Annotated in this window: 39 protein-coding genes and 2 pseudogenes (1 of these 41 running past the window's edge); 25 read left to right on the top strand and 16 right to left on the bottom strand. The window is 64.6% G+C overall.

What is annotated here, in order from left to right; genetic code table 11:
• Both YU9_RS0116770 and YU9_RS0116775 read right to left on the bottom strand, forming a co-directional pair.
• On the bottom strand, window positions 1-203 hold a 203-nt coding region (locus YU9_RS0116770; RefSeq protein WP_027573896.1), incomplete at its 3' end, for a transposase.
• A gap of 109 nt (window positions 204-312) precedes the next feature.
• A complete protein-coding gene (locus tag YU9_RS0116775; RefSeq protein WP_027573897.1) occupies window positions 313-1,221 on the bottom strand; it encodes a LysR family transcriptional regulator in 909 nt (302 codons plus the stop codon).
• Window positions 1,222-1,323: 102 nt separating this feature from the next.
• On the opposite strand from YU9_RS0116775, the gene YU9_RS0116780 reads away from it, so the two are divergent.
• From YU9_RS0116780 to YU9_RS0116815, 8 genes and pseudogenes are all read left to right on the top strand, one after another.
• Window positions 1,324-2,820: a CoA-acylating methylmalonate-semialdehyde dehydrogenase gene (locus YU9_RS0116780; RefSeq protein ID WP_027573898.1), complete on the top strand. Its 1,497-nt coding sequence runs from the start codon at window positions 1,324-1,326 to the stop codon at window positions 2,818-2,820.
• 123 nt (window positions 2,821-2,943) lie between these two features.
• Entirely contained in the window at window positions 2,944-4,089 is a 1,146-nt protein-coding gene (locus tag YU9_RS0116785; RefSeq protein WP_027573899.1) for an isobutyryl-CoA dehydrogenase, read from the top strand.
• Window positions 4,086-5,153: an enoyl-CoA hydratase/isomerase family protein gene (locus YU9_RS0116790; protein ID WP_027573900.1), complete on the top strand. Its 1,068-nt coding sequence runs from the start codon at window positions 4,086-4,088 to the stop codon at window positions 5,151-5,153. The genes YU9_RS0116785 and YU9_RS0116790 overlap by 4 nt, the downstream gene beginning before the upstream one ends.
• A 20-nt stretch (window positions 5,154-5,173) precedes the next feature.
• Window positions 5,174-6,067 (top strand): annotated as a pseudogene (gene mmsB / locus YU9_RS0116795) (3-hydroxyisobutyrate dehydrogenase); the annotation flags it as partial.
• A gap of 133 nt (window positions 6,068-6,200) precedes the next feature.
• The gene (locus YU9_RS0116800; RefSeq protein WP_027573902.1) at window positions 6,201-7,919 is read left to right on the top strand and encodes an AMP-binding protein; all 1,719 of its coding nucleotides are present in this window, start codon (window positions 6,201-6,203) and stop codon (window positions 7,917-7,919) included.
• Window positions 7,920-8,396 (top strand): MaoC family dehydratase, encoded by a 477-nt coding sequence (locus YU9_RS0116805; protein WP_027573903.1) that lies wholly within the window; start codon window positions 7,920-7,922, stop codon window positions 8,394-8,396.
• A gap of 227 nt (window positions 8,397-8,623) precedes the next feature.
• Entirely contained in the window at window positions 8,624-9,541 is a 918-nt protein-coding gene (locus YU9_RS0116810) for an SDR family NAD(P)-dependent oxidoreductase (protein ID WP_027573904.1), read from the top strand.
• On the top strand, window positions 9,538-10,776 hold the full coding sequence (locus YU9_RS0116815) for a TIGR03862 family flavoprotein (RefSeq protein ID WP_084298975.1): 1,239 nt from the start codon (window positions 9,538-9,540) through the stop codon (window positions 10,774-10,776). The genes YU9_RS0116810 and YU9_RS0116815 overlap by 4 nt, the downstream gene beginning before the upstream one ends.
• Window positions 10,777-10,860: 84 nt before the next feature.
• Here the strand turns inward: YU9_RS0116815 and YU9_RS0116820 are convergent, their stop codons facing one another.
• The 3 genes from YU9_RS0116820 to YU9_RS0116830 are packed head-to-tail and all read right to left on the bottom strand — an operon-like array spanning window position 10,861 to window position 14,261.
• A complete protein-coding gene (locus YU9_RS0116820) occupies window positions 10,861-11,940 on the bottom strand; it encodes a D-TA family PLP-dependent enzyme (RefSeq protein WP_027573906.1) in 1,080 nt (359 codons plus the stop codon).
• A gap of 3 nt (window positions 11,941-11,943) precedes the next feature.
• The gene (locus tag YU9_RS0116825; protein WP_027573907.1) at window positions 11,944-13,755 is read right to left on the bottom strand and encodes an ABC-F family ATP-binding cassette domain-containing protein; all 1,812 of its coding nucleotides are present in this window, start codon (window positions 13,753-13,755) and stop codon (window positions 11,944-11,946) included.
• Window positions 13,756-13,757: 2 nt separating this feature from the next.
• On the bottom strand, window positions 13,758-14,261 hold the full coding sequence (locus YU9_RS0116830; RefSeq protein ID WP_027573908.1) for a YaiI/YqxD family protein: 504 nt from the start codon (window positions 14,259-14,261) through the stop codon (window positions 13,758-13,760).
• Between the two features lie 104 nt (window positions 14,262-14,365).
• Here YU9_RS0116830 and YU9_RS0116835 point away from each other — a divergent pair, with 104 nt between their 5' ends.
• Entirely contained in the window at window positions 14,366-15,169 is an 804-nt protein-coding gene (locus tag YU9_RS0116835) for a hypothetical protein (protein WP_027573909.1), read from the top strand.
• A 236-nt stretch (window positions 15,170-15,405) separates the two neighbouring features.
• Here the strand turns inward: YU9_RS0116835 and YU9_RS0116840 are convergent, their stop codons facing one another.
• Window positions 15,406-17,778 (bottom strand): xanthine dehydrogenase family protein molybdopterin-binding subunit, encoded by a 2,373-nt coding sequence (locus YU9_RS0116840; RefSeq protein WP_027573910.1) that lies wholly within the window; start codon window positions 17,776-17,778, stop codon window positions 15,406-15,408.
• A gap of 210 nt (window positions 17,779-17,988) precedes the next feature.
• Between YU9_RS0116840 and YU9_RS0116845 the strand changes: the two genes are divergently transcribed.
• Both YU9_RS0116845 and YU9_RS0116850 read left to right on the top strand, forming a co-directional pair.
• Window positions 17,989-19,062: a Ppx/GppA phosphatase family protein gene (locus tag YU9_RS0116845; RefSeq protein ID WP_027573911.1), complete on the top strand. Its 1,074-nt coding sequence runs from the start codon at window positions 17,989-17,991 to the stop codon at window positions 19,060-19,062.
• Window positions 19,063-19,064: 2 nt separating this feature from the next.
• Window positions 19,065-19,751, top strand: a complete 687-nt coding sequence (locus YU9_RS0116850; RefSeq protein ID WP_027573912.1) for an RlmE family RNA methyltransferase — start codon at window positions 19,065-19,067, stop codon at window positions 19,749-19,751.
• Between the two features lie 145 nt (window positions 19,752-19,896).
• Here YU9_RS0116850 and YU9_RS0116855 read toward each other — a convergent pair whose 3' ends face one another.
• From YU9_RS0116855 to YU9_RS0116865, 3 genes are all read right to left on the bottom strand, one after another.
• A complete protein-coding gene (locus YU9_RS0116855; RefSeq protein ID WP_245266406.1) occupies window positions 19,897-21,708 on the bottom strand; it encodes a peptidoglycan-binding protein in 1,812 nt (603 codons plus the stop codon).
• Between the two features lie 204 nt (window positions 21,709-21,912).
• Window positions 21,913-22,320 carry a hypothetical protein gene (locus YU9_RS50940; protein ID WP_027573914.1) on the bottom strand — a complete coding sequence of 136 codons (408 nt, stop codon included), beginning with the start codon at window positions 22,318-22,320 and terminating at the stop codon, window positions 21,913-21,915.
• A gap of 346 nt (window positions 22,321-22,666) precedes the next feature.
• Entirely contained in the window at window positions 22,667-24,157 is a 1,491-nt protein-coding gene (locus YU9_RS0116865) for an MFS transporter (protein ID WP_027573915.1), read from the bottom strand.
• 447 nt (window positions 24,158-24,604) lie between these two features.
• On the opposite strand from YU9_RS0116865, the gene guaB reads away from it, so the two are divergent.
• From guaB to YU9_RS0116880, 3 genes are all read left to right on the top strand, one after another.
• Window positions 24,605-26,098, top strand: coding sequence for an IMP dehydrogenase (gene guaB / locus YU9_RS0116870; RefSeq protein ID WP_027573916.1), 1,494 nt, complete (start codon window positions 24,605-24,607; stop codon window positions 26,096-26,098).
• A gap of 310 nt (window positions 26,099-26,408) precedes the next feature.
• Window positions 26,409-27,431, top strand: a complete 1,023-nt coding sequence (locus tag YU9_RS0116875; protein ID WP_027573917.1) for an NADP-dependent oxidoreductase — start codon at window positions 26,409-26,411, stop codon at window positions 27,429-27,431.
• 151 nt (window positions 27,432-27,582) lie between these two features.
• Window positions 27,583-27,876, top strand: coding sequence for a hypothetical protein (locus tag YU9_RS0116880; protein WP_027573918.1), 294 nt, complete (start codon window positions 27,583-27,585; stop codon window positions 27,874-27,876).
• Between the two features lie 86 nt (window positions 27,877-27,962).
• Here YU9_RS0116880 and YU9_RS0116885 read toward each other — a convergent pair whose 3' ends face one another.
• From YU9_RS0116885 to YU9_RS0116900, 4 genes are all read right to left on the bottom strand, one after another.
• Window positions 27,963-28,559, bottom strand: coding sequence for a phasin family protein (locus YU9_RS0116885; RefSeq protein WP_027573919.1), 597 nt, complete (start codon window positions 28,557-28,559; stop codon window positions 27,963-27,965).
• Window positions 28,560-29,262: 703 nt separating this feature from the next.
• Window positions 29,263-29,793 (bottom strand): DUF992 domain-containing protein, encoded by a 531-nt coding sequence (locus tag YU9_RS0116890; protein WP_084298970.1) that lies wholly within the window; start codon window positions 29,791-29,793, stop codon window positions 29,263-29,265.
• Between the two features lie 198 nt (window positions 29,794-29,991).
• The gene (locus YU9_RS0116895) at window positions 29,992-30,837 is read right to left on the bottom strand and encodes a metallophosphoesterase (RefSeq protein ID WP_027573921.1); all 846 of its coding nucleotides are present in this window, start codon (window positions 30,835-30,837) and stop codon (window positions 29,992-29,994) included.
• Between the two features lie 69 nt (window positions 30,838-30,906).
• On the bottom strand, window positions 30,907-31,521 hold the full coding sequence (locus YU9_RS0116900) for a hypothetical protein (protein WP_027573922.1): 615 nt from the start codon (window positions 31,519-31,521) through the stop codon (window positions 30,907-30,909).
• 155 nt (window positions 31,522-31,676) lie between these two features.
• Between YU9_RS0116900 and YU9_RS0116905 the strand changes: the two genes are divergently transcribed.
• The gene (locus YU9_RS0116905) at window positions 31,677-32,099 is read left to right on the top strand and encodes an MAPEG family protein (RefSeq protein ID WP_027573923.1); all 423 of its coding nucleotides are present in this window, start codon (window positions 31,677-31,679) and stop codon (window positions 32,097-32,099) included.
• A gap of 68 nt (window positions 32,100-32,167) precedes the next feature.
• The gene (locus tag YU9_RS0116910) at window positions 32,168-33,469 is read left to right on the top strand and encodes an RsmB/NOP family class I SAM-dependent RNA methyltransferase (RefSeq protein WP_027573924.1); all 1,302 of its coding nucleotides are present in this window, start codon (window positions 32,168-32,170) and stop codon (window positions 33,467-33,469) included.
• A gap of 209 nt (window positions 33,470-33,678) precedes the next feature.
• Here YU9_RS0116910 and YU9_RS0116915 read toward each other — a convergent pair whose 3' ends face one another.
• The 3 genes from YU9_RS0116915 to YU9_RS0116925 form a co-directional block, all read right to left on the bottom strand.
• Window positions 33,679-33,888, bottom strand: coding sequence for a cold-shock protein (locus tag YU9_RS0116915; protein WP_015686739.1), 210 nt, complete (start codon window positions 33,886-33,888; stop codon window positions 33,679-33,681).
• Between the two features lie 259 nt (window positions 33,889-34,147).
• A complete protein-coding gene (locus YU9_RS0116920; RefSeq protein WP_027573925.1) occupies window positions 34,148-34,480 on the bottom strand; it encodes a DHCW motif cupin fold protein in 333 nt (110 codons plus the stop codon).
• A 259-nt stretch (window positions 34,481-34,739) separates the two neighbouring features.
• The gene (locus YU9_RS0116925) at window positions 34,740-35,111 is read right to left on the bottom strand and encodes a nuclear transport factor 2 family protein (protein ID WP_027573926.1); all 372 of its coding nucleotides are present in this window, start codon (window positions 35,109-35,111) and stop codon (window positions 34,740-34,742) included.
• 141 nt (window positions 35,112-35,252) lie between these two features.
• On the opposite strand from YU9_RS0116925, the gene guaA reads away from it, so the two are divergent.
• From guaA to YU9_RS0116970, 9 genes and pseudogenes are all read left to right on the top strand, one after another.
• Window positions 35,253-36,851, top strand: coding sequence for a glutamine-hydrolyzing GMP synthase (guaA, locus tag YU9_RS0116930; RefSeq protein WP_027573927.1), 1,599 nt, complete (start codon window positions 35,253-35,255; stop codon window positions 36,849-36,851).
• A gap of 291 nt (window positions 36,852-37,142) precedes the next feature.
• Window positions 37,143-37,709 (top strand): annotated as a pseudogene (locus YU9_RS41595) (tyrosine-type recombinase/integrase); the annotation flags it as partial.
• 323 nt (window positions 37,710-38,032) lie between these two features.
• Window positions 38,033-39,559 carry a hypothetical protein gene (locus tag YU9_RS49940; protein WP_245266407.1) on the top strand — a complete coding sequence of 509 codons (1,527 nt, stop codon included), beginning with the start codon at window positions 38,033-38,035 and terminating at the stop codon, window positions 39,557-39,559.
• On the top strand, window positions 39,517-39,909 hold the full coding sequence (locus YU9_RS49945; protein WP_245266409.1) for a hypothetical protein: 393 nt from the start codon (window positions 39,517-39,519) through the stop codon (window positions 39,907-39,909). Before YU9_RS49940 ends, YU9_RS49945 begins: the two co-directional genes overlap by 43 nt.
• A 196-nt stretch (window positions 39,910-40,105) precedes the next feature.
• Window positions 40,106-40,351: a hypothetical protein gene (locus YU9_RS0116945; RefSeq protein WP_156951941.1), complete on the top strand. Its 246-nt coding sequence runs from the start codon at window positions 40,106-40,108 to the stop codon at window positions 40,349-40,351.
• Window positions 40,352-40,689: 338 nt separating this feature from the next.
• Window positions 40,690-41,328 (top strand): hypothetical protein, encoded by a 639-nt coding sequence (locus YU9_RS47770; RefSeq protein WP_156951942.1) that lies wholly within the window; start codon window positions 40,690-40,692, stop codon window positions 41,326-41,328.
• A gap of 652 nt (window positions 41,329-41,980) precedes the next feature.
• Window positions 41,981-42,337 (top strand): hypothetical protein, encoded by a 357-nt coding sequence (locus tag YU9_RS0116960; protein ID WP_027573931.1) that lies wholly within the window; start codon window positions 41,981-41,983, stop codon window positions 42,335-42,337.
• Window positions 42,338-42,490: 153 nt separating this feature from the next.
• Entirely contained in the window at window positions 42,491-53,452 is a 10,962-nt protein-coding gene (locus tag YU9_RS0116965; protein WP_027573932.1) for a hypothetical protein, read from the top strand.
• On the top strand, window positions 53,452-57,671 hold the 5' portion of the coding sequence (locus YU9_RS0116970; RefSeq protein ID WP_027573933.1) for a hypothetical protein. It continues 2,965 nt past the right edge of the window; only the first 4,220 of its 7,185 coding nucleotides appear in the window; it begins with the start codon at window positions 53,452-53,454; the stop codon falls past the right edge of the window. The genes YU9_RS0116965 and YU9_RS0116970 overlap by 1 nt, the downstream gene beginning before the upstream one ends.

Consider the following 57,671-nt stretch of genomic DNA (forward strand, 5'->3'; position numbering starts at 1 on the left):
AACGACTGGTGCTGTGCCGCCGTGCGCGCCGGAGCCGTCCGCGCCGCCATTGGCTCGACGCTCTTGCGATCACCCGGCAACATCAGGCCAGTGCAATAATCGCGCAGCGGTCTCGTCCGCTCCGCGTGACCGATCACGCTACCAAGCCCCGCCACATACTCCGCAAACCGGATTTTGCTGTCTCCGCCTTGATCGAGATTCATCTGGCCCTCCGCGCGCCAAACATTGAATCCCTACAAATACTTGATTCTCAGCCTCAACGGCTGCGGCCGGATGACTCAGTAGGGCTAATCCACCCTACTGGCAGCGGTGCTACCGCCCCGCAAACAGCGCCCGCTCGCGCTCCACGATCTCCGAGACGTAATCCGCCACCGCCCGGATCCGCGCGAGGTCCTTGCTGTCGGCATGCATCAGCATCCAGAACGTCCGCGTGATCGAAATCTCCTCCGGCAGCACCGCCACCAGTTGCGGATAGTCGCTCGCCATGAAATGCGGCAGCACGGCGATGCCGAAGCCCGAGAGGGTGGCGTTGAGCTGAGCGATGAGATTGGCGCTGCGGAAGCGCGCGGAGATCCGCGGCGATACCTGCGGCAGATAGTCGAGCTCCGGCGTGAACAAGAGCTCCTCGATGTAGCCGACGAAGCGGTGCTGCGTCAGGTCCTGCCGCGAAGTGATCTCAGGGAAGCGATCGAGATAGCCAGGTGCGGCATAGAGCCCAAGTCGATAGTCGAGCAGCTTGCGGCCGACGATGCGGCCTTCCTTCGGCATGGTCAGGCTGATCGCAATGTCGGCCTCGCGCTTGGAGAGGCTGAACAGCCGCGCGGTGGCCACAAGTTGCAGATCGAGATCGGGATACCGGTCCGCGAACGGGGCCAGCCGCGGCGCCAGGAAAGCGGTGCCGAACCCGTCGGGCGCGCCGATCCGCACTGTCCCGGTCAGCCGCGCCACCGAGCCGCCGACCTGCTCCTGGTTGGCCACGATGGTCGATTCCATCGCTTCCGCACTGTCGGCGACGCGCTGGCCGGCCTCGGTGAGGAGGTAGCCGGTCTTGCGCCGATCAAACAGCTTGGCCGAGAGGTGCTTCTCCAGCCGGTCGACGCGGCGGATCACCGTGGCATGGTCGACCCCGAGCTGTTTTGCCGCAGCCGACACCGAGCCGCCCCGCACGATGGCCAGCACGAAGCGGAAGTCGTCCCAGTCGATAGCGCCTTGATCCAGCATTTTCGCACATCTATGGTGCATTATCTCAGACTTGAATCCTATAAAGTGCAGGTCAATAGGATTTGTCAAAGCGACCACGCTCGGCCTGAAGGAGATCATTCCATGCGTTCAATCGGACATTTCATCGGCGGCAAGGAGGTCAAGGGCACCTCGGGCCGCACCGCCGACGTCTTCGAGCCGATGACCGGTGACGTCCAGGCCAAGGTGGCGCTGGCGTCCAAGGCAGAGGTCCGCGCCGCCGTCGAGAACGCGCGTGCAGCACAGCCCGAGTGGGCCGCGACCAATCCGCAGCGTCGCGCCCGCGTGATGATGAAGTTCCTGGAGCTGATCCAGCGCGACTACGACAAGCTCGCCGAGCTTCTGGCCCGCGAGCACGGCAAGACCGTGCCCGACGCAAAAGGCGATATCCAGCGCGGCCTCGAGGTGGTCGAGTTCGCCTGCGGCATCCCGCACCTGATGAAGGGCGAGTACACCGAAGGCGCCGGCCCCGGCATCGACATCTATTCGATGCGCCAGCCGCTGGGCGTCGTCGCCGGCATCACGCCGTTCAATTTCCCGGCGATGATCCCGATGTGGAAGTTCGCCCCCGCCATCGCCTGCGGCAACGCCTTCATCCTCAAGCCCTCTGAGCGCGATCCCGGCGTGCCGATGAAGCTTGCCGAGCTGATGATCGAGGCGGGTCTGCCGGCCGGCATCCTCAACGTCGTCAACGGCGACAAGGAAGCCGTCGACGCCATTCTCGACGATCCCGATATCAAGGCCATCGGCTTCGTCGGCTCGACCCCGATCGCGCAGTACATCTATGAGCGCGCCGCCCAGACCGGCAAGCGCTGCCAGTGTTTTGGCGGCGCCAAGAACCACGCCATCGTCATGCCCGACGCCGATATGGACCAGGCCGTCGACGCGCTGATCGGCGCCGGCTACGGCTCGGCCGGCGAGCGCTGCATGGCGGTCTCCGTCGCGGTGCCCGTCGGCAAGTCCACCGCTGACCGCCTGATGGAAAAGCTGATCCCGCGCGTCGAGTCCTTGAAGATCGGCACCTCGATCGATCCGTCGGCGGATTACGGCCCGCTGGTCACGCGCGAGGCGGTCGAGAAGGTCAAGAGCTACATCGACATCGGCATCAAGGAAGGCGCAACGCTCGCCGTCGACGGCCGCGGCTTCAAGATGCAGGGCTACGAGAACGGCTTCTATCTCGGCGGTTCGCTGTTCGACAACGTCACCAAGGACATGCGGATCTACAAGGAAGAGATCTTCGGCCCGGTGCTCTCGGTCGTGCGCGCGCACGATTACAAGGAAGCGCTGGCGCTGCCGTCCGACCATGACTACGGCAACGGCGTTGCCATCTTCACCCGCGACGGCGACGCCGCCCGCGACTTCGCGGCCAGGGTGAACGTCGGCATGGTCGGCATCAACGTGCCGATCCCGGTGCCGATTGCCTATTACACCTTCGGCGGCTGGAAGAAGTCCGGCTTCGGCGATCTCAACCAGCACGGCTCGGACTCGGTCCGCTTCTACACCAAGACCAAGACGGTGACCTCGCGCTGGCCGTCCGGCGTCAAGGAAGGTGCGGAGTTCTCGATCCCGCTGATGAAGTAGTCTCCTCAGCCGTCATTGCGAGGAGCGCTTGCGACGAAGCAATCCAGACTGTCTCTGCCGAGGGAAGCTGGATTGCTTCGCTGCGCTCGCAATGACGATGGAGTGAAAGAGGTAGGCGGCAGCATGCAGTTCGCTCTGAACGAGGATCAGGTCGCGGTTCGCGACATGGCGTTGGCGTTTGCGGCGGAGAAGATCGCGCCGCACGCGCTGCGCTGGGACGAGGAGAAGCATTTCCCCGTCGACGTGATGCGCGAAGCCGCAACGCTCGGCATGGGCGGCATCTATATCCGCGAGGATGTCGGCGGCTCCGCCATGACGCGGTTCGACGCGGCGCTGATTTTCGAGGCGCTGGCGACGGGCTGTCCGACCACCTCGGCCTTCATCTCCATCCACAACATGGCGAGCTGGATGATCGATGCCTTCGGCAGCGACACCCAGCGCCACACATGGCTGCCAAAGCTCTGCACCATGGAGCTGATCGCGAGTTATTGCCTGACCGAGCCGGGCGCCGGCTCGGACGCGGCGGCTTTGCGCACCCGCGCGGTGCGCGACGGCGACCATTACGTCCTCAACGGCCAGAAGCAGTTCATCTCCGGCGCCGGCGGCACCGATCTCCTGGTCGCGATGGTCAGGACCGGCGGCGATGGCCCCGGCGGCATCTCGACCCTCGTCATCGACGGCAACACGCCGGGCGTCTCGTTCGGCGCCAACGAGCGCAAGATGGGCTGGAACGCGCAGCCGACCCGCGCCGTCATGTTCGAGAACGCCCGCGTGCCGGTCGCCAACCGCTTGAGCGAGGAGGGCGTCGGCTTCAAGATCGCGATGGCCGGCCTCGACGGCGGCCGCCTCAACATCACGGCGTGTTCTCTTGGAGGTGCCCAAGCTGCGCTCGACAAGGCGCGCGCCTACATGAGGGAACGCAAGGCGTTCGGAAAGCGGCTCGACGAATTCCAGGCGCTGCAGTTCCGCCTCGCCGACATGGCGATCGAGCTGGAGGCCGCGCGCACCTTCCTTTGGCGTGCTGCGGCGGCTCTCGACCGTAAGGACCCCGACGCCACAATGCTGTGCGCGATGGCCAAGCGCTTCGGCACCGATGTCGGCTTTGAGGTAGCCAACCATGCGCTGCAGCTTCACGGCGGCTACGGCTATCTCAGCGAATACGGTATCGAGAAGATCGTGCGCGACCTGCGCGTGCACCAGATCCTCGAAGGCACCAATGAAATCATGCGGCTCATCGTAGCGCGCAAACTGATCGAGGGCGCGCGATGAGTTCAGTGGAAGAGGGCGATCTGGTCGCCCGCGTCGAGGGCGCGGCGGGCATCATCAGGCTCAACCGCCCCAAGGCGATCAACGCCGTGACCCTGGAGATGTTTCGCGACATCGAGAAGGCGCTCGACCGCTTCGAGGCCGACCCCGCCGTCAGCGTGATCCTGCTGGAAGGCGCCGGCGAGCGCGGCCTCTGCGCCGGCGGCGACATCCGCACGCTCTGGGAGAGCTCGAAGGCTGGCGGTGACCTCGGCCAGATCCTGTGGCGCGAGGAATATATCCTCAACGCCCGGATCAAGAAGTTTCCGAAGCCGTATGTCGCCTTCATGGACGGCATCGTGATGGGGGGCGGCGTCGGGCTTTCCGCCCATGCCAGCCACCGCGTCGTCACGGATCGCACGAAGCTTGCGATGCCCGAGGTCGGGCTCGGCTTCTTTCCCGATGTCGGCGGCACCTATTTGCTGTCGCATTCGCCAGGCGAGATCGGCACCTATTTCGGGCTGACCGGCCAGACCATGAACGGGCCGGACGCGATCCACGCGAAGTTCGCGGACTGGGTGGTGCCGGCGGTGAAGTTGCCGGAGCTGCGCGAGGCCCTGACGAAGTTGCGCTCCGGTGTGACCGCCGCCGATGTCAGCAACCTCATCAGCGGCTTTGCGACCGGCGAAATCGCAGGGCCCGTCGCGGCGAAGGAGCCGGCGATCGATGCGCTGTTCGGCTTCGATCGCATGGAGGATATTTTCGCGGCGCTGAAGCGCGACGGCTCCGACTTCGCTTTAGCCACGCTGAAGACGCTAAACGAAAAATCGCCGCGCGGCATGGTGGTCACGCTGAAGCTGCTACGCCTTGCGCGCACCGCGTCGAGTCTGGAAGAGTGTCTGGTGCGCGAATACCGCGCCGCACTGGAGGTCTTCCGCAGCGATGATTTCCGCGAGGGCGTGCGCGCCGCCGTGATCGACAAGGACCGTAATCCGACCTGGTCGCCGCCGCGGATCGAGGATGTGACGCCGGACATGCTTGCGCCGTATCTCGCCGAGATCGGCAAGGATGAGCTGAAGTTTAGCTAACAACGTTCAAAGCGGAGGAAACCACAATGGCCACGATCGCATTCATCGGTCTCGGCAACATGGGTGGCCCGATGGCCGCCAATCTGGTCAAGGCCGGCCACAAGGTGGTGGCTTTCGACCTCGTCGAAGCCTCGCGCAATCAGGCCAAGGCCGATGGCGCCAGCATTGCGGAGAGCGCATCAGGTGCCGTGAAGGGCGCCGATGTCGTCGTCACCATGCTGCCAGCGGGCAAGCACGTGCTCGGCGTTTGGAACGAGGTCGTCCCTGCGATGACCAAGGGCGCGCTGATCATCGACAGCTCCACCATCGACGTCGAAAGCGCGCGTCAGGCGCATGCGCTGGCCGCCAAGCACGGCGTGCTCTCGGTCGACGCGCCGGTCTCCGGCGGGACCGGCGGCGCCAAGGGGGCGACGCTCACCTTCATGTGCGGCGGCGACGAGAAGGCGTTCGCGGCGGCCAAGCCCGTGCTCGAGAAGATGGGCAAGAAGATCGTCCATTGCGGCGGCGCCGGCGCGGGGCAGGCCGCAAAAATCTGCAACAACATGATCCTCGGTATCTCCATGATCGCGGTGAGCGAGGCCTTCGCGCTGGGCGAGAAGCTCGGGCTCTCGCATCAGGCGCTGTTCGACGTCGCCTCGACCTCGTCGGGCCAGTGCTGGTCGCTGACGACCTATTGCCCGGTGCCGGGCCCGGTGCCGACCTCGCCGGCCAACAACGATTACAAGCCGGGCTTTGCCTCCGCGCTGATGGTGAAGGATTTGACCCTGGCGCAGGACGCCGCGAAGGCTGCGGGTGCGGCCACGCCGCTCGGCAAGCATGCGCAGGAGATCTATCAGTCTTTCGACGCAGCCGGGCAGGGCGGGGTGGATTTTTCCGGAATTATCAAGCACGTTCGCAGCCTCGCTGGAAAATAGCGGGGCTTGGCCCGTAGCCCGGATGGAGCGAAAGCGAAATCCGGGACAGCTGCTTCCAAAGGCGCAGTCGCCCCGGATTGCGCTTCGCTCCATCCGGGCTACAGTCGACGGTGAATTCGACGGGCCCGGGATCATGACGACATTTCAGGAAGCGCGCGCGTTTCTGCTGGATCACCGCACGGACTACGAAGCCGCGGTCAAAGCTTTCCGCTGGCCCGATCCGGCTCCCTTCAACTGGGCGCTCGACTGGTTCGACGCCGAGCTGGCGGCCAATGCCGACAGCAAGGACCGTCCCGCGCTCTGGATCGTCGATGCCGCGCAGGACAAGCAGACAAAGCTCTCCTTCGCGGCGCTCTCGAAACGCTCCAATCAGGTCGCAAACTTCCTCCGCGCGCAGGGCCTGAAGCGCGGCGATTATCTTCTGTTGCTGCTCGGCAACGTGGTTCCGCTGTGGGAGACGATGCTTGCCGCGATGAAGCTCGGCGTCGTCGTGATTCCCGCCACGACGCTGCTCACTGCCGACGAGCTGCGCGACCGGCTCGATCGCGGCAAGGCGAGGGCGGTGATCGCGGCGCAGGATCAGGTCGCAAAATTCGCAAGCCTGGGCGTCGAGAATGTCGTCCGCATCGTCGTCGGCGCGGCCTCCGACGGGTGGCTTGCCTATGATGAAGCGGCGAGGGCTTCCGAAAGCTTCACGCCCGACGGCCCGACCAACGCTGACGACCCGATGCTGCTCTATTTCACCTCGGGCACCACGGCAAAGCCGAAGCTGGTGCGGCACAGCCAGCGCAGCTATCCGGTCGGCCATCTCTCCACCATGTACTGGATCGGGCTGAAGCCCGGCGATATTCACCTCAACATCTCCTCGCCCGGCTGGGCCAAGCACGCCTGGAGCTGTTTTTTCGCGCCGTGGAACGCGGGTGCGACCGTGTTCGTGGTCAACCAGCCGCGCTTCGATGCCAAGGCGCTGCTCGCCACCATCAGCCGCTGCGGCGTCACCACGCTGTGCGCGCCGCCGACGGTGTGGCGGCTGTTCATCCAGGAGAACCTTGCCTCGTTCAAGGTGGCCTTGCGCGAGGTCTGCGGCGCCGGCGAACCGCTGAACCCTGAAGTGATCGACCAGGTGCAGGCCGCCTGGGGGCTCACCATTCGCGACGGCTACGGCCAGACGGAAACCACGGCGCTGGCCGGCAACTCGCCGGGGCAAAAGATCAAGGTCGGCTCGATGGGCCGGCCATTGCCGGGCTATCGCGTGCAGATCAGCGATGCCGACGGCCATCCGGCGAAGGAAGGCGAGGTGACGCTGGTGCTGGGCGATGACCGCCCCGCCGGCCTGATGCAGGGCTATCAGGGCGACGACGGCAAATTGACCGGCGCCGAGGGCGCGCTCTATCGCAGCGGTGACGTGGTGTTCGCGGATGAGGACGGCTATCTCACCTTCGTCGGCCGGTCCGACGACGTGTTCAAATCCTCCGACTATCGCATCAGCCCGTTCGAGCTGGAGAGCGTGCTGCTCGAGCATGAACTGGTCGCGGAAGCCGCGGTGGTGCCGAGCCCCGATCCGATCCGGCTCGCCATTCCCAAGGCCTTCGTGCTGCTGACCTCGGGCGCGGAGCGCTCGCCGGAGACCGCGCTGTCGATCTTCAAGCATCTGCACACACGCCTTGCGCCATTCAAGCGCATCCGCCGCCTCGAAATCGTCACCGAGCTGCCGAAGACGATCTCTGGCAAAATCCGCCGCGTGCAGCTACGACGGCTCGAACGCGACGATGATCGCAACGATCCGCTGCGCGGCCGGGAATTCCGCGAGGAGGAGTTTCCGGAGTTGGCGAAAACAGGGAGTGAGACCTAAGTGAACGAAGTCTGGAAGAAGCCGCCGATTACGCTCGAGGCCTATCAGGCCATGGTCGGCAAGGAGATCGGCGTATCGTCGTGGCACCTGATCGACCAGCCCCGCATCGACACCTATGCCGACGTGATCGAGGATCACCAGTTCATCCATGTTGATCCGGAACGCGCGAAGGAGACCGCGTTCGGCACGACCATTGCGCACGGCTTCCTCACGATGTCGTTGCTGTCGATCATGTCCTACGAGGTGATGCCGGTCATCGCCGGCACAACGATGGGCGTGAACTACGGCTTCGACAAGCTGCGCTTCATCTCGCCGGTCCGGTCCGGCAAGCGCGTGCGCGGCCGCTTCGTGCTGGCGGAAGCCAAGCTGCGCAAGCCCAACGAGCTGCAATCCCGCACCAACGTGACGGTGGAGATCGAGGGCGAGGACAAGCCCGCGCTGGTCGCCGACTGGCTCGGCCTGATCTATTTCGCGTAAGGCAGGCCCTCATGGCGGGCTTGACCCGGCCATCCATCGCTGATCAAAAGCTGACCAAAGCGCGGTGCTACCCTCTCTCCTTGTGGGAGAGGGCGGCTTCGCGAATGCGAAGCCGGGTGAGGGGTCTCTCTCCGCGAGCGCATCTGCCGAGAGAGACCCCTCATCCGGCGCTTCGCGCCACCTTCTCTCACAAGGGGAGAAGGGAAGAAGAATAGAGACCTTTACTCATGGCAATCAGGTTCGACGGACGCGTCGCCATCGTCACCGGCGCGGGCAATGGTCTCGGCAAGGCGCACGCGCTGGGCCTGGCCAGCCGCGGCGCCAAGGTCGTCGTCAATGATTTCGGCGGCGCGCGCGACGGCACCGGCGGATCGCTGTCGCCGGCCGAGGCCGTGGTCGAGGAGATCCGCAAAGCCGGCGGCACCGCGATGGCCGACGGTGCCGACGTCTCCAATTTCGAGCAGGTCACCGCCATGGTCGAGCGCGCCACCAGGGAGTGGGGCAGCGTCGATCTCTTGTGCGCCAATGCCGGCATCCTGCGCGACAAGTCGTTCGGCAAGATGGAGGCCGCCGATTTCCAGAAGGTGCTCGACGTGCATCTCGTCGGCACCTTCTATTGCTGCAAGGCGGCCTGGTCTGGCATGCGCGACCGCAATTACGGCCGCATCGTGCTGACGACGTCGTCCTCCGGCCTGTACGGCAATTTCGGCCAGGCCAATTACGGCGCGGCGAAATCCGGCATGGTTGGCCTGATGAACGTGCTCGCGGAAGAAGGCCGCAAGAACGACATCCGCGTCAACATCATCTCGCCGACGGCGGCGACCCGCATGACCGAAGAGCTGCTGCCGCCGCAGGCGCTGCAGCTGATGAAGCCGAACGCGATCACGCCTGCGGTCGAATACATGCTCAGCGAGGACGCGCCGACCCGCACCATCATGGGGGCCGGCGCCGGCTCCTTCGCCGTGATCAGGATTTTGGAGAGCGAAGGCATCAACCTGCCGGAGAGCGAGTGGACGCCCGATGCGGTCGCCGCGCATTTCGCCGAGATCAGCGACATGTCGAAGGCCAAGGCGCTGACGGGTGCGTTCGAGCAGACGCAGAAATACGTGGCGCAGGCCGCGGCGCGAGCGGGGATCAAGCTCTGACCGACGTCGCCGTCATCGGTGCCGGTCCCGCCGGGCTGATGGCGGCGGAGGTGCTGGCGCAGGGCGGCGCCCGCGTCACCGTGTTCGACACGATGCCGTCCGCAGGCCGCAAATTCCTGATGGCCGGTCGCGGCGGGCTCAACCTCACCCATAGCGAGCCGCTGCCGCAGTTCATGGCGCGTTATCGCGAGGCGGCGCCGAGGCTGCAAGCCACGATCGAAGAGTTTCCGCCGGACGCATTGCGGGCTTGGAGCGAGGCGTTGGGCGAGCCGACCTTTGTCGGCACCAGCGGGCGGGTGTTTCCAAAGGCGTTCAAGGCGTCTCCGCTGCTGCGGGCTTGGCTGCGGCGGCTCGATGCCGCCGGCGTCCAGTTCGCCTTTCGCCATCGCTGGAGCGGCTGGGACGGCGACGGGCGGCTGCTGTTTCAAACAGCTGATGGCGCATCGGCCGTCGCCGCTTGCGCCACCGTGCTCGCGCTCGGCGGCGCAAGCTGGCCACGCCTTGGCTCGGACGGCAGCTGGGTCGACATCCTCGCGGCAAAAGGCGTTGCCGTCGCAAGACTCCGCCCGGCCAATTCCGGCTTCAGGGTCGCATGGTCCGACGTGTTCCGCGACCGTTTCGAGGGCCAGCCGCTCAAAGGCGTGGCGCTGACGATCGGAGCGCATACGGTGCGCGGGGAAGCGATGATCACCCGCAGTGGCATCGAAGGCGGCGCCATCTATGCGTTGTCGGCGGAGCTGCGCGAGGCGGTGCTCGATCTCGGGCAGGCGCGGCTGATGGTCGCCTTGCGACCGGACCTCGACGCCGCCGCGCTGACCACGCGGCTGTCAGGGACGCGCGGCAAGCAATCGCTCGCGAACTTCCTGCGCAAGGCGGCGCAATTATCGCCTGTCGGCATCGGCCTGATGCAGGAGGCCGCCATCGCCTCGGGCCGCCCGCTGGCCTCGTTCTCGCCGGCGGAGCTTGCCCAGCTGATCAACGCCATTCCGGTTCAGCTCACGGGCGTCGCGCCGATCGATCGGGCGATCTCGACGGCGGGCGGGATAAGGTTCGACGAGCTCGACGAGCACTTCATGCTGCGCAAGCTGCCGGGCGTGTTCGCGGCCGGCGAGATGCTGGACTGGGAAGCGCCGACCGGCGGCTACCTGTTGCAGGCCTCGTTCGCGACCGGTGCGGCTGCGGGCAGGGATGTGTTGCAGTGGCTCGCTGGAGCAACACCGTCATTGCGAGCGTAGCGAAGCAATCCAGGCTGTCTCCGCCGAGGGTTTCCGGATTGCTTCGCTGCGCTCGCAATGACGGCTGCGGGAGCAGCCGCGCTCCTACCGCAGCTTCCCCCGTGCCGCGACCGGCAGCGTGCCGATGATCTCCTCGCCGCGCACCATCACGACCTCGTCCATCATGTTGACGACGACGCAGACATGGTTCGGCACGATGCGGACGACATCGCCGACATTCGGCCGCGTGTTGCTGCGGGAGAGGTCGAGAAAGCCGTGCTCCTCGGCAAACTTCGCGATTCTAGCCTCGGGATGCTCCAGGATCAGGCCGTGACCGTCGAGTCCGCCGGTGTCCGTGGTCAGCGTCTTCGAGCCGGCGTCGAGAATGCCGCGCTCCGGCGCGGCGCGGCTCACCACCGTCGAATAGATGTGCAGCGCGCAGTTGTCCCAGGTGGCCGAGCCGGCGGCGACCTGCATGCGGTCGTTATAGATGTAGGTGCCGAAGCGATGCTCGGTGCCGCCCTTGAGCTTGCCGATATTGACGAGGTTCGGCGTGCCGCCGGTCGAAACGATCTTCGCATCGAGCCCGTGCGCGCGCACGCCCGCCAGCGCCTCGTCGTAAAACTTCTGCGCCTCAGTCCAGCCGGTCTCGGTCGGATAAAGCATGAAGCCGGCGAACTGCAGCCCCTTAGACGCGGCGATCTCGCGCGCCAGCGCGATCGCTTCGGTCGGCGTCTCGACGCCGGCGCGCTTGCGGCCCGTGTCGCATTCGACGACGACCGAAAGCGGACGGCCCGAAGCCGCAGCCGCCTTCGGCAGGCCGGCGACGACGGTCGAATTGTCGGCCGCAACCGTCATGTTGGCCTTCGCCTGGAGCGCGCCGAGCCGCGCCATCTTTTCCTCACCGAGCAGATTGTAGCTGATCAGGATGTCGTCGATGCCGGCATTGGCCATGATCTCGGCCTCGCCGAGCTTCTGGCAGGTGATGCCTTTCGCTCCAGCCGCGACCTGCATCTTGGCAATCGTCGGGTTCTTGTGCGTCTTGATGTGTGGCCGATTGGCGACCCCCGCATCGTCGCAAGCCTTCTGGATTCGCGCGATGTTGCGTTCGACCCTGTCCATGTCGATGACGGCGCAGGGCGTGCCGTATTCGCGGGCGATTTTTGCGGCGAGAGTTGTTGTCATAAGTTATGCCTGTTCTATCTCTTCGCGGAGCATTTCCAGTTCGAGCCAGCGCTCTTCGGCGGCGGACAGTTCTTCATGTGCCTTGGCAATGGCGGCCGACGTGTCGTCGAATTTCTTGCGATCCTTGGCGTAGAGGTTGTGATCGTCGAGCACACGTTGCAGCTTTGCAATCTCGGCCTGCAACGTCTCCACCTTCTTTGGCAGTGTTTCCAGCGCGTGCTTCTCGTTGAAGCTCAGGCGCCGCTTTGGCGCTGACACGGGAGCGGCAGGCCGCTCCTCCTTCTTCTCCGCGGCCGGCTGCGTCTTTGTCGTCTCGCGCTTGAGGTCGGCGCCGCGCTGCGCCAGCATGTCGCTGTAGCCGCCGGCATATTCGATCCACTTGCCGTTGCCCTCAGGCGCGATCACCGAGGTGACGACACGGTCGAGGAAGTCGCGGTCGTGGCTGATCAGGATTACGGTGCCCTCGTAGTCGCCGAGCATCTCCTCGAGCACGTCGAGGGTATCGAGATCGAGATCGTTGGTCGGCTCGTCCAGCACCAGCAGGTTCGACGGTTTTGCCAGTGCGCGCGCCAGCATCAGCCGGCCGCGCTCGCCGCCGGAAAGCACCTCCAGCGGCGTGCCGCGCTGCTCCTGCGCAAACAGAAAGTCCTTCATATAGCCGACGACATGTTTCGGTTTGCCGCCGACCATGACGTGGTCGCCGCGGCCGCCGGTCAGCGCTTCCGCAAGCGTCGACTTGGGATCGAGACTCTCGCGGTGCTGGTCGAGCGTTGCCATTTCCAGATTGGCTCCCAGCCGCACGGTGCCTGAGTCAGGCTGCATGCCGCCGGTGAGCAGATTGACCAGCGTGGTCTTGCCGGCGCCGTTCGGCCCGATGATGCCGAGCCGGTCGCCGCGCTGGATGCGGGTCGAAAAGTTCTCGACGATTTTTCTCTCGCCATAGGCCTTGGTAATGCCCTTCGCCTCGATCACCAGCTTGCCGGACTGCTCGGCCTCGCTAGCGGCGAGATTCGCGCTGCCGGCGGTGCCACGATAGTTGCGGCGCTGGGCGCGCAGCGCGTGGAGATTGGCGAGGCGCTTGACGTTGCGCTTGCGCCGGCCGGAAACGCCGTGGCGCAGCCAGTGCTCCTCGTCGACGATCTTGCGGTCGAGCTTATGCTGGTCGCGCTCTTCTTCCGCGAGCACTTCGTCGCGCCAGGTCTCGAATGAGGCAAAGCCGCGGTCGATCTGCTTGATCTTGCCGCGGTCGAGCCAGGCGGTCGAGCGCGACAGATTGGTGAGGAAGCGGCGGTCGTGGCTGATCAAGACCAGCGCGCTACGCCGGCTGTCGAGCTCCTGCTCCAGCCACTCGATGGTGGAGAGATCGAGATGGTTGGTCGGCTCGTCCAGCAGCAGGATGTCGGGCGAGGGCGCCAGCACGCAGGCGAGCGCGGCGCGACGCGCCTCGCCGCCGGAGAGATTGTGTGGGTTCTCGTCACCGGTCAGCTCAAGCTGCTCCAGCAGGTAGCGCGCCTGGTGATGGTCGTCCCCCGGGGCGAGCCCCGACTCGACATAGGCGAGGGTGGTCTTGTGGTCGCCGAAGTCAGGCTCCTGCGGCAGGTAGCGAACCGTCGCGCCCGGCTGCACGAAGCGCGTGCCGCCGTCGGGTTCGACGAGGCCCGCTGCGATTCTGAGCAGCGTCGACTTACCCGAGCCGTTGCGGCCGATCAGGCAGACGCGCTCGCCTGGCGCGACATTGAGCTCGACGCCGCTCAAGAGCGGCGTGCCGCCGAAGGTCAGCCTGATGTCTTTCAGTTGGATCAGCGGCGGCGCCATGATCAGCCTTGACTCAAATTCTGGCTCGATGCGGCCGTGTCAGTGCGGCGGCGCTGGATCCGGCGCAGCGTCTGGTCGAGCGCCGACAGGAAGGCCGAGCGGTCGCGCGGCGCGAACGAGCGTGGGCCGCCGGTGACTTCGCCGGCCGAACGCAGATCCGTCATCAGATTGCGCACCGCCAGCGTCATGCCGATCGACTCCTCGGTGAACGGTTTTCCGTTCGGCGCGATGACCTCGGCGCCGGCCTTGACGCAGCGGCTCGCCAGCGGAATGTCCGATGTCACGACCACGTCGCCCGGCTTGGCCCGTTCCGCGATCCAGTCGTCGGCGGCGTCCATGCCGGCGCCAGCGGCGACGCGCTCGATCAGCGGGTCCTGCGGCACGCGAATGAAATTGCCGGCGACCACGCTCACGGGCACGCCGTGCCGGATCGCGACGCGATAGATCTCGTCCTTCACCGGACAGGCGTCGGCGTCGACATAGATGCGGGTGGGAGTGTTGGTCATTCGCCGCGTGGTACCCCATTCGGGCTGCAAAGGCGAGGGGATTGACCGTTGTTCCCCGGAGCCTACGATTGGCCCCGAAACAACAAAAACAAGGAAGGCCAGCCATGCCGAACCGGCTCGAAACCTATCGCGTCGAGGCCTACAACACTGCCAAACAGTCCGAAAACAAGATGCATGACGACACGGTGGCGCGGCGCTTCGGCTTTTCTGGCGGGCTGGTCCCCGGCGTCGATGTTTTCGCCTACATGATGCACGTGCCGATCGCGCGCTGGGGCCGCGATTTCCTCAGCCGAGGGCTGGTCGAGGCACGCTTCATCAAGCCGGTCTATGACGGCGAGATCGCTGATGTCGATGCGACCGAGCACAACGGCCTGCTCACGATCGAGGTGTTCAGCCGCACCGAGCTGTGCGCCACGGGGACCGCGTTGCTGCCGGCGGCCGCGCCAGCCGTTTCTCTCAGTGACTATGTCGAAGTCCCCGCGGTCGCCGAACGCAAGCCGGTCAGCCCGGCCACCTTCGAGACCGGCAAGTGGCTCGGAACGACGCCACGCCGCTGGGCCGGGCAGGCAGCGACAGCGTATCTCGCCGACATCAGGGAGGCCGATCCGATCTTCGCACGCGAGGGGCTCGGCCATCCCGGCCTGATCCAGCGGATCATGAACCGCGTCCTCGTTGACAACACCATTTTGGGCCCGTGGATCCACGTCGGCAGCCGGATGCAGCTGCTATCCGCCGTGCGCGCCGGCGACGAGATCGCCGCGCGGGCAAAAGTCACCGCAAACTACGAGAAGAAGGGCCACCGCTTCGTTGAGCTCGACGCTCTGGTCGTCGCCAACGGTACGACGCCGCTCGCGCATTGCCAGCACACCGCAATCTACCAGCCGCGCGAGCAGGCGGCGGCGCAATAACCAACCCCGTCATTCCGGAGCGATGCGAAGCATCGAACCCGGAATCTCGAGATTCCGGTTTCGGTCCTGCGGACCGCCCGGAATGACTGGACCATTTTCAAACGGTGTCATGCCCCGGCTTGACCGGGGCATCCAGTACGCCGCGGCCCATCCGTGAATCACGACTGTCTCGGCGTACTGGATCNCCCGGTCAAGCCGGGCGATGACAGCGTTGTTGTGGATGCGGAAGGGCAGCCTTACGCCGCCTTGGCCTTCGCCTCCTGGATCGCGCGCCACACCCGTTCCGGGGTCAGCGGCATGTCGATGTGCTTGATGCCGTAGTCGGAGAGCGCATCGAGCACGGCGTTCACCACCGTCGACAGGCTGCCGGCGCAGCCGGCTTCGCCGCAGCCCTTGCTGCCGAGCGGGTTGGTGGTGGCGGGCACCGGGTGATCGCCGACCGACATGTTCGGCACGTCCTCGGCGCGGGGCAGGGCGTAGTCCATCAGTGAGCCCGTGATCGGCTGGCCGCTCTCGTCGTAGCGGATGTGCTCCATCAGCGCCTGGCCGATACCCTGGACCACGCCGCCATGCAGCTGGCCCGCGACCAGCATCGGATTGATCACCGTGCCGAAATCGTTGACCGCGCTGTAGCGCACGATCTGCACGACGCCGGTCTCCGGATCGATCTCGACTTCCGCGACGTGGCAGCCGTTCGGGAACGCGGAGGGGACCGGCTCGCTGGTGTGGTCGACGTCGAGGCTGTCAGGCACGCCCTCCGGCACCTTGCCGTCGTGCAGCTTCTTGGCGAGCTCCATGATGTCGATGCTGCGGTCGGTGCCGGCGATGGTGAAGCTGCCGCCTTCGAATTCGATGTCGGCTTCGGAGGCTTCCAGCATGTGTGCGGCGGCGCGCTTGCCCTTCTCGATCACGAGCTTGGCAGCGCCCACGATCGCCATGCCGCTCGCGGTGATCGACCGCGAGCCGCCGGTGCCGTTGCCGGTGTGGACGATGTCGCTGTCGCCCTGCACGAGCTTGATGCTTTCGAAGGGCACCCCCAGCTGCGCGCTCAGCACCTGCGCGAAGGGCGTGGCATGGCCCTGGCCGTAATCGAGCGTGCCGGTGATGAGCTGCACGGTGCCATCGGGATCGAACACGATCTTGCCGAGCTCGGGGCTCGGCGGCGCCGTGACCTCGAGATAGGAGCCGACGGCGATGCCGCGCAGCTTGCCGGACTTTTTGCTCTCCTTCTTGCGCTTGGCGAAATTCTCGTGGTCGGAGACTTCGAGCGCCTTGTTGAACACCGCCTGGAAGTCGCCGCTGTCATAGGTGACGCCGGAGGAGGCGGGGAAGGGCATCTGGTTCGGCTTGATGAAGTTGCGCTTGCGCAAGGTCAGCCGGTTGATGCCCATCTCGTCGGCGGCGCGGTCGATCAGCCGCTCCATGTAGTAGTTCGCTTCGGGCCGGCCGGCGCCGCGATAGGCGCCCATCAGCGTGGTGTTGGTCAGCACCACCTTGATGTCCACCGCCATCAGCGGTGTGCGGTAGACGCTGGAAAAATTCTTGCCGGTGTTGAGCGAAAGCGGTCCCGGCGCAACGCCGGTGATGTAGGCGCCGACATTGCCGTAGCCGGACAGCTTGGCCGCAAGGAAATGCCCCTCGGCGTCGAGCGCAAGCTCGGCGTGGATCTTCTGCGCGCGGCCGTGGCTGTCGGAGAGGAAGGCGGTCGAGCGCTCGTCGAGCCACTTCACCGGGCGGCCCAGCGCCTTGGCCGCATACAGGATGCACATGTATTCGGGATAGTTGATGTTCTTCATGCCGAAGGAGCCGCCGACATTGGCGGTGAGGATACGCACCTTCTCGTTCGGCACTTTCAGGTTCTTGGCGAGGTTGGCGCGGTTGCCGGCAACGCCTTGCGTCGGCACCTGAAGCGTGTACCGCTCGGTCTTCTTGTCGTAGGAGGCCAGCCCGACGCGCGGCTCCATCGAGACCACGGCGACGCGGGTGTTCTCGATGTCGATCTTGGTGACGTGGGCGGCGCTGGCAAAGGCCGCGTTGACCTTGTCCATGTTGCCATAGTGGTAGTCGAGCGCGATGTTATCAGGGATGTGGTCGTAGAGCTGCGGCGCGCCGGGCTTGGCGGCCTCCTCGGGATCGGTCACCGCCGGCAGTGGCTCGATGTCGAGTTCGACCGCCTCGGCCGCGTCGCGCGCCTGCGCCAGTGTCTCCGCCACAACGAAGGCGACGGGATCGCCGACGAAGCGGACCTTGTCGGTCGCCAGCGGCTGGCGGTTGGTCTGGAGCAGGGGCGAGCCGTCACGGCTCTTCAGTGGCAGGCCGCAGGTGAAGGGGCCGTAACCGGCGGCATCGAGATCCCTGCCGGTCCACACCCCCAGCACGCCCGGCATCGCCTTGGCGGCATCAAGGCCGATGCCGCGGATGACGCCATGGGCATGGGTGGAGCGGACGATCACTGCATAGGCTTGGCCGGGCAGGTTGAAATCATCGGTGTAGCGGCCCTTGCCGCGCACCAGCGTGTCGTCCTCCTTGCGGCGGACGGGCTGCCCGACGCCATATTTTTGCAGTGCAATAGCGTTCTCAAGCGTGGACGATTTGGTGTGTTCTTGCATGGGAATCGACCTGAAAAGCCGGCATTTGCGCATTTTCGCGGCAGCGAAGGACCGGACCCCGTTCAGATAACCCACGACCCCGTTCACGACAACGCACGAATGGGCATGGTCCCATGTGATGCGTTGTTGCGCAGGCCTGCCGCGCTGCTAATGTTTCAGGCGAAAAAGCAATTCCAGACCGGCCCGACCGGCCGCGGAAAGACAGTTTGTATGAATGACCACACGCGGCTCCGCGACGGCCATGGGCTGCACGGCGAGCTGGAGGGGTCGATGGCGGCGGTGGCGTTGGCCACCGATCCGGCCGTCGGCGCGCAAGCGCCGGGAACCGGCGTCTATGCGGCGCTGGACCTCGGCACCAACAATTGCAGGCTGCTGATCGCCTGTCCGACCCACGACGGCTTCCGCGTGGTTGATTCCTTCTCGCGCATCATCCGGCTCGGCGAGGGGGTTTCGGCGACCGGCTCGATCAGTGAGGCCGCGATCGAGCGCGCCATTGCGGCGCTGAGCATTTGCCGCGACAAGATCAATCTGCGCAAAGCGCGACGGCTGCGGCTGATCGCGACCGAAGCCTGCCGTGCGGCCTCGAACGCGGAAGGGTTCCGCAGCCGCGTGGCCGCCGAGACCGGGATCGAGCTCGAGGTGATCGACCGCGAGACCGAGGCCTCGCTCGCCGTGCTCGGCTGCTCGCCACTGGTCGACCCCAGAGGACGCGGCGCCATCCTGTTCGACATCGGCGGCGGCTCCACCGAGCTGGTGCGGATCGATCGCGATCCGGAAAACCCGGAGCCGCGCATTAAAGCCTGGATGTCGATCCCCTATGGTGTGGTCACGCTCGCCGAGCAGTTCGGCGGCCGCGATGTCACGGCTGAGATCTACGCTGCGATGGAGCAGGAGGTCACGAGCCACGTCGCGCCGTTCGCGGAGGAGCACGGCCGCGATCTCACGGACATGCACCTGCTCGGCACATCGGGCACGGTGACGACGCTGGCCGGCATCCACCTCAATCTGCCGCGCTACGACCGCCGCCGCATCGACAGCATCTGGATGAACGACGCCGATATCACCGCGACCATCAACAAGCTGCTCGGCATGAGCTACGAGGAGCGGGCGAACAACAGCTGCATCAGCGTCGAGCGCGCCGACCTCGTGCTGGCGGGCTGCGCCATCCTCGATGCTATCCGCCGCGCCTTTCCGCTGCCGCGCCTGCGCGTCGCCGACCGCGGCCTGCGCGAAGGCATGCTGGTCGAGATGATGCGCGAGGACGGCGCGCTCAGGAGCTGGTGAGAATGGCCAAGGACACCACCGGCCGCTTGCACGTCCAGGTCAAGACCGGCGGCAAGCGCAAGCTATCGTCGAAGCTGTGGCTGGAGCGGCAGCTCAACGATCCCTATGTCGCGAAAGCCAAGGCCGCGGGCTATCGCTCGCGCGCCGCGTTCAAGCTGCTGGAGATGGACGACAAGTTCCGCCTGCTGAAGCCTGGCATGGCCGTGGTCGATCTCGGCGCGGCGCCCGGCGGCTGGAGCCAGATCGCAGCGAAACGCGTCGGCTCGACGGAAGGCAAGGGCAAGGTCGTCGCGATCGATCTGTTGGAGATGCCGGAGATTCCCGGCGTCGATTTCGCGCAGCTCGACTTCATGGACAACGATGCGCCCGAGAAGCTCACCGCGATGCTGGGCGGTGGCGCCGACGTCGTGATGTCCGACATGGCGGCCAATACCACGGGCCATCGCAAGACCGACCAGCTCCGCATCGTTGGCCTGGTCGAGACCGCGGCCGCCTTTGCCTGCGACGTGCTCAAGCCCGGCGGCACGTTCCTGGCAAAAACGTTCCAGAGCGGCGCCGATGCCGAGCTGCTCGCCCAGTTGAAGCGTGACTTCGCAACAGTGCGTCACGTCAAGCCCGCCGCGAGCCGGCAGGATTCCTCGGAGCGCTACGTGCTGGCGACGGGGTTTCGGGGTGGGCCGAAGGAGTAGCCACAAGCTCCGTCATTCCGGGGCGCCTCGAAGAGGCGAACCCGGAATCCATTTCTCCAAGCATTCCTGCGGCACGGGTTCGATGCTGCGCATCGCCCCGGAATGACGAAGAGCCCTGCCAGTGGCAGGGCTCGGGGAGGGCATCTTACCGGCTGGGTTGATTCTGAGCCGGCTGACCCGACGGCGAAGGCGGCGGGGCATTGTTCTGGTTGGTTTGTCCAGACGGCGTGTTCTGTGCGGCGCCGGGCTGGTTGGTGGACTGACTGTTGCTTTGGGCCGGCGCCTGTCCGGTGGTCTGACCGGCAGGCGGTTGCGTGCCTGANTGACCCGACGTCGCCGGTTGGTTCTGCTGAGCCTGGCCGGTTGTGGACGGCTGGTTCTGCCCAGCCTGGCCGGTGGTCTGGTTCTGCTGTGCCGGCGCATTGGTCTGGTTCTGCTGCGCCGGTGCGTTGGTCTGACCGGTGCTTTGCCCGGTCGTGTTCTGCTGCGTCGACTGGCCAGTCGTCCCCTGACCAACGCTCGTCGATTGGCCCTGCGTGGCGCGGATCTGGTTGGAGACGCCTAGTGCAGTGACCGTCCGGGTATCGATCGAGCCGGTGGTCTGGAAACCTTCCTGTCTCTGGAAGCTGATCAGAGCTTCGCGCGTAGCGGGCCCGAGGATGCCGTCTGCTTGGCCAGACAGCAGATGACGTTCAATCAGCACCCGTTGAACGATGCGGATCTCGTCGGGGCTGAGGTCCAGGGCGGCAACGCTGGCACCGCCGCCGCTCGAGCCGCCGCGCCGGGCAAAGTGGGTCCGCGGGCCGGCGGGAATGGCGTCGACAATCCTGCGGCTTCGGTCGAGGACGATGATCTCGTCATCCACGATGAAGAAGCTATCGTCGCGATAGTCCGGATAGATGTCGATCAGCGCTGGGAAGGCCGAGACGGCGACCACGGAGATGGTCCGCGGCACCACCACGCCGGCATTGATCTGGAAGTTGATGGAATTGACGTTGACCCGCACGCGATCCACATTGCGTGAGCTCAACACCGACTGCTGCAGCGTTGTCTGCTGCTGCGCGCTCACCTGCACGCGGCCGGACAAGCTCTGGGTCGTCCCACCCTGGGCTTGCGCCTGGGTGTTGACCTGTCCCTGAGTGTTGGCACCGGTCGTCGTGCCCTGGCTCTGCTGGGCACTCGGGGCTTGCGCGTTGTTGGTGTTCGCGCCAGTCGTTGTGCTCTGACCCGGGGCGTTCTGGCCTTGGGCGTTGCCCTTGGTGCTCGCGCCAGTTGTTGTCGTGGTTTGACCCTGCGCGTTCTTGCCTTGGATATTATCCTTGGTGTTGGCGCCCGTGGTCGCGCTCTTACCCTGTTCTGCGCCTTGCGACTGACGCGTAGCGTCGCGGTCGCTGCGATTCCGACCGACGGTTTGGTCCTTCATTCCGCTCTTGTCGCGCTCGGATCTGGACTGACGCGCTTGGTCGGGTTCGCCTCGGCTCTGACCGACGGTTTGGTCCTTGCCACGCTTCTCGCCTTCAGATTGGGACTGACGCGCGTTGTCGCGGTCGCTGCGGCCCTGACCGACGGACTGACGTTCGCCCCTGTCGGCCTTGCCACTATCACGCATTCCTTCACTACGCTCAGAACGCGATGGCCCCGCAGCAGGGCTCTCGGCTCGACCCCCTGCGCGGCCCTGGGTCATTCCTTCGCCGTGAGAGGCACCACCTGCACCTTGCGACATTCCGCCGCCCGATCGGCCGGATTCCGCCGCGCCAGCGCCCGCGCCTCCGCTCATCCCGCTGCCGGCGCCTTCACGCATGCCTTGAGCCGATGCCAGGCTGACGCCGGCGAGCAGCACTGCTGTGGTCAATAGGAACCTGTTCTTTCTGTTGTTCACCTGAACCTCCTCCATTTGCTTTGCAGCATCCGTTGATGGGCTTTCGAAGCTCGGGCTCGAGACAAAACGAGCCTTCATTCGAGTTTTCCGATGTCTGTGAACGATGCGCCGACGCCATCGTTCCTATGCCGATGCCATCGTTCCTATCAGGGGAGAGTCGCGCTGTTCCGTCTCAGTGCTACCGCGCGCGGGATTCTCTCGATCGAAGCGATAAAGACATCGACCAAAAATCCATTTTGCAGGCTCAGCGCCTCGCGCCGGCCCTTCTGTTGCGGCGTCGCTTCACCAGTAAGGGTGCCAGCGATGGTGATAGAAGTGCCGCCGTGGGAACGGTCCGCCGTAATAGGCGAAGGCCGGGCGCACGATACGGCGATAGCGGTAGCCGTAGTAGGCCGGGGCGTAACTGGTGCTGTAGTAAGTCCTGGTGTAGCCGCCCCACGGATAGTAACCGCCGTAGTACGCCGGTGCGTAGTAGTCGTCATAATAGCCCGGGTACCCGTAATAGCCGTAGCCCGGACCGTAGGCATAAGCGGACGAGGCGAGGCCGCCGATCAGGGCACCTGCGAGCAATCCGCCTGCCAGCGCCGGCCCAAAACCGCCGCGCCAGTGGGCTTCCGCCGGCGTCGGTGCCGCCACCGCGCTCACGCCGAGCGCGCCGACGGTTGCCAGGACAAGTGCGGCCTTTTTCATGCGCGTCCCTCCTTCGTTGGTATTCTGATATCGTGCCAACATGGCCGAAGGGCAAAAGTTGCAAGCGCGCGCCGGCGAGGAACAGAAGTCATGAATATAAACGAGCGTTCATCTCCGTGAACTCGCGCCCTCTGATGGGGCGCCTCTGACTGATCGCGTTGGCAGGAGAGATCCACATGCTCACTGTTCCGCGGGCGTTGGTTTGACCTCACGCCGCAGGGATAGGGGCGGGAGCAAGACGCCGCTCGGCCTACCCTTTCGCGCATTCATGGGGCAGAACGGGGCAATATCAATTTCGGAAAGATGAAAATGATCGGCTCCTGGAGAGCCGGCATCTTGCCCTACGCTACCCCAGCCGCTGGTCGCGCACGTCCTGCGTATCCTCGCTCGCCGCCTTGACGGCGGCCTTCGCCGCGCCCTTGCCCGCGCCCTTGCGGCTCGCGATCTCCACCGCCTTGCGGCCGGAGATCTCGTGGCCGGCGTCAAGCGGCATCTGCCAGAAGAACCAGCTCGACGCCGCCGAGGTCAGCGCCACCACGACGAAGGCCGGCGCGAACACGGTGGCGTCGATCTCGCTGACATGGTTGAACCACATCGTCGTCTCGACACACGCCGCGCCGACGGCGACGCCGGCCGAGACCGCGAGCTGCTGGTTGACGCTGACGAGGGTGGTGGCCCGGCTCATCTGCGCGGTCTCGACCTCGGCATAGGCGACGGTGTTGATCGCGGTGAACTCGAGCGAGCGGAAGAAGCCGCCGACCACCAGGATCACCATGATGATGAGCAGCGGCGTTGTCACCGTGAACAGCGCGCAGACGCCGAGGAAGAACGCGCTGACGATCGCGTTCACCGTCATCAGATTGCGGAAGCCGAAGGCGCGGATGATCCGCGCCGCCAGCGTCTTCATGCCCATGGCCCCGAGCGAGGAGGCAAAGGTGACGAGGCCGGAATGGAACGGCGACAGCCCGAAGCCGATCTGCATCAAGAGCGGCAGCAGGAACGGCAGCGCGCCGATGCCGAGGCGGAACAGGAAGCCGCCGAGCACGGCCGCGCGCAGCGTCGGCAGGTTCAGCAGCGAGAAATCCAGCACCGGCGACCCCGTGCGCCTCGCGTGGATGACGTAGAGCGTCATCGAGATCGCACCGCCCGCGATCAGTGCTGCAACGGTGCTCCACGGCAGCAGATTGAGGCCGGCGACGGACAGGCCGAAGGCGATGCCGGCGAGCCCCAGCCCAGCGAGCACCATGCCGTAGAGATCGAACGGCTCGCGTTCCTCACTCTTGATCGGATCGATGAAGCGCATCGCCATGAAGATGCCGAGCAGGCCGATCGGGATGTTGATCAGGAATATCCAGTGCCAGGACGCATAGGTCGTGATGAACCCGCCAAGCGGCGGTCCGATCACGGGACCGATCAGGGCAGGGACCGTCACCCAGGCCATGGCGTTGACCAGCGCGCTCTTGTCGACCGAGCGCAGCAGCACGAGGCGTCCGACCGGCGTCATCATCGCGCCACCCATGCCTTGCAGGATGCGCGCGAATACGAAATCGGTGACCGAGGTCGAGAGCGCGCAGCCGACCGAGCCGACCATGAACACGCCGACCGCGATCGCGAACACCATGCGCGCGCCGAAGCGGTCGGCGGTCCAGCCGCTCGCCGGGATGAACACCGCGAGCGACAGCAGGTACGACGTGATTGCGAGCTTCAGCGTCAGCGGGCTGGTCCCGATGTCGGCCGCGATCGCCGGCAGCGAGGTGGCGATCACCGTCGAATCCATGTTCTCCATGAAGAGAGCGGTGGCCACGATCAGCGGAATGACGCGTTGCTTGTCGACCATGACGGATTGGCAATGAAATCGGAAGGAAGGAGGAGTTGCGGCTTAACACCGGCGCTCGCCTGCGACCATTGCGGATCGACGCATGGCACCTAAATCCTGCGTCACAACGGGATGACGCTCCCCTCCGTCATTCCGGGGCGCGCCGCTTGGCGCGAACCCGGAATCCATCGGGCCGCAGGGGCCGCTGCGGGATGGATTCCGGGTTCGCGACTTCGTCGCGCCCCGGAATGACCGCGGATGGGCCGCCGCCCCGCTGAATCTGCCCCAAAAAAGCCTGTGCATGGCTGGCCAGCGGCCCGAATTGCTTTGATTCGTCACGCGGCCGTGCTATCGACCCGCGTCAACCCCACCGATGGGCTCCGATTCTTAAGGCGATGCCGCAAGGTACGCCGAGGGCGGCGCTCATCTATTAGCATTTGCGGCAGGGCCGCAGGAAGGAGTTGGCATATGGCCACGGTGCAACTTCAAGGCATCCGCGAAGCCTTTACGTTCGACGACGTGCTGTTGAAGCCGGGCCTGTCCGACGTCATGCCGGGCGAGGTCGACATCCGTTCTCGCGTCACCCGCGCCATTCCGCTCAACATTCCGATCATGGCCTCCGCCATGGACACGGTGACCGAAGCCCGCATGGCGATCGCCATGGCGCAGGCCGGCGGCCTTGGTGTCATCCACCGCAATTTCGATCCTGAAGGACAGGCCGCCCAGGTCCGGCAGGTCAAGCGCTACGAGTCCGGCATGGTGGTGAACCCGCTCACCATCAGTCCCGAGGCCACGCTCGACGATGCACTGAAGCTGATGAGCGATCACGGCATCTCCGGCATTCCCGTCGTCACCGGTGCCGGCAAGTCGACGCCCGGCAAGCTGGTCGGCATCCTCACCAACCGTGACGTGCGCTTTGCGACCAATCGCCAGCAAAAGATCTCCGAGCTGATGACGCACGAAAATCTCGTCACGGTCCGTGAGAATGTCAGCCAGGACGAGGCGCGGCGGATGCTGCACCAGCATCGCATCGAGAAGCTGGTCGTCGTCGACGAGCAATATCGCTGCGTCGGCCTCATCACCGTGAAGGACATGGAGAAGGCGGTCGCGCATCCGCTCGCCTGCAAGGATGCGCAGGGACGCCTGCGTGTCGCTGCGGCCACCACCGTCGGTGATAACGGCTTCGAGCGCACCGAGCGGCTGATCGACGCCGGCGTCGATCTCGTCGTCGTCGACACCGCGCACGGCCATTCCCGCCACGTGCTGCACGCAGTGAACCGCATCAAGCGCCTGTCCAACTCGGTGCAGGTCGTCGCCGGCAACGTCGCCACCACGGAAGGCGCGCAGGCGCTGATCGACGCAGGCGCGGATTGCATCAAGGTCGGCATCGGCCCGGGCTCGATCTGCACCACCCGCATCGTCGCCGGCGTCGGCGTTCCCCAGCTCACCGCGATCATGGATGCGGTGGAAGCGGCGAAGAAGTCCGACATCCCCGTCATCGCCGACGGCGGCATCAAATATTCCGGCGACCTCGCCAAGGCGCTCGCTGCCGGCGCCGACATCGCCATGGTCGGTTCGCTGCTCGCCGGCACCGACGAGACGCCCGGCGAAGTGTTTTTGTGGCAGGGCCGGTCCTACAAGGCCTATCGCGGCATGGGCTCGGTCGGCGCGATGGCGCGGGGATCTGCCGACCGCTACTTCCAGCAGGACATCAAGGACACGCTCAAGCTCGTGCCCGAAGGCATCGAGGGGCAGGTGCCCTACAAGGGCCCGGTCGGCAACGTCATGCACCAGCTCGCCGGCGGCTTGCGCGCCGCCATGGGCTATGTCGGCGCGCGCGACATGAAGGAGCTGCACGACAAGGCCCAGTTCGTCCGCATCACCGGCGCGGGCCTGCGCGAAAGCCACGTCCACGACGTGACGATCACGCGCGAGAGCCCGAATTATCCGGGCGGGGGTTAGTCTTCATTTCTCTCGCTCTCGTGCCCCGGACGCAGCGCAGCACCTCTTCGGTGATGCGCTGCAGAGCCGGGGCCCATCTCTCCACATCATGCCATGTAGTTTTCTGTTGGGGTCCCGGCTCTGCGCAGCAACGCTGCGCGCTGCAGCGCGTCCGGGACACGAGAATCCTTGTAGCCCGCGTGGAGCGAAGCAGAATGCGGGGAGGGGTCCCGGATTGCGCTTCGCTCCATCCGGGCTACGCGAATCCTTTTGTGTTGACGCGGCTGGATTGCTTCGCTTCGCTCGCAATGACAGAAAAGTGGAGGAAGCTATGTCCCAAGGCAAACGCATCGTTCTCGCCGCGCGTCCGGTCGGCGAACCCAAGCCATCCGATTTCCGCATCGAGGAATTCACCGTTCCAACGCCTGCAGCAGGCGAAGTCCTGCTGCGCACGATCTGGCTGTCGCTCGATCCCTATATGCGCGGGCGCATGAGCGAGGGTCCGTCCTACGCAGCTCCGGTGCCGATCGGCGGGGTGATGGAAGGCGAGGCGGTCAGCGAGGTCGCGGCCTCCAACAATCCCGACTTCGCGGTCGGCGACATCGTGCGCATCCGCTCGGGCTGGCAGACGCATGCGATCTTGAACGGCAAGGGCCTGATCAAGGTTGATCCCAAGCTCGGTCCCATCTCGACCTCGATCGGCGTGCTCGGCATGCCCGGCATGACCGCCTACACGGGCCTGCTCGACATCGGCAAGCCGCAACCGGGCGAAACCGTCGTCGTCGCCGGCGCCTCCGGCGCCGTCGGCTCGGCCGTCGGCCAGATCGCCAAGATCAAGGGCGCCCGCGCGGTCGGCATCGCCGGCGGCAAGGACAAGTGCGACTACGTGGTGAAGGAACTCGGCTTCGACGAGTGTCTCGATCATCGCGAAACCGATTTTCCGGCCAAGCTGAAATTCGCCTGCCCGAAAGGCATCGACGTCTATTTCGAGAATGTCGGCGGCGCCGTGTTCGAGGCGGTGTTCCCGCTGCTCAATCCGTTCGCGCGCGTGCCGGTTTGCGGCCTGATCGCGCACTACAACGACACCGAGGCAAAGCCGCCGAAATGGGCCGGTGCGATGATGCGCAACATCCTCACCAAGCGGCTGACCTTCCGCGGCTTCATCGTCTCCGACTTCGCCGCCCGCCATGGCGATTTCCTGCGCGACATGTCGGCCTGGGTCCGCGACGGCAAGGTCAAGTACAAGGAGTTCGTCACGGAGGGCCTGGAAAGCGCCCCCGGCGCCTTCATGGGCCTGCTGAAGGGGGCCAATTTCGGCAAGCAGCTGGTTCGGGTGGGGCCGGACAAGGCGTAATTTAGCGATATCCAGCCCCCTCAGGGCCGTGGATGGTTAAGAAAGAGTCACTAATCGGTCACACCTGCCCGCAAAAGCCGCAGGCGTGACCGCCTGTTCATTGACGGGCCGACGAAGGCATTGAATCATCGCGGATATTTTAGGTGCTGCGATGTTAGAGATTGGTATTTTCTGCGTAATCCTCCTGGCCGCCGGCTATTGGGCGACCATGTTCGTCATGGGCCGTCGCGACGACGTCATCCATGGCAAGTTCGTTCACACCGAGGACGAGGGCGATTTTGCTCGTGCTCCCATGCCGGCACCACCGCCGCCGTTTCCGAAGCGTCCGGTCAAGGCCGCGCAGCCTGTCAGTCAACCGCCTGTCGCTGCCTCAAACCAGGTGAACAGCGAGGCATTGCGATCGCTGCTGGCCGCGATCCAGCAGGATCTCAAAAGCGTGGCTTAAGTCTCCCGCGAGGCCACAACTGGAGCAGCAGGCATATGAGCGGCTGAGGTTCGGCCGCGCATGTGCGCCATGGTTATGGCAGCGTGCTAGGCTGCGTGCCGCATGCGTTCGATACTCTGAGTAATATGGTTTCCGGCATCGTCAGCCACCTTCAAAGACATGTCCGCCATCCGGCGGCTGCTATCTAGGGCGCTTCTGATCGAATCGCGCATCAGATCAGTCTGCACAGCCGCCAAATCCTGCGGAGTTCGGCAGCGCCAGAGTTCATTCATGCGGTCCATGGTCCGCTCGATCTGCTGACGAACGAAATCGAAGTACTCGCGTGAGACGCCGTTCATTCCTTTGGCGACAGCGGTTGTAGAGTACATGATGGCTTCTGCGTTGCGGACCGAGCGTTCTGTGGCCTGCTGCGCTTCATTGCCCGTCAAACCGAACGTGCGACCAAGCTGATCAGTAGAGCGGCCCATCATGGCAGTGGCCATGTCGACGCCGAAGCGCCAACTGTTTTGCAACATCTCGGCATTTTGTTGCAGCAGATGGCCGCTGGCTTGGGCCACCTCCTCGCTGGCCTCAACGGTAGCCAAGCCGATCCGTCTGGTCTGCTCAGCGGTCCTCTCGGCGGCGCGGCGGATTGTGTCCTCAGGGCTTTGGGTGGACTTTTCCTCCTGGCGTGGATTGGCCATTTGTTGCTCCATCGTTGTTGTTGGTGAGGTCGGATCCTCTCGGTCACAGGTGCGACCCTAAGCGGGCCAACGTGGGCATTTCTCCACCGTTCCGCGGCACGCGATTTTTAATCAATCCTCTGCGATTGCGCGCAGGAACGAGCGCTTCAACTTCCAATCATTTGATGGATTGGTTTGCTTGGCACCGCGGGTCTCGTGTTCTTACCCTCGATCATCAAGGCTCAGTAATGACCACCGCAATTTCCAGCGTCTCTGGTGCTCAGGCCTCACAGTTGAGGGCGGCTGCGGAGGAAAGTGCACTCCTCATTCCAACTGCGACACAATTCCAAGCTTATTACTCGACCATAGGCGACCAAGTGCAAATATTCCACGGAACAGAGGACCAAGTGATCGAATTCAAACAAGCGCGAGATTTACATCAAGCGCTGCCTCGGTCCGACCTTCACCTTGTTCCAAATGCCGGGCACATGGTCACGCACGCAGACCCGCCGCCATCGTTGAGGCCGTCAGTCAATAGCAAATTCTTAAGGCTGGCAGCTTGTCCTTATCGGCTTGAACTCGCCGGAAGAAGAGCACTCCATCTGCGCAAAGCGAGCCTTGGGGCATCGTTGAGCCAGAAGTAACGTGTGGGGCACTGGTTGGCGCCCCGGCGGAACCCGGGCTCACTGAAAAGCGCTCTTCTTCACTTCGCCGGCGACGGCCGTCACTGCACCTTGCGGCGTGCAGGCGCAGCGACCGGCCGCAATTCCATTCTCGATATGCCTGCTGCGACGTTCACACCTGTCTGCGCCTGGACGGACACCGGCTGCAAGACGACCGTGCGATCCGAGCCGCCCAGCAGGAGGTTGGCACCAACTCCGGCGCCGACAGTGCCGCCGGCGGTCGCGCCCGAATAGGTTCCAGCCAAGGCTGCCTGGCGAAGCGTGGTTGGCGCAAACACGGTCCAAACGAGCTGACCGCCGGACGTGGCTCCTATGTCGAGTCCAAGCGTGCTGACGGTGCCTTCGTAAGCCTCGCGCGCCCTGCCTCGCGCCGATGCATAGATGCAGCTCAACTGCCGTTGTCCCGCAACAATCATGCCGACTCCGGGCGATATGTTGCACGTGAGTGTGCCGACTCTCGAGCGCCCAGCCTCCTGCGCCGTTGCCGGAACCATCGCGAGGACGAGTGCCAAGGCCGCGCAAGCCGTTGCCAAATTGGTCAGCCTAGCTTCGTTCAGCGTTGTCCTAATCATGGGGCCTCCATCGACGTATTCTGATCGTCCTTCAATGCGCGCGGAGCTAGCGATGTTCCTGTTGATCGGAAGGCGAAGCTCGAGAAGCACAAGACAAACTCTTGCTTACGGGCCCGGGATGTGGAGCACGCGCGTCCGGCTCTGCGCCGGTGTTGAGTGACGGCGGACATCAAGTGCGCCTACTGCACGCAGCCGATGTTATGAGTGCTCGCCGCCCATCTGGGCGAGCAGTTCCTCAATGTCGACATCGCGCTGGCCCGCCGCCCTGACGTGGCGGACCTCAAGACTGTCTGGCCGGAAGCGGTATTCGACCAGCCCGACTTCCTTGATCGCGATCCGGTCCTGCCGCGAATCGTTGATGACGAAGCCGGACGACGGCGCCCAGACGTGGCGGGTGTGGCGCCAGGTGAAGTCACGGCGCTGGTGCACGTGACCGCTGGCGATGAGACGCAGGTCGACATTTCCGAACATCTCGATCAGCCGCGCCCGCGCCGGCTGCGGCACGTAGCGGATCGAGGTCTCCGGCGTCTCGGGGTCGTCGGGCAGGTTGAGAAACAGCGGCTTGTGCAGGAACAGCGCGACCGGTCTGCGGTCCGTGCGCGCGATCTCTCGGGACAGCCAGTCGAACTGCTCGGCCTCGAAGGCGAGCCCCGAATTCATCACCAGCGAGTTGAGGCCGATGAAGCACCAGCCGGCGGCCTCGAACGACCAATGGTCTTCGCCGATGATGTCGCAGAACCCCTGGCGGTGCGTCTCGCTGACCGGCGGCTTCGGCGCCGGCCCGATCGCGGTCGGATTGTCGCCGATGTCGTGATTGCCGGGGAGGTAGCGGCAGGTGACGGGCAGGGCGTCGTGCAGGCCTTTGGCGAATTCGACGTCGTCGCGGCTGGTCGGCCCGTCGAACGAGACGTCACCGGTGTTGACGACAAGATCGGGCCTGCCGGCGTCGATGTGCTCGCTGATGCGGTGGAAGTTGGCGATCAGACCGGGAAAGCGCCGGCCGAGATGGGTGTCGGAAATCTGGATCAGGCGAAATTCGGGCATGCGATCATCCTACCCGCTGTCGCGAGTCGGAACGATGACGGCGCCGGCACGGATCGCAACGAACAAAGTTTAAAGCACGCGGTAGCGGATCGTGTAGCCGTCCTGCGGGGCGACCGGGCCGGCGAGCGGGGAGGCGATGCGGTCGGCGAGGTGCCAGGGGCCGAACTCAACGGAGCGATGCGGCTCGGCCGGCAGGCGGAGGCGGAACTCGAAGGTGCCCCTGCCGGGCAGGTTCACGATCAGAACGCGGTCCGCGGTGCGGTGGTTGAGCACCACGGCGCCGCGCAGCTCCGCCCGCCCGTCCGAGAGGTCGCGCACCCCGTCGACCAGCGCCAGTGTCTGGTTGCGGTCGGTATGCAGCTCGATCTGGCTGTCAGTCACTCCCGTCAGCACCGCCCGGGGCATGCAGATCTCGAACTCGACGGCGGGCTTGGATGGATTGAGGCCGAGATAGGCAAGGGCAGCGTGGCGCATGTCGTAGGCGGCAAAGGCGAACAGGGCGAGCGCGGCCAAGGCAGCCAGGCCGTGCCGGACGACGTCGCGCCAGGTCCGGTAGCTCAAGCGGAAGTAGACCGTCATCGCCAGCGCGACCGCGAGCGCCGCCGCGACACCTGACAGCGCCGACATCAGGATGCCGAGCTGTCCGCCGGCGGGCTCGGTGAAGAGGCTGGACAAGGTAATCATGGCGCCATCTCGCCTCGGGCCTAAGGGGCCGAAATCGCTTTAACTATCGACGCTTGGTCGCGGAAGCGGGAACGCCGGTTCAAGTCGTTCATTGTCAGCGCCAAGAGTCGCGGCTAATGACGGTCGGCGGCATTTCGCCTCCCGGGAAAGTTCCGATGTCCGTTCAGATGGTCTTGCTGCCGGTCTTCGTGCAGGTCGCTCTCACCTTCGCGCTTCTGATCGGCATGGTCTTGGCGCGGCGCAAGACCCTGGTCTCGGGCGAGACCAAAATCCGCGACATTGCGCTGGGCGAGCCGAACTGGCCGAAGGGCGTCACACAAATCGCCAATTGCTACCGCAACCAGTTCGAGCTGCCGGTGCTGTTCTACGCCCTGATTGCGCTGGCATTGCCCTTGCGCCGCGCCGATCTCTTCATCGTGCTGATGTCCTGGGTGTTCGTGGTGACGCGCTTTGCCCATGCCGGCGTGTTCGTCTCCTCCAACGATCTCGGCCGCCGCTCCACGATCTGGCTCGCCGGCGTGCTCGTGCTGCTCGCGATGTGGATCTACTTCGCGCTGAAGCTTTTGCTGCTGATCTGATCGCGCATGATCCGGAAAAGTGGATCCCGGTTTTCCGATAAGATCATGCGCAAAACTGAAAGATTCAAATGACCCCCGCTGCCCGGCTGTCCGCAGCCATCGAACTGATCGACACAATCGAGAGGGACCGCGTGCCAGCGGCCAAGGCGCTGAAGGAGTGGGGCACCGCGCACCGCTTCGCCGGCTCCGGCGACCGCGCCGCGATCGCCGGCCTCGTCTGGGACGTGCTGCGCCGCTACGCCTCCAGCGCCTACCTGATGGGTTCCGATACCGCACGGGCGCGGCTGATCGGCATGCTCCGCCTCGAGCGCAGCATGGACACGGCCACCATGGCCGCGCTGTTCGACGGCAGCCGGTTTGCGCCGGCTCCACTGACCGATGCCGAGCAGGCCGCGCTCGCCTCGCGCTCCCTCAAGGATGCACCTGCTGCGGTCGCCGGCGATTACCCCGAATGGCTCGATCCGCACTTTGCAAAAGTGTTCGGCGATGACCGCGCCGCAGAGGCCGCCGCGATGGCCAGCCGCGCCCCGCTCGATTTGCGCGTCAACACGCTAAAATCCAATCGCGACAAGGTGCTGCGCGCGCTTGCTCATCTTCATGCGAAATCGACGCCCTGGTCCGCAACCGGCCTGCGCATCGAGCTTTCGGCCGATGCGCGCAACCCCGGCGTCCAGGCGGAAGAGGATTTCATCAAGGGCGCAATTGAAGTGCAGGATGAAGGATCCCAGCTTGCGGCCCAATTCACCGCGGCAAAACCCGGCGAGCAGGTGATCGATCTCTGCGCCGGCGCCGGCGGCAAGACGCTGGCGCTCGCCGCCTTGATGCAGGGCAAGGGCCGGCTGATCGCGACCGACCGCGATAAGCGCCAGCTTGCCCCGATCCACGAGCGGCTGTCGCGCGCCGGCGTCCACAATGCCGATGTCCGCACGCCCAAGGGCGAGGCCGATCCGCTGGCCGATATCCGCAGCACCGCCGACCTCGTCGTGATCGACGCGCCCTGCACGGGAACCGGCACCTGGCGCCGCAACCCCGATGCCAAATGGCGGATGCGCCCCGGCGCGCTGGAGATCCGCCTGCGCGACCAGGCCGAGGTGCTGGAGCGTGCGGTGCCGCTGGTGAAGGTGGGTGGCCGCATCGCCTACATCACCTGCTCGGTGCTGGCGGAGGAGAACGGCGAGCAGGTGAGGGCGTTCGTCGGCCGCCACCCCGAATTCGCGGTCATCCCGCCCGAGCAGACCGCGAGCGTGCTCTGGGACAAGGCGGAAGCGTTCGGCGAGGCCGCGCTGCAGTCGGCGGAAGGCTGGCTGATGACGCCGCGGCGGACGGGAACGGACGGGTTTTTCGTGTCCATCCTAAAGAAAATCGGCTGATTGTTCCTCCACAGTCATCCGGGGCTCGCGAAGCGAGAACCCGGAATCCATCAAGCCGTGCACCTTGCCGTTCGATGGATTCCGGGGTTCGCCCTACGGGCGCCCCGGAAGGAACAAAACAAAAGCCCCGCAGACCGGATCCCGGTCGCGGGGCTTTCGAGTTCTAACGTTCTGCCGGTACGTCCGTGGTCAGAACGGTGCGCGGGCCGTTACCCGACGCGGAGATTGTCAGCCGAGGACTTGCCGCTGCGGCGGTCGGCGACGATGTCGAACGAGACCTTTTGGCCCTCATTGAGGGTGGAGAGGCCGGCGCGCTCGACGGCGCTGATGTGCACGAACACGTCCTTCTGGCCGTCGTCCGGCTGGATGAAACCATAACCCTTTTGGGTGTTGAACCACTTCACGGTGCCCATAGCCATGGGAATTTCCTTTGTTAGAGAGGATACGCACGCGGACCGGTACGCGTCGCTGCGCCCATGATCCTGTTCAGTCGATGTTTGGAGAAGTCATCTGAAGCGTGCGCGCCCGTCTGTAACGAAGCGAAGCGGCCCAGTCGTTCGGCCAAGTATCGATGATCACAATATAGCGAGGATTTGGGGCTACTTCAAGGCACCACCCGTGATTCGGGATGTCGCGCGCCTTTGCTATTCTGCGGTGCAAGTGAACCGCGGGGGCGCCTCAGTCCACGATGAAGAGCGTGGCGCCGGTCGTCGTGGAGGACCGGTGCGCGGCGTCGCCGAAATCCGACACCTGGTAGCTCATTCCCGCCGTGAGCTTGAACTTGCGCCCGTCGCGCAGCTCGGAGTCGAGCTCGCCCTTCAGCACGTAGAGCACGTGACCCCGATCGCACCAGTGGTCGGCCAAGTAGCCCGGCGAATATTCCACCATCCGCACCCGGAGCTCGCCGATATTGAGCGTGCGCCATTTGGCCTCGCCGCTCTCGCCGGGATGCGTGGTTGCCTCGATCTGGCTCCAGTCGGTGACGGTAAAGGGGGAGGTGGGGAGTTTCATGCGGATGATCCTGTTTTCGGAACCGGCGGCGTTGTTGTTAACGCATGCTTGAGCCGCAGTCTCCGTTACCGGAAGCATTGCGCCCGATGTCGGACCGTCATCCTGAGCTGCTCGTCCTGCAACGCAGGACGAGCCTCGAAGGACGACGGCCCGGCTGCATCTCGGCCGTGCATCCTTCGAGGCTCGCCCCGCGTCGCTGCGCGCCGCAGAGCTCACGCCTCAGGATGACGGAACGAGAGGGCGAGCAAGGGGCAGAAAATCACCCCACCAAATGGTTCGCCGACCCCTGCACGATCAGCCCTGCCTCATTCACCCGCAGATATTCGCAGATCTTCTTGCCCCGCTCGTTCTCGTAGAACACCACGATGCTATCTGGGCTGACGAACAGATCGATCAGCGAGAAATGCAGGTTCGGCAACAGTCCGAGCGCCTTGCCCCAATAGGCGCGCAAGGCATCCTTGCCGCGCACCGTGCCGCTGGCGTCGAACCCCAGCGCCGGGATGCGGTCCGAGGTCATCACGGCCGCCTCGTCATAGAGCTTCAGCACGCGCTCGAGATCGCGTGCGTTCCAGGCCTCGACCCAGGTCCGGCCGAGTGCGGCAAGCGTTGATGGCTGATGATGCTGTGACATGGCATTCTCCCTGATTGGCCCCCTTTGTGAGGATGGGGGCATAATAGGTCAATATTGCTGACCTATATTCCGCCCAAAGAAGCATGTGGGCGCGCCGCCACCGCGGTTGCGGCCCGGGCCGCGCCAGCGTATCTGCTGGCCATGACAGCAGCACAGAACGACCGCTCCGCGTCGACGCCCTCGGTGGCCTCGGCGCACGACAAGATTCTCATCGTCGACTTCGGCAGCCAGGTGACGCAGCTGATCGCGCGTCGCGTGCGCGAGGACGGCATTTATTGCGAGATCGTCCCGTTCAACAAGGCAGAAAGCGCCTTCAACGAGATGAAGCCGAAGGCGGTGATCCTCTCCGGCGGCCCGGAATCGGTGCACGAGGCCGGCTCGCCCCGCGCCCCGCAATTGATCTTCGATTCCGGCGTGCCCGTGATGGGCATCTGCTACGGTCAGATGACCATGGCCGCCCAGCTGGGCGGCGAGGTCGAGGGCGGCCATCACCGCGAATTCGGCCGTGCCGATGTCGAAGTCAAGGCGCCCAGCAAGCTGTTCGAGGACGTCTGGTCGTCAGGCGGCAAGAACCAGGTCTGGATGAGCCATGGCGACCGCATCACCAAAATGCCGCCGGGCTTCTCAGTCGCCGGCACCTCGCCGAATGCACCATTCGCGATCATCCAGGACGAGACGCGCAAATATTACGGTCTGATGTTCCACCCCGAAGTGGTGCACACGCCCGACGGCGCAAAGCTGATCCGCAACTTCGTCCGCAAGATCGCCGGCCTCACCGGCGACTGGACCATGCGCGCCTTCCGCGAAGAGGAGATCGCGAAGATCCGCCAGCAGGTCGGCAAGGGCAGGGTGATCTGCGGCCTCTCCGGCGGCGTCGATTCCGCGGTCGCAGCCGTCTTGATCCACGAGGCCATCGGCGACCAGCTCACCTGCGTGTTCGTCGATCACGGCCTGATGCGCCTCAACGAGGCCGAGCAGGTCGTCGACCTGTTCCGCCACCACTACAACATCCCGCTCGTGCACGTGGACGCGTCCAAGCAGTTCCTCGGCGAGCTCGAAGGCGTCACCGATCCGGAAGCAAAGCGCAAGACCATCGGCCGTCTCTTCATCGAGGTTTTCGAGCAAGAGGCCAAGAAGATCGGCGGCGCCGACTTCCTCGCGCAAGGCACGCTCTATCCCGACGTGATCGAGAGCGTCTCCTTCACCGGCGGCCCCTCGGTGACGATCAAGTCGCACCACAATGTCGGCGGTTTGCCTGAGCGCATGAACATGAAGCTCGTCGAGCCCTTGCGGGAGCTGTTCAAGGACGAGGTGCGCAAGTTAGGGCGCGAACTCGGCCTGCCCGAAATCTTCGTCGGCCGCCACCCGTTCCCGGGCCCCGGCCTCGCCATCCGCTGCCCCGGCGAGATCACCAAGGACAAGCTCGACATCCTGCGCAAAGCGGACGCCGTCTACATCGACCAGATCAGGAAGTACGGCCTCTACGACGAGATCTGGCAGGCCTTCGCCGTGCTGCTCCCGGTGAAGACCGTCGGCGTCATGGGCGACGGCCGCACCTATGACTATGTCGTCGGCCTCCGCGCCGTCACCTCCACCGACGGCATGACCGCGGACTTCTACCAGTTCGACATGAAGTTTTTGGGCGAGACCGCCACGCGCATCATCAACGAGGTGAAGGGCGTGAATAGGGTGGTGTACGATGTGACGAGCAAGCCGCCTGGGACGATCGAGTGGGAATAATTCAGGCCCGTCCGCGACTATCCCGCTCTGTCCAATTGCACGACTTAACAGACTGATTTTACGATCGAATTCGTCATCGACATTCGAGAACTATCGGCACGCATAAATCCGGACAGACGGAGCGCCTGACGGTGTCGCCGTCCATTGAAACCATCGATCCCGATCAATACCGTCATGCGCGATGCTGCGTCTGACGGTATTTTTCTTTGTCCAAGTGTTTGGAAAACAAAGAGATCTCCAGTCAAAAGCGGCTCAAAACTGGCTGACGGTATTTGCCTGGAGGGAAAGTCCTTGCTGACAGACGCTGCGCTTAAGGCGCTGAGACCAAAGGAAAAATCGTACAAGGTCACTGACCGTGACGGCATGTACGTGCTTGTGTCGTCCGCCGGGACGCTGTCGTTCCGGCTCGACTACCGTCTGCATGGTCGACGCGAGACTGTGGTTCTCGGAAAGTATGGCCCGACAGGGCTGTCGCTCGCACGCGCGCGCGAGAAATGCATCGATGCGAAGCGCGCAGTAGGTGAAGGTCGCTCACCCGCAATCGAGAAGCAGCGCGAGAAGCGGCGTCTCCTTGAAGCCAGGAGTTTCGGCGAGCTCGGAGAGAAGTGGCTTGTCGCGGCACCCATGGCCGACGGTACGCGGGCAATGCGGCGATCGATCTTCGAACGCGAGCTGCTTCCCGTCTGGCGCAAGCGCCTTCTTAATGAGATCGCACCGGACGATCTCCGTGCCCATTGCGCAGCTATCGTCGAGCGCGGGGCTCCCGCAACAGCGATCCATGTCCGCGATATCGTGAAGCAGATCTACGGGTTCGCGATCCTGCATGGCGAGAAGATAGCCAATCCGGCCGACGAGGTAGCCCACCCGGTTTAATGCCGGACCGAGGCCTATGGTGCGAGAGCGGAAGAGGCGACTGCGTTCGACACCAGGTCCGCAAGTTTCAATCCCACATGATCGAACGCTATGCGGTCCACCACGGGCTCGACTGCTATCGGCACAAAGCGCATTGGCTCACCGGCGCGCGTATCCATCAATCTGTAATCGATCGTACCAAGGGCGCCAACTTACCACCAAGGGTCTCAAAAAATTTTGCTGGAATGACTGCGTAAGAAGCCCAGATCTGTGCCGCATGCTTTAACGCTGGAATTCCGTGCTTCGGCCGAACTGTGTGAGGTATTGACGTGTCTGTTTCATTTGATCAATGCGCCCCGTACTTGTCGGTATCGCTCTGCAAGGCAAAGGCCGGAAAAACGCCGACTCCCGGAGATCTCATTGATGCTATTCGTGACGTCTCCAAAGAGATCGCCGACAGGAAGGAATTCGAACGACCACGATTCATTGCCGCCAAGAACCCGAATGTGAAGAAGGACGGCACTGTTTACGCATGGGTCCACTATGTCGAGAAACGGCCGCCGAGCTGGTTTACTGGAGATGGGGTGACAGATGTCCTGAATCATCTCGTGGTCGTTGCGCAACGCGGCAGCTTGTACGCGCTCCTCTTCTCGGACAACGGACTCAGAACTGCGATTGCCAGAAAAATTGGATCTATCGCGAAAGGTGCACTTTCAGACGTTGAGCGCTTTTCTTCCACACAGATTAACAAGGCGTTTGTGGAATCCCAAGTGCGGACATTGTGGTTGAGCGGTACCCACCGGCGAAGCGTCATCAAGGCTGATTCAAAGGTCCTCGCAGGTATGGAGCTGGAAACCTCCCTCGATCCGCTGGGTGACCAATCCTACTACTTCAGCTCCGTGAGGAGCACGATGCCGCTGGTCGAGGGCGACAGACCGACGATCGTTGGAGCCAGTCCTGGTGGCGGTCGACTTTGGATAGGCCCAACGAAGTCCTCGGATGATTTCACGAAATTGGTCGATGCGATATTCGTACGCGCAGCAAAGCACATGGATGACAAGGAAAGGTCGGAAAGACCTCTGCCGATTCTGGCGTCGCCCTCGATTGATCTGAAAGGAATTGAGCAGCCCTACGACATAGCGTTCATCGTGCCAGAACAGGCTGGTGACGGTAACGGAACAGACGTTGATGGTGAACTCAGATGGCTTCATCAGTTTGGTGATGCTGCTCGTTTTGAGATAACAACCGCGGCTGGAAGCCCAAACTTTGAAGTTGATGTCTTTTGGGCGGACGTGAAGCTCGGCCGGCTGGCTTATGAATTCGAGCCGACGTCCACGCCCAAATCAGATGTGAGGTTGAGGTCGCGCAAGATCGATGGCTTCGATGGAAATGAGGTCGAAAAGGCGCTTTTGAAGATCTGCGAGGCTCCGGAAAACCTCACGATCTACTTCGACACGGGCCATACATATTCGCGCGGCCTGTTCTATGAGACGCGATTCCGTGATGCTCGGTTTGAGGACTGGGATTGGGTCCGCATGGATCGCGACAACACGATCTTTAAGAACGAGAAACCGCTCGATGGAAGACGTTTCGCGGTCGAGAGTATTGGCAAAACTGGCGACAAGTCACTGTTCGGCCTTTCGCCCGACATTGGCCAAACATGGACGTGCGAGGCAAGCCAACAGGCTGGCTGGTGTGTGATGATGGCGCCATGGAATCGGCGGACTTCATCCATCTCGATGAAACGTGCAATCCGCCCGAACTTACACTCATCCACGTCAAGGGAAGTGGTTCCGGCCACGCGAAGCGGGATTTGTCCGTTTCAGACTATGAGGTTGTTGTCGGCCAGGCGGTGAAGAATTTGCGTCACGTTGATCGAGGGCTACTGAGGGATAAGCTCGCCGCAAACGCGAGCGGTGTGCTCAAAGATGCGGTCTGGTTCAATGGAGAAAGACAGAAGGACCGGAAAGCACTGCTTCGGGTCTTGAAGGGCCTCGGATCCAATCTCAAGACCAAGGTCGTTGTGTTCCAGCCGCGTGTTCGCCGTTCGGTTTTTAATGGTATCCGCAAGAAGATGGATAGCGGAAAGCACAACGCAGCAGTCAGGCGAATGCAGCAACTTGATACCTTGCTGCTGGGAGCGCGTGCCGATTGCTTCTCTTTGGGTGCCGGCTTTGCCGTTATGGCGGATGGGGATGATCTTTAGCTATTGGAAATGGTGGCCAAAATTACGGTTGGTCCGGCCCGGGGACGTCCTGGTGTCGGACGATCATTACCGCAACAAAGTCGCTGCTTGCTTTGATTTCAGGTAACATTTGGGGGCTGCTGTGGCTTGGACATCGAAACACAAGAAAATTGAACTTACGTCCGTTACGGGACATAGTCATCGGCCGATTCCAGGAGTGATCGGACGTGCGCCAAGCATACGGCAGATTCAGTTTTCGCCGCTAGAGCTATTCGGCGCGATGGCGCGGTGTTCGCATCTCCACCCCGTCAATCCCGACGCCGTAACGCTCGAAAGCGAAAGCTGCCGCCATTTGATCGCGCATCATGTCGACGAACGACCAGACGAATTTTCGCTTCTCGCTTCAGCCAAACGCCTCAAGGATTTTTCACGTAGCCACCTCGTGGGCATCGTCGGCGCGTGAGTCGCCTATCTTCAAATGATCCGGGATGGCTACGTTTGGTGTGATCATTTCGAAAACCACTTGCTTCTGCAAACCGCACCTACAAAGCGGTCGCCCGATTTCGTGTTCAGCCGTCCGAACCATGCAGACGTGGCAATCACCGAATCCAAAGCGACTCACGGAAGCTCGCGCAAGCAGTTCGGTCGCTCGGTAGGGAATGGCTATGTTGAGCAAGTCGAGCCCTACCTTGGAATGCAGATCAGTGGTGCGACCGTGTCGCACGGTTTTGCAATAGGCTCGTGGATGACTTCGCCGACTCGCGCCGAGTTGGTGATCGATCACACACGGCGGTGCCAGTCTTGGCCACGCCTCCAGACGACGTTCCAGGCGATCCTACAGCGGTCAAGCGGGGTAACTATCTCACCGTTCTTGCTTTGATGTTTGGATCTGCGGCCGCGCGTGGAGCGCGGGACGGAACCTGGCCATCACCCGGCACAGTATTCGTCGTGGCCGATTGGCTCGGCAGGCAGTGGATCATTGGTTCACACAATCCGGTCCGGACCGCTACGGTCGCGATCGAAGAGAGATTTCAAGATAACGGATCAGCGGATCCCGCGATGTTGCTAACCAACGTCTTCGCTCTGAGTATCGCTAATGTCGTGTTACGTTCTTTGGTTGGTGCTGGCGAGGCGGCAGACTCTTTGGCAACACTCGATCCGATTGTTGACGGTCCTTATGCCAGCGCGCGGGCATCCGGAGGTGCGATCTATCCGGATGGATTTGCCGTCATTGGCAGAGCGGAGAGCCTCGAGAACGTTCACGTCTTGGGCTGGGATCCTAACGGTCATCGCATCGGTAACCACGAAAGGACTGTCGTGCAACAGGTCGAGAGCGAACAGGCGACGGAAGTGCAACAGGCTCTTGAGGGTTGGAGCCTCGACGAATCGCTCGAGAAATCCCCACAACCTCTTCAAATCACGTTTCGCACCGCAGACTGAAGTAGTGTGGACCGTTCAGTGTAAGAACCATCGCGACGACCTACGACGAGTGCGTCAACCGCATCGCCATCATCCAAGAGCACCGGAATATTCTCAAAGCTGTCGAGAACGGCGTTTCGGAGGCAGGATTACCATAGCGCCAAGGCAGATAACGGCTTGTCGGACGAGCAGCTCGCGCTGATGGAGGGGGAATTGGCAAACCAATCGAATACGCAATTTCGAAGACGCAATCAGGAATCGCTGGCCTGCCCGAATACGGCGAGCAGAAACGTGCATTGGGCGTGCCGCCGTGGCTGTCTGTCCTCACTGCGACAGGGTGCGTCATCAAAAAACTGTTGACGATGGTGAGGAAGGTGCGAAACTGCGACCTTACAACCGTGCAGAGATGTTTAAGAAGCGTTCAGCTTGTCGACAGCAGGATGCCTGGGAAAGCGCTAGCGTCGCCAATCAAGGCGTTGGGCGCATTAGGCGATTGATGCGAAGCATTGCGGAGATGCAGCAGCTAAAGAGCTGTTGTGCCAGAAATATTTAACGAGCAATCACGAGTTTGTTAACGCAAGAGGAAAATACCCTCAACTATTTCTCGAATGGCTCGGGCGCGAACACCGGGCCTTAGCGATATCGATTCACGTGCACAGTTCGGAGAATCTCCATGGGCCACAATGCAAACTTGAGGTTCTGGAAGGCTTGGGAAGACCACCGCGAACCCGGACGAGATTTCGACACGAATAAGCGGACTCTGGTTGTCACCGGCAAAGTGGAAGTGGATGCTGCCACAATGCCTGTCCTGGAGGAAGATGCGGGACGAAGGAGCGGGTCGACAACGCTTTACCTGCAGTTCAATTTTAGCCGTTTTGAGGGTGGCAATTCCTGGAAACCGGTGTGGTTTCAGAAGGAGATCAAGTCGAGGGAATACAAGGAGGTCCAGTTGCTAATAGACGGAAATCCGGCGACTGGAGGCCGCCTTGAGATTGAACCAGGCCCCGCAATCTCCTCTCAAAGTGGGTAAAGCTCATCACTTTGGGGATGGACATGAGGCCGAGTCGATCGATCTTTTTTCCAAGGCGAGCGATTTCGAGGCAATCCATCGCGAGTTTCTAGTGCGACTCGCGCAAGGCTGTACTCTTAGAGACTGAGTAGGCGCGCGGCTGGAGGGGCAGGCGTGGCGAACGATATCTTATGGCTGTTCGACAAGTCGGGATTTACGCTTCACGCCGAGGCGCTGCCTGGCGGGGAGTCGTTCAGCGCCATGACGCTGGAGGTGGCCGGAACGGCCGGGCCGGGTGGCGTCAAGCAAACGCTCAAGCTCAAGTCGCCCATCGACATTCCGCGCAAGCTGCTAAAGGCAGGACCGGCGAACGGCCTCGTATTCCGCAAAAAGGACGAATTGGAGCAGCTCGCGCAAGAGGAATGGGCGGCGCTGCGCGAACGCCTGCGTCGCCGGCTGGCGCAACCGTTCGAGGTCAAGGTCGAGAACGCCGATACGCTGTTCGAGCTGCAGGCGATCGCGAGCCAGAAGGTTACGGCGCGGCTCTGGCTGATGCCAGAGGTCCTCGATCCGGCCGCGATCACGGCCGACACGGTGCTGGCGCGGGTTGAGGCAGACGCAGGTGTCGACATCGACCTGACACTGACGGCCGGCGCAGCCGCGTCGCTCAAGGGGCGATGGCGCCTCGACCTGCGCGTGAAAGCAGCGGCGCTGCAGGACGCGGTGGATGCGCTGCTCGCGCTCGACCTGCCGAGCCTGCCGGCCTTCGATCTCGACTGGCCGCGCTTCAAGCTGCCGAAGCTGAGCTTCGCGGGGCTGAGCTTCCCGGCGTTCGGCAAGCTACCGTCGCTGTTCCCGATCTCCCTGCCGCCGTTCGCGACCAAACTCACCTTCACGCCGGACAATCCGCTGCCGGAAATCAAGGCCAACCTGGTCAATGGCGATCTCTCGCTGGCAACCGCCGCGCCCGCCGGCGGCAAGCTGTTCTACGACAGCACCAAGATCTGCGAGGTCAGCAACGCGACGTTCAGCTATGACGGCGTTGCCAAGAAGCACAGTTTCACGGCGGCGCTTCAGGTGACGGACATTCCGGTCGGCCAGCCGTTCCCGGTCGACTTGGTGAACGACAAGCGCCTGCCATTCAGCATCAAGATTGCGGCGGTCAGCACGACCGTGAAGTTCGACCCGATCGTGATCAATCCGGCCAACGGCGCGACGGTGCAGGGCGTGACGCTCGCGCACGAGCTCAAGGGCATTCGGATCGCCGCGATTGACGACCCGACCCTGTTCATCGTGCTCGATGCCAGCTTTGAGACCACGGTCCAGCCCGGCGGCGGCATCCACTCCAAGCTCACCGAGCTGAAGATCGCCGAACCCTATCCGATAGTGCTGATCGCCAAGGTCGCGACTGCGGCGGTCGAGGCGGTGGGCGAGCTGATCCGGCTGATCGCCGCGATCCCGCTACCCAAGACGAACATGCCCGGCTTCGACATCGAGAAGCTGAAGTCGCTGCTGACGCTGCTCGGGCGCATGCTGGCCGCGGCGATGACGTGGCTCGCCAAGCAGGCCGGCGAGGCCGCCGGGCTGCTGGCCGGCGCCGTCGAGGCGGTCGCCAAGCTGATCAGCAAGCTGCTGGATGCGCTCGCGGACGCCGCGCTCGCGGCCTACAAGGTGGTCTGCATCGAGATCCGGCTCGATTCGCGCAGCTACCAGATCCGCCAGATCGTCCTCACGCCGGCGAACGATCAGCCGATCGGCGGCACGCTGAATCTCTCCGCGCTCGGATTCGATCTCGTGGTCGACGCGAAGGCGAAGCCCTCGCTTCTGATTGATTTCGGCCCGGAGAGCTGGTTCGGACTGATCGTCGAGCCCGTGGCCGGCGCGCATGCGACGTTGTCGACCGATCTCTGGCTCGACAAGGAGACCGGACCGCAGCAACCGCTCGGCACCCTGGACAACGACAGCGGCGCAGCCTCCGGGGCCGCGGAACGGCTGGTCGTGCTGAAAGCCGAGCCGGGGCAGGGCGGTGCCGGTTGCGCGAAGCGCGACATCGTCGTCGCGGCGGTGCAGCGCGGGCGCCTGCGCCTGTTCCAGCGTTTCGTCACCACCGGCGCCGATCGCGCCAAGGACGTGACGCTGCAGACCGGCAATGCGACCTTCACGGTGCTCTCGAAGCACCAGTCGGCGCGACTCGAGCCGGCCACCATCGGCACCAATGCAGCGGCCGATGACATCGTCCTGACGCCCTCGGTCGGCAACGTCAAGGACCGCATCCTCGGCCTGCTGCCGAAGGCTGGCGACGAGACTGGCGGCGGCGAATTCGCCAAGATGCTGTCGCAGAAGATTCAGATCGACAATCCCAAGCTGGCCTTCGACGGCCCGAACCGGACCGCGACGCTGACCCTCGATGTCACGGTGCATCTCGGCAAGGACTTCTCGCCGCAGACCAAGCTCGGCGTCGCCGCCTCGCTCGACGACCTGTCAATGAAGGTGACTGGCGGCGATCGCATCGCGATCAAGGCGAAGAACAAGGAGACGCGTCACTACCGGCCGCTCGGCTTCGACCTGGAAGTGCGCCGGAAGGAGGATGTCGCCGACGATGAGTACGAGCAGTTCTACCTCGACCTGTCGGTCGGCGGTGAGAAGCTCGGGCTCGGCCGGCAGGCCGACGCCTTCCTCTCCTACGACCGGGTCGCGTCGGCCGGGAAAGGGCTGCAGTTCCAGCTCAGCGAATTCGCGATCGGCCGGTCTGGCCTCGACCTCGAGGCGCGGATCAAGCCGGACGCGGTGCGCCTCGGTGGCGTCGACATGCCGTTCACCTTCACGTCGGGCGCGGTCTCGATCAAGGGCTCGCGCTTCAGCGGCGGATCGCTCACCGGTTCCGGGCAGCTGCCGAAGAAGCTGATCGGCGAGGCCAAGGCGGCGGTCGCACTCACACTCGGGCGCAGCCCGTCCGGCGGCGACGTCGTGGTTGAGGCCGCGACTGCCCTGATCGACAAGAGCGGCGATCCGATCAAGTGCCATTCGACGCGATTCGACATCACCATCACGGAGCTCGGTTTTAGCTTCGTGATGGAGGAGAGCTACCACTTCTACTTCCTGGTCACCGGCAGCGCGCGTTTCAATCCGGGTGACACGGCGTTCGCGCGCGGTCTCCTGAAGAATTTCGAGGCGGTCGAGATCCGTTTCGACAAGGCGCCGCTCACCTCGGACCCGCGCGTGCTGATGCGTGCGATCTCGTTCCTGGTGAAGTTGAAGCCGCCGAAGGTGATCAAGCTGTTCGACATCTTCCGCTTCGAGCTGCGCAGCATCGCGTTCTATCCAGCGGCCGACAAGTTCGGCGGCGACCCCGCCATGGGTTTCGGCGGCCAGGTCAACTTCCTCAACAGCGGCGACCGGGTCAGCATTCAGGTCAATTTCCACGAGATGCTGATCGGGCCGCCGGCGGGCAACGACATCCTGCCGCGAATCCGTTTCGACGGACTCGGCGTCGCGATCTCACTCAGTGGCGTCAAGATCGGTGGCACCGCGATCACAGTGGACGGCGACCTGCCGTCGCTTTACCGGCCGGGCGTGCTGCCCAAGAACATCTCGGCGCAGGGCTTCCTCGCGAGCGGCTTCGTCGAGATCCAGGGCTGGGCGCCGATGTCGGCGACGCTCGGCTTCCTCGAGCTCAAGGACAAGGCCAATCCCGGCGCCAAGCCGCTTCACGCCTTTTTCATCTACGGGCAGATGTACAAGATGTCGGAGCCGATCGACACGCCGATCGGCACGATCTACCTGCGCGAGGTTGGTTTCGGCTTCGGCTATCGCTACACGCTCGCCGGAATCGCCCAGGCCGAAAGCGCGAAGACGCCGCAGGAGCTGATCAAGATCCTCGACGAGGTGTCCAAATATCAAGGGAGCCTCGACCGGTTCGAGGCCTGGGAGCCGACTTACCATAATGCCGACCTGACGCTCGCGCTGCGCGGCATGTTGGCGCTCTCGGCGGCGCAGCGCACCAGCAGCGAGTACAACGACAAGGTCGAGGCGAGTCTTTCCAACCCGATCCTGCTCGACATCGTCGCGGCGCTGCGCACCGACCTGACGATCCTGATCAATTTGCGCGCCTGGCTGTGCGTGAACTACCACAAATGGGTTACCGACGGCGGCGACGCGGACTGGAAGCGCGAGCCGGTGTTCCGCGGCTACCTGTATTTCTCGGCGCCGAAGCGCGAGTTCCTCGGCCGCTTCATCTCCAACCGCAACGGCTTCATCGGCGAGCATCCGCCAATGCCGCCGCAGCTGAAGACCGCGATCCAGTCGACCGACTTCTCGGCTACGCTCTACATCCGGCCAGGCCTGTTCCACTTCGAGCTCGGCTGGCCCTACGAGCTAGGCTTCGAGCTCGGCAAGCCCGGCGAGACCTTCTATCTCCGCGTCCGGGGCGGGCTGATCCAGCGGGTCGAGGACTTCTCGGTCCTGCAGGGCATCGCCTTCAAGGCCTATGGCGAGGTGCATCTCGAGGGTCGGATCGGCTCCGACAGCTTCGGCGCGGCCGCAGTGGCGCATGCGACCTTCAATCTCGAAACGCGGCTCTTGTCCTACCTGTCGCTGCGCAACTTCGACGAGTCGATGTATTATGGCTATCTGCGTCTCGACATCCTGATCGACGCGCGGATCGAGGTCTGGCTCAGCTTCAAGGTCTTCGGCAAGAGGATCCGGCTCTCTGCCGGCTTCTCGATCCACCTTGCGGTGTCGATCGCGATCGAGGGCGTGGTGTCGCCCAAGGGGCTCGGCGGCAAGGCGCATGCCTCGGTCGGCATCCGCGCATTCGGCCGCACCGCCTCGGTCGGTATCGGCTTCAGCTTTAACAACGGCTTGCTGGACCAGGCGCGAGCCCGCGTCGCCGGCTTCATGGCGCTCGGCCTGAGCACGCCGATCCCGGACAAGAGCCAGGACGGCCGGCGCGTCGAGAGCAATCCGCCGCCGGAGCCGCCGCGCCACGAGCAGGCGGCGATTGCCGACCAGACCATCGACCAGGAGCTCGGCGCCGCGCCGGCGCCCGAGCCCGTGACCCCGCCAGAGCTGAAAGGGCGGCCGATCACGGCGACCAATTTCTGGGCCATGCTGTTCCCGACTTCGTTCGCTGGCCAGGCGGGCGAGTGGTACGTGATGCAGCTCGTGCCGCGCGATCACACAGCGGTCGACAAGAACGACAAGCCCGAAACAGTTGCAAATCCGGCGGCCACGTTCTTCGCATCACCCGCGATGACGGGCGGCCGCTTGCAGTCGCCGTCCCACGCGCTGGCGAGCGGCAAGCCAATTCTGCAAGAGTTCTTCCAGTTGCCGTTCGACGGACCGGCCAAGCCGGTCGCTTGGGCAGACAAATACGTGACCAATGGCGACGAGACGGTCGACGCGGGCGTCACCCTCAACGACCTCCTGTTCGACCTGTTCCTCGATCTCGACGCGGGCCAGCCGACAGAGCCGTTCCCGCGCTTCATCACGCCCGGCCAGGAGACCCTGGCGGACGACAGCAAGGCCGCGGCCGCCATGCTGGCGCGGCACGGCCGCTCGCGCATCGAGCTGTCCGCGCTCAGCAAGCGCGAAGCGCAGATTGAGGAGGCGCGCTCGGCGATCCTCGCCTCGGTGCTGGACACCGCCGCACAGTTGGCCGCCCAGGGTGTGCCGGCCGGCAACCTGCCTACGCGCAACGGGGAGGTCGACGCGCGCGATTTCGGCCTGACCTTCCTGATTTCGGAGGCATCCCTCAGGCAGCTGTTCCCGGACCTCGCGACCGCCGAGCAGGACGGCGACATCACCAGCCCGCCGCTCGGCGCCTTCACGGTCGTCAAGAGCGACGCGCCGGCAGGAGGTACCGTGCATCTGTTCAACCCGCCGAGCCGCATGTTCCGCAAGGCGCAGCCGCGCTTCACGCCCCGCCATGTCATCAGCGAGCAGGGGATCATGCTCGACTGGGACCTGGAGCCGGCCTGGGGCGAGTCGCAGGGCGCCTATCACGACCCGGAATTCCATCTGCGCCACTATCGCGTACGGCGCACGATCCGCGGTTTGAAGAAGGGCGAGTATCGCGCCGAGTTCGTCGTCAAGGCCGCAGCGCCGACCCGGCTGGCGGTGGAGAATGGCGTCACCACGCTGACGATGCTCCGTCCGCCGTTCCAGTTCATCGACGACCTGCGCCAAAAGGATGCGGACACGGGAGCGGTCGCGATTCCCGACGATGTGCGTGAAGCGCTGCTCAACCTGCGGCAGCTCGAGCCCGACGACACCAATACCGCCGTCGATATCCTCTACGAGATAGTGCCGGTCGACATTGCGGGGACCTCGGATTTCGGTGAGCCCTATGAGGTGCCGATCACCGGGGCTGCGAAGCCGCTGCCGGTCTCGCCGCGCCAGGCGGTGCTGCAGCTGACCTACGAGAAACCGGGTTCGCCGGAAGCGCCGAAGCTGCGTTTCCTGTTCACGCCGAAGCCGGAGGACAAGACTTTCGCGCTGCATCTGCGCATCCTCACGGAGACGGTGGAGGCGCTTGGCACCTATGGCAACGATGCGCTGGAACAGGCCAGCCGGTTCGACGAGCGGTCCATCGAGCGGCTGCGCGGCAGTGACGTCGCGGAGTTCGTGCTCAGGCTGAAGCCCGGAACGGCGTCCGATCCGTTCGTGTTCCAGAACGAGGATCGCGATCCCGGCAAGACCGCGGCGTCTGACAAGGATGCGGCGCCCTCCGAGGAATCGAAGGATCTGACGCCCGGCTTTTTCAGCGCGTCTATCCAGATGCTGAAGGACGGCAAGCTGGTGGACGCGAAGCTCAGCGCGATCCTGACCGCGCTCGATGCCGATGACACCAATATCGTTCCTGGCCTCTCGCGCCGCCTGTTCGTGCGCCGGCTGGCCGCCGAGGCCGTCAAACCCGCTGACCTCCTCGTATCCGGCCTGCACGGCGAATGGCGCAGCATGCCGGTCAACCTCGTGCTGGCGCGCGAGGAGTCTCCGCTTGCCTCCGACAAAGCGAAGCCGATCAGCACCATCCTCGAGACCTTCGAGCAGCCACTCGCGCTGCAATTCATGGCGCTGCGCAATACCGGGGGTGACGCCACCTGCGAGAGCGGTCGGCTGCACCTGATCTATCCCCCGATCAATGGTACGATCGACGACCTCGCACCTGCGCTAGGACAGGAGCCGCAGCCGTTCCCGACTCTGCGCGACCCCGCACGGCGTACTGCCACCAGGCTGAACTGGCGCGTCGACGCGCGCAGCCTGCGCCGCGAACAGGGGCCGAACCATGCGGAGCTCTATCGCTGGATCGGCGGCTACGATCTGCACGTCGTCGACCCCGACGCGCTTCCGGCACTGTCGGACGCGAACGACCTCAAGGCGCAGCTCGAATCCGCCGCGAAGGCGGTCGGCCGCGTCGCATTGATGCCGGCCGCCTTCGACGGCCTCGAGCCGTCCGGCTTCGGTGACTTCGGCCGGCTGGAGGCCGCTTATCCGAGTGAGACCCTGCGGCTGCTCAATCCGCCCAAGGGTGAGCGCGCCACCGGCATGCGCCGCGCCGGCTGGTACTCGTCGGCCGAGTCAACCGCGCTGTTCCCGCAACCAGCGCTGCGGCGCTCACTGATGCCGGATCCCGACGAGGCGCTGATCGCCTCGCTGTTCGCGCAAGGTCGGCCGGACGCGCTGCGCATATCGATTCCGGCCTGGCTCGATCAGGCTGTCGATCCGCTCCTCGCCTGGCGGCTCGCCGTCGTCGGCCAGCATGGCCATGGTCTCGGCGAATATCTCGTCGCCGATGCGCCCACGGACCAGGAAGCAGCCGCGAAGGCAGCTCACTTCCGACAGATTGGCGGCTTCACGGTCGCGGAGGTGCGCCGGTTGCTGCAGAACCTGCGGCTCGTCCCGGACGGCGCCACGCGCGAGACCGCCTACCAGCAGGAGACCGAGGCGCTGCAGCGGCGGATTGACGATCCTGCGCATCTGGCTGTTGTCAGCCTGCGCATCGAGGTGCTGCGCGCCCGTCAGGATGTCAACGGCAACCCGACCGCGGACTTCGTCATGGTGGTGAGCCGCGAGCACGTGGTCGATCTCGTGCCGGCGCTCCATCCGGTGCTCGGCGACGCGCTCGCGTTCCTGCCCTATTCGTCGCAGAGCGCCGGTGCCGAGATCGAGGACGGCCGGATCTACCGGCGCTATTCGATCGTCGCCGATCCGGAGCCCGAGGTGAAAGCGAAGTCCTTCGCGGACTGGCTCGACGAGACGCCGCCCGAACGGGATCCCCATGGCTGGGGCGCGCTGCGCACGCTCGGGCTCGCCCGAGGGCTGCGCCTCTACGACATCATGTCGGGCGAGTATCTGCGAGGCAGCAAGCTGATGAAGCGGGTGCGCACCGCGATGCGGCGAGCGCTGCTGCGATATCGCGACACGGACAATGCCGGCCAGGACCAGCGCTTCAACGGCCAGCCCTTCGTCGACCTGCTCACCAAGCCCTGGGGCAACGCCAAGCTGTTCTGGTTCGACGGCGGCGGGGAAGGCCTCGGCAAGAGCGAACAGTCCGACGTGATCGAGAAGGAGACGCTTGCGGTGATCCAGATCGCGCTGCGTCCCGCGCCCGACCGCCTGGCTCCCGCGGCGGATCCCGCGGAGCTGCGGCGCGTTCGCTACTTCAAGATCGTTCCCAAGTCCGGCAATGACCAGCGACCGGAATGGCGCCTCAAGCTTGCGGCACCGTCGCCGGGCCGATGGTTCGACGTGCTCGCGCGTGCCGGCGGCATCGAGGCCAATCCTGCCGTCCGGCTCGGCGACGGCGTGGTGCACGCCTTCCGCGTCTCCGCGCAGTTGCCCGAGAACGACAAGGCCATCGCGGTCGTGCGCGTGATCCTGCGGAACTCGGCGCAACTCATTGCGCAGGACATCGACACGGCGCTGACGCTCGAGAGCGTCGTCGTGCAGCCGGACGGCACGATCGGCGCTCCGCAGCCGGCGCCCTATACCAGCCAGGAGATTGCGCAGCCGGTCGTGCTCGAGCCCAACGACCCGCGCGCACCCGATCCGGCCTTCGGCAAGTTCGAGGCGCTCAAGGGGCAAGATTGGGCAGAGGCGCTGTTCCGGCCGGAGCGCGACCTTCCGTTCCGGCTCACCCCGGTGCAGGCCTTTATCAACCTCGCTTATCCGCTGGCGCGGCGCTTCGGACGGATCACGCTGCCGCAGGGTATGCCGGTGAGCAACGAGCCGGATGCAAAGGAGGCGGAGGCCGCACAGTCCGCGCGCGCCGAGATCGCAGCTGGCATCGTGCGTTTCTGGACCCGCTATCTCGATCACTGCGCGCCGCAGCCGACCGAGGCCGGAGCGATCTTCTTCTCGCTCGGCACGGTCGCGGACCCCGGCGTGTGGCGACGCGCGCCCGACCCGAGCGGGTTCGTATCGGTCACGATCCCGGATCCTGAGCGGCGCGGCGCCCGACGGAAATTCGCGATCCGGCCCTATGGGCGCTACGAGAGCTGGATCAAGGCGCTCGAGGCCCCGGGCGCCGTGAATGCGCCGCCCGACCTCGGCGGCGCCCTGGACGCGGCCGGCTTCGCCAACCAGTTCCTCGACGTGACGCTGCCGCGCACAGAGCCGCTCGAGAAGCCGGTGATCCTGGCGGCGCAGCGGCGTCCGGCAAAGGACAAGGATCTGCCGCGCATGGAGATCGTCGTCGCCCATGGCACCGACATGGTGCTGGCGCAAGCCAATCGCCGCAACGACGCGATGCTCGCGCCGCTCGGCATCTCGGTCGGCTATCGACGCGAGTTTCCCTACCAGGAATGGATGCGGGGCTTGGTGAAGGAGAAGGTCAAAGACTACCAGCCACTGGCGCCATTCGGCGCGCCAGATGCCGACGCGAACTTCGCTTTCCCGGCGCTCGAGGAGGCCTATGCGGAGGCGAGGCTGGTCGAGCTGCGCAAGCTCGTGCCGGATGCATGGCTCGGCTCGACGCTGGTCTCCGCAGCGAGCCTGCCATATTTCTTCCGCACGCATGCGCTGGTTCACATGAGCGCCGGCATCGTCGTGTCGGAGACAACGCGCGCGGTGTTCGAGGAGGGCTTCGCGGAGCCGCACCTGCCGTACCGGATCACGGATGGCTACGACCAGCGGACGCCGTCTGCGCCGCCGACCTACGAGGTTGTGCGCAAAGCCGGCGAGACGACGATCATCTTCGATCTGGCGCTGCACCGGTTCATCGACTGCATGTCGGCACGCGAGGCAGTGCTGTGGTTCGGCGACGCAGGGCAGCATTGGGCCGAGATCCGCAACGTCGTGCATCTCCCTGAGCCGGGCATCAGCTATCGGATCTCGATCGAGGCGTCGCTTCCTGGAAGCGGCGAGGTGGTCGCGCGCGCCGGCGAGTTCGATCTGCTGCCGGTAGTGCCGAAGAAGGATGAAGAGTCGGCTTATCTGGTGCAGTCGGCCGGGCAGTTGCTCCTGGCCGCGGCGCATGACGACACCAAGCCGCTGCTGATCACACCGCAAGGACAAGGCGAGGATTGGCGGCTGCGGCTCGCCGCGGTGCCGCGCGATGCCGGTGCGCTGCGCCCGTTCATGCAAGAGGTGGACGGCGATCTCCTGACACTGCTGAACGCGCGTCTCGCGCAGATCGTCACCGGCGACTATCTGGTGACCATCGATGTGCTGTCCGACCACGTCCTCACTTGCGGCTGGCAGCCGGCTTTGGCCGACTGGACGCCGCTCTGGGACAAGGCGATGGCGGCGCTCGGGTCCGCGCCGGAGGCGCAGGGGCTGCTGCGGCAGTGGCAGGCGCCGCCACAGCAAGGCGACAAGCTGACCGTACCGCTGTCCTATGCGGCACGGCACCATTCCGATGCGCTGCAGCGCCTCGACGATCTGTGCAAAGGCCCACCGCAGAGCGCGGGACGCGAGCTGCTGTGCGTGCGTCCGCTGCCGAGTGACGAGGACGTGCGCGGCTTCCGGCCGGGTGCCGGGCCGACGCCCGCCGAGACTGAGTTGTGGGCGCTTCTCCTCCGCGTCGCGGCCGCGCAGCTGTTCGGGCCGGGGCGGAGCCCCGTGGTTTCGGCCAGCAAGGGGACGCTGACGCCGCTGCATCATCGGATCGCGCGCCGCATCGAGGGAGAGGTCTGATGGGCGAGATCAGCCGGATCGCGGCGATACGGATCGCCGGCGGGGAAAACGAACCGTTCTATTCGGCCAAGCTGCGCGTCTTCTACTGGGACAGCGGCACCCATTCGGACCAGATCGTCAAGGACGTTGCCGGTCTGCGGGTGCTGCTCGCCGGCGCGGATGCCAAGCCGGTCGAGCATGGCGGCACCAATCAGGTGCACCTGCCGCTGATGCTGCGCGGCTACGTCCGGCCGCAGGAGCACGAGGGCGGCAATAATCATGGCGTCGAGCTGCGTCTCGAAGGCCAGGGGGCGACGTTCGCGGGGACGCTGGTCACCGACAAGCCCGTGAACGACGTCACGCTGGTGCCGATCGGCGGCTGGCCGCAGAAGCTCGGCCCCGATATCGAGGTGCCGCAACTGCGGCTGACGGCTGGCTTGGTTCCGGTGGCGCTTGCGGTCGACGGTCAGCCACTGCAGAAATTCCTCAAGCTCGTCACCAAGAATAGCAAATCCACCCTGTTCGGCGGCTTCCGGCTGGAGAAGCCCGCGACCAGGACGCTGCCGCTCACACTGGTGCCGCATGGCATCGAGCTCGACGGATCGCTGCCGGACCCGACGCGCGACCTGCTCGATGCGCCTGATCCGGCGGCGCGCATTCGCGGCCGCTTCCGCCTCGAGCGCCGTCCGGGCCAGGACGGCAAGCCTCGATACTGGCTGCGCCTGATCGGAGGGCATCCGGACGCGCCCGGAGCCATGGAGCAGCTCGAGGCACGCATCGCCCGCGCATTCGGCGATCTCGGCAGCGACAAGGATGCGCCACTGGCCGTTCGCTTCGATCGGCGGCCCGGGGTGCCGCCGCTGCTCTGGCCCTTGACCATCACACCGAATGGACTGGCTCTGATCGAGACCGTCACGGGCGAATTCAAGATGGCGGTCGAGTCCTCCGCTATCGATGCGCGTCTGCGGACCGTCAGCAATTTTCCGGGCGACGTGCCGGGCATCGCGGCGATCCACGGCGAACATCTCGAGTGGAGAAAGCTGGCAGATGGCTTCGACGTGGTGATCTCAGCCGGGTCCGACACCGCCGGGGCGCCGAAAGTCGTGATTCAATTCGCGCATGGGAACGGCGCCTGGACCACGAGCCTCGACGATACGTTCGAGACGCAGCCGATCGAGGTGCCGCTGGACGCGACTGCGGCGCGCCTGCTCGCCGCCTATAAGAGCGGACACGTCGTCGCCGCGACGGCGACGCGAGCGCCTTACGCCTTTCTCCCGCTCACTGACGGCTGGCTGCAACTCGGCCTCGCCACGGAGCGCAGGGAGAAGCTGCCGGACCAGGGGGTGCCGCCGCCGAGCGCCATGAGCGGACGGATCGTCGCCGCCCACGGCACGACCGCCGACGGCTTGCGCGGTATCGTTGTCGACGAAGCCGTGCGCCTCGTCCTGACCATGCGGTGGCGCAAGCAGAACGCCGCATACCGTCCCGCGAGCGGGACCCTCGACATCCGCGGCGCGCGAGGCCAGTTGCGCGGCTTCGTGTTCGTGGCCGAGACCGCGCCGACAGCCGCGGAAGCATTGCCAGACCTTCGCCGCGGGCCAGCCACGACCCGTGACGTGCCGATTGCATTCAATGCCCCGCAGACCGGGCTGGTTCTGAAGGGAACGTTCACGTGGAAGCCCGACGGGTGGGCCCTCCATGTCACCGATCTGCTGGAAGTGCTGCCGCCCGGCAGCAAGCTCACGCCGTCGCCGGCTGGCACACTGCGTGGCTATGGATGGCAGGTGCCGCACGACCGGCCGTTCATCACCAACCACCCGCTGACGCGGACGGCGGTTACGCCGGCAGAACCTTCGGTCTCGCGCGGCCTGCTGCGCTACGCCTTCGAAGGCGGCTTCACTCTCGCGAATGCGCCCGGCGGCGAGGCAGCGGTGCTGAGGGTCGAGCATCCGCCGGCTCACGTCGACGCGAAGGCCGTGTCCTTTGTGTCGGATACGCTGGTGCTCACCACGCTTCCGGGGCCCGAATTCGTGCCGCAGCAATGGCCCAAGGACAAAGGACAGTTCAACGCCGCGTTGCGCCATGACCTCTCGGTGCTCGACGAACTGTTTGCCTGGTCCGATCCGCCGCCGCCGAAGTCCGGGACTGCTCCGCCGCCGGTCGCCGAAACCGAAAGCCTGGTCGTCACGGCGCTCGATCCGGCGCGACTCGAGGAGGTCTGGCGCCAGAACCGGGTGCGGATGGCGCTGACGTATACCCAGGACGCCTTCATGACCGGCTGGGTCGCGACCGGCACGGATCACGACCAGGACATTGCGAGTCTGGTGCAGCCCTACAAGTGGAAAGCTGTCTCCGTGAAGATCGACCTAGCGCCGCGCTGGGGCGCCTATCAGCTCAACGGCGATACCTATCGACTGGACACGGCGCTCGCCGGGCTGCGCGGTGAATTCGATGTGGTGAATGACGAACTGCAGGTCGGGGGGAAAGCGATCACGGTCCGCGGCAATGCCGCGAGCCTGTTCCGGCTCGATGGCTCGGATCTGGTCTGGGACTCGCGCGGTACCGGGCTCGGCGCGGCCGCGAGCAATGGCGCCCGTCCGGTCGGGCTCGACGGCAAGCCGCGTGGCGTGCTGCGCACGCTCGGCCAGCCCGAGCGCATCGAAATCGATGCCACCATTCCCTGGATGAAAGCGGCGCGGCTCGCCTTCCACGTTCGTGACCTGCCGATAGAAAACAAGGTGTTCGACGGCGCCGCGAATCCGGTCGAGAGCGCACCCGGCACGGTCGGACAGGCCTTCGACCGCGCGAACTTTCCCGACGCGTTGCACGAATGGCGCTTGATGGAGGAACCCGAGGCGCCGACCTGGACCGGGAAACCGAAGCCGTTCGATCTGCGGTTCGAGCCGTTCCTGTTCAGGCCGGCGCGGCTGTTGCGCGTCGAGTTCGACGGAAACGACACGATTCAGGTTATCAAGGTCATCGGTACGCTGCGTATCCGACAGCGTTTGCTGGACGACGGAACGTCCGACGCCGAGCCGGGGCCGTTCGGTGCCGACCGGATTTATGAGCGTGCAGACCTGTTTTGCCTGACGCTCACGCGTCATGGCAACACCTTTAAGCCGGTATGGGGGGGCATCAGTCTCGGGCATGTCGATGGTCCGCAGCCGAGGCTTGTGTACGCGCCGCGCAATCCGGAAGTTTCCTGTGCAGTTCCGCTGGAGGTCGATGCCAAGGGAGGAATCCCGTCGGCGAACCAGTCCCCGATTGATGCCACGATCGTGCTGGACATCGCGAGCGGCAAGGTGCGGTTCGGCGCGCGCCTGTTCGGCCGGGAGTGCGAGCTGGAATCGCAGGCGACGATCGGCGCGAAGATCGACTTCGGCTTCAAGCCGACCGGCACGGCCGCGACCGCATCCAGCGTGCTGCTGCGCATCGACGAGATCGCCGTGACGCTGGCGGCGCAAAGCCAGTCGATCCGCATCGACGGCGCGCTGCAGGTAATGCCTGAGACGACCAAGGTGCCTGACGCGATCGACGAGCCGGATAAGGCCGCGGCCCTCGTCCATGTCGGCCGCGAAGCGAAGTCATTCCGCTGGCTCGATTTGCCGGCCGCGGACACGATTAAGCCTTTCGAGCTGTCTATCGACCACGCGTCTGGCCGCGTCGGCGTCGAGTTGAGGGGAGTGTGGGTGCACGCGCGGCCGCTGTTCGGCCTCGAAGCGCCGGGCGGTTGGGAGGTGCAGGCGCGCCTTCAAGCCTTCGTCGCGAGCCCTGAGCCGCTCCGTGCGCTCGCGCCGCTCGCCGCCGCGAGCGCATGGGCGCGGATCGCCGGCCTCGCGACGGGCACGGCGAACCGGATCGACCATCGCCTGCGCGCCGATGCGGAAAGTACCGCACATCACTTCGATGTCACCTGGGAGGTCGGGTTCACGAGCCCCGTGAACTGGCCCGTGAACGGGCTGCGCAAGGCCGATGGCAGCGCGCTGCCCGATGCATGGCGGTCGCCGAAGGACGCCGATAGCAAAAAAGCGGGTCGCAGCCGCAAGATCCGGATCGAGGCCGGCGGCGAGCTGACTCACACCGTGAAGGCGCGTTTCCGGCGCCACCGGATCGACGCCGCGCAATTGCGCCGGCTCGGCAAGCGCATCACGCCGCGAGCCCAGATCCCGTTGCTTGTGGAGGTCGAGCATACGCTCGCTGGCAAGCAGCGCAGTGTCACCTTCACGACACTGGATCATGT

Origin of the sequence: Bradyrhizobium sp. WSM1743 (genome assembly GCF_000473065.1) — a bacterium.
Taxonomy (GTDB): domain Bacteria; phylum Pseudomonadota; class Alphaproteobacteria; order Rhizobiales; family Xanthobacteraceae; genus Bradyrhizobium.

Bases quoted from the DNA above. Each gene is read 5' to 3' on its own strand.
- YU9_RS0116775 (WP_027573897.1), bottom strand. From the start codon at position 1,221: ATGCTGGATCAAGGCGCTATCGACTGGGACGACTTCCGCTTCGTGCTG.
- YU9_RS0116780 (WP_027573898.1), top strand. From the start codon at position 1,324: ATGCGTTCAATCGGACATTTCATCGGCGGCAAGGAGGTCAAGGGCACC.
- YU9_RS0116785 (WP_027573899.1), top strand. From the start codon at position 2,944: ATGCAGTTCGCTCTGAACGAGGATCAGGTCGCGGTTCGCGACATGGCG.
- YU9_RS0116790 (WP_027573900.1), top strand. From the start codon at position 4,086: ATGAGTTCAGTGGAAGAGGGCGATCTGGTCGCCCGCGTCGAGGGCGCG.
- YU9_RS0116800 (WP_027573902.1), top strand. From the start codon at position 6,201: ATGACGACATTTCAGGAAGCGCGCGCGTTTCTGCTGGATCACCGCACG.
- YU9_RS0116810 (WP_027573904.1), top strand. From the start codon at position 8,624: ATGGCAATCAGGTTCGACGGACGCGTCGCCATCGTCACCGGCGCGGGC.
- YU9_RS0116820 (WP_027573906.1), bottom strand. From the start codon at position 11,940: ATGACAACAACTCTCGCCGCAAAAATCGCCCGCGAATACGGCACGCCC.
- YU9_RS0116825 (WP_027573907.1), bottom strand. From the start codon at position 13,755: ATGGCGCCGCCGCTGATCCAACTGAAAGACATCAGGCTGACCTTCGGC.
- YU9_RS0116830 (WP_027573908.1), bottom strand. From the start codon at position 14,261: ATGACCAACACTCCCACCCGCATCTATGTCGACGCCGACGCCTGTCCG.
- YU9_RS0116835 (WP_027573909.1), top strand. From the start codon at position 14,366: ATGCCGAACCGGCTCGAAACCTATCGCGTCGAGGCCTACAACACTGCC.
- YU9_RS0116840 (WP_027573910.1), bottom strand. From the start codon at position 17,778: ATGCAAGAACACACCAAATCGTCCACGCTTGAGAACGCTATTGCACTG.
- YU9_RS0116845 (WP_027573911.1), top strand. From the start codon at position 17,989: ATGAATGACCACACGCGGCTCCGCGACGGCCATGGGCTGCACGGCGAG.
- YU9_RS0116850 (WP_027573912.1), top strand. From the start codon at position 19,065: ATGGCCAAGGACACCACCGGCCGCTTGCACGTCCAGGTCAAGACCGGC.
- YU9_RS50940 (WP_027573914.1), bottom strand. From the start codon at position 22,320: ATGAAAAAGGCCGCACTTGTCCTGGCAACCGTCGGCGCGCTCGGCGTG.
- YU9_RS0116865 (WP_027573915.1), bottom strand. From the start codon at position 24,157: ATGGTCGACAAGCAACGCGTCATTCCGCTGATCGTGGCCACCGCTCTC.
- guaB (WP_027573916.1), top strand. From the start codon at position 24,605: ATGGCCACGGTGCAACTTCAAGGCATCCGCGAAGCCTTTACGTTCGAC.
- YU9_RS0116875 (WP_027573917.1), top strand. From the start codon at position 26,409: ATGTCCCAAGGCAAACGCATCGTTCTCGCCGCGCGTCCGGTCGGCGAA.
- YU9_RS0116880 (WP_027573918.1), top strand. From the start codon at position 27,583: ATGTTAGAGATTGGTATTTTCTGCGTAATCCTCCTGGCCGCCGGCTAT.
- YU9_RS0116885 (WP_027573919.1), bottom strand. From the start codon at position 28,559: ATGGCCAATCCACGCCAGGAGGAAAAGTCCACCCAAAGCCCTGAGGAC.
- YU9_RS0116890 (WP_084298970.1), bottom strand. From the start codon at position 29,793: ATGATTAGGACAACGCTGAACGAAGCTAGGCTGACCAATTTGGCAACG.
- YU9_RS0116895 (WP_027573921.1), bottom strand. From the start codon at position 30,837: ATGCCCGAATTTCGCCTGATCCAGATTTCCGACACCCATCTCGGCCGG.
- YU9_RS0116900 (WP_027573922.1), bottom strand. From the start codon at position 31,521: ATGATTACCTTGTCCAGCCTCTTCACCGAGCCCGCCGGCGGACAGCTC.
- YU9_RS0116905 (WP_027573923.1), top strand. From the start codon at position 31,677: ATGTCCGTTCAGATGGTCTTGCTGCCGGTCTTCGTGCAGGTCGCTCTC.
- YU9_RS0116910 (WP_027573924.1), top strand. From the start codon at position 32,168: ATGACCCCCGCTGCCCGGCTGTCCGCAGCCATCGAACTGATCGACACA.
- YU9_RS0116915 (WP_015686739.1), bottom strand. From the start codon at position 33,888: ATGGCTATGGGCACCGTGAAGTGGTTCAACACCCAAAAGGGTTATGGT.
- YU9_RS0116920 (WP_027573925.1), bottom strand. From the start codon at position 34,480: ATGAAACTCCCCACCTCCCCCTTTACCGTCACCGACTGGAGCCAGATC.
- YU9_RS0116925 (WP_027573926.1), bottom strand. From the start codon at position 35,111: ATGTCACAGCATCATCAGCCATCAACGCTTGCCGCACTCGGCCGGACC.
- guaA (WP_027573927.1), top strand. From the start codon at position 35,253: ATGACAGCAGCACAGAACGACCGCTCCGCGTCGACGCCCTCGGTGGCC.
- YU9_RS0116960 (WP_027573931.1), top strand. From the start codon at position 41,981: ATGGGCCACAATGCAAACTTGAGGTTCTGGAAGGCTTGGGAAGACCAC.